General features: G+C 61.0%; 58 protein-coding genes (2 of these 58 only partly in view). 47 read left to right on the forward strand and 11 right to left on the reverse strand.

Annotation, left to right across the window (positions count from 1 at the left end; genetic code table 11):
* From argT to hisP, 5 genes are all read left to right on the forward strand, one after another.
* A protein-coding gene (gene argT / locus ENGE1_RS00280; protein ID WP_043082673.1) for a lysine/arginine/ornithine ABC transporter substrate-binding protein ArgT crosses the window boundary here: on the forward strand, nt 1-308 show its final stretch. 475 nt of this gene lie to the left of the window's left edge; 308 of the gene's 783 nt are visible here — the last part of the coding sequence; its start codon lies beyond the left edge, outside the window; it ends in the stop codon at nt 306-308.
* A 253-nt stretch (nt 309-561) separates the two neighbouring features.
* The gene (gene hisJ, locus ENGE1_RS00285) at nt 562-1,362 is read left to right on the forward strand and encodes a histidine ABC transporter substrate-binding protein HisJ (RefSeq protein WP_048254161.1); all 801 of its coding nucleotides are present in this window, start codon (nt 562-564) and stop codon (nt 1,360-1,362) included.
* A gap of 65 nt (nt 1,363-1,427) precedes the next feature.
* Nucleotides 1,428-2,114 (forward strand): histidine ABC transporter permease HisQ, encoded by a 687-nt coding sequence (locus ENGE1_RS00290; RefSeq protein ID WP_043082675.1) that lies wholly within the window; start codon nt 1,428-1,430, stop codon nt 2,112-2,114.
* Nucleotides 2,111-2,827 (forward strand): ABC transporter permease, encoded by a 717-nt coding sequence (locus tag ENGE1_RS00295; protein ID WP_043082676.1) that lies wholly within the window; start codon nt 2,111-2,113, stop codon nt 2,825-2,827. The genes ENGE1_RS00290 and ENGE1_RS00295 overlap by 4 nt, the downstream gene beginning before the upstream one ends.
* A 7-nt stretch (nt 2,828-2,834) precedes the next feature.
* Nucleotides 2,835-3,608 (forward strand): histidine ABC transporter ATP-binding protein HisP, encoded by a 774-nt coding sequence (gene hisP / locus ENGE1_RS00300; RefSeq protein ID WP_043082677.1) that lies wholly within the window; start codon nt 2,835-2,837, stop codon nt 3,606-3,608.
* Between the two features lie 4 nt (nt 3,609-3,612).
* Here hisP and ENGE1_RS00305 read toward each other — a convergent pair whose 3' ends face one another.
* Nucleotides 3,613-4,560: a sugar-binding transcriptional regulator gene (locus tag ENGE1_RS00305; protein WP_048254162.1), complete on the reverse strand. Its 948-nt coding sequence runs from the start codon at nt 4,558-4,560 to the stop codon at nt 3,613-3,615.
* 200 nt (nt 4,561-4,760) lie between these two features.
* Here ENGE1_RS00305 and dalD point away from each other — a divergent pair, with 200 nt between their 5' ends.
* From dalD to ENGE1_RS00320, 3 genes are read left to right on the forward strand one after another with little or no spacing between them, the layout of a single operon-like run.
* A complete protein-coding gene (gene dalD / locus ENGE1_RS00310) occupies nt 4,761-6,158 on the forward strand; it encodes a D-arabinitol 4-dehydrogenase (protein ID WP_043082679.1) in 1,398 nt (465 codons plus the stop codon).
* A gap of 9 nt (nt 6,159-6,167) precedes the next feature.
* On the forward strand, nt 6,168-7,628 hold the full coding sequence (gene xylB, locus ENGE1_RS00315) for a xylulokinase (protein WP_048254163.1): 1,461 nt from the start codon (nt 6,168-6,170) through the stop codon (nt 7,626-7,628).
* Nucleotides 7,629-7,682: 54 nt separating this feature from the next.
* Entirely contained in the window at nt 7,683-8,954 is a 1,272-nt protein-coding gene (locus ENGE1_RS00320; RefSeq protein WP_048254164.1) for an MFS transporter, read from the forward strand.
* A gap of 12 nt (nt 8,955-8,966) precedes the next feature.
* On the opposite strand, the gene ENGE1_RS00325 is transcribed toward ENGE1_RS00320, so the two are convergent.
* The 5 genes from ENGE1_RS00325 to folX all read right to left on the reverse strand — a co-directional run bounded on the left by ENGE1_RS00325 (nt 8,967) and on the right by folX (nt 11,775).
* Nucleotides 8,967-9,473: a GNAT family N-acetyltransferase gene (locus ENGE1_RS00325; protein WP_043082682.1), complete on the reverse strand. Its 507-nt coding sequence runs from the start codon at nt 9,471-9,473 to the stop codon at nt 8,967-8,969.
* Between the two features lie 12 nt (nt 9,474-9,485).
* A complete protein-coding gene (locus ENGE1_RS00330; protein ID WP_043082683.1) occupies nt 9,486-10,046 on the reverse strand; it encodes a helix-turn-helix transcriptional regulator in 561 nt (186 codons plus the stop codon).
* Nucleotides 10,047-10,070: 24 nt separating this feature from the next.
* A complete protein-coding gene (locus ENGE1_RS00335) occupies nt 10,071-10,307 on the reverse strand; it encodes a hypothetical protein (protein WP_043082684.1) in 237 nt (78 codons plus the stop codon).
* Nucleotides 10,308-10,501: 194 nt separating this feature from the next.
* Nucleotides 10,502-11,395, reverse strand: a complete 894-nt coding sequence (locus ENGE1_RS00340) for a TIGR01777 family oxidoreductase (RefSeq protein WP_048254165.1) — start codon at nt 11,393-11,395, stop codon at nt 10,502-10,504.
* Nucleotides 11,396-11,412: 17 nt separating this feature from the next.
* A complete protein-coding gene (gene folX / locus ENGE1_RS00345; RefSeq protein WP_043082686.1) occupies nt 11,413-11,775 on the reverse strand; it encodes a dihydroneopterin triphosphate 2'-epimerase in 363 nt (120 codons plus the stop codon).
* Between the two features lie 172 nt (nt 11,776-11,947).
* Here folX and yfcF point away from each other — a divergent pair, with 172 nt between their 5' ends.
* The 3 genes from yfcF to yfcD are packed head-to-tail and all read left to right on the forward strand — an operon-like array spanning nt 11,948 to nt 13,792.
* On the forward strand, nt 11,948-12,592 hold the full coding sequence (yfcF, locus tag ENGE1_RS00350) for a glutathione transferase (RefSeq protein ID WP_048254166.1): 645 nt from the start codon (nt 11,948-11,950) through the stop codon (nt 12,590-12,592).
* Between the two features lie 50 nt (nt 12,593-12,642).
* Complete coding sequence (gene yfcE, locus ENGE1_RS00355) at nt 12,643-13,194, forward strand: phosphodiesterase (protein ID WP_048254167.1); 552 nt, start codon at nt 12,643-12,645, stop codon at nt 13,192-13,194.
* 55 nt (nt 13,195-13,249) lie between these two features.
* On the forward strand, nt 13,250-13,792 hold the full coding sequence (gene yfcD, locus ENGE1_RS00360; protein ID WP_043082689.1) for an NUDIX hydrolase YfcD: 543 nt from the start codon (nt 13,250-13,252) through the stop codon (nt 13,790-13,792).
* Nucleotides 13,793-13,796: 4 nt separating this feature from the next.
* On the opposite strand, the gene ENGE1_RS00365 is transcribed toward yfcD, so the two are convergent.
* On the reverse strand, nt 13,797-14,816 hold the full coding sequence (locus ENGE1_RS00365) for a LacI family DNA-binding transcriptional regulator (protein WP_048254168.1): 1,020 nt from the start codon (nt 14,814-14,816) through the stop codon (nt 13,797-13,799).
* A 217-nt stretch (nt 14,817-15,033) separates the two neighbouring features.
* Here ENGE1_RS00365 and ENGE1_RS00370 point away from each other — a divergent pair, with 217 nt between their 5' ends.
* The 6 genes from ENGE1_RS00370 to ENGE1_RS28990 all read left to right on the forward strand — a co-directional run bounded on the left by ENGE1_RS00370 (nt 15,034) and on the right by ENGE1_RS28990 (nt 19,541).
* Nucleotides 15,034-15,477 carry a PTS sugar transporter subunit IIA gene (locus ENGE1_RS00370; protein ID WP_048254171.1) on the forward strand — a complete coding sequence of 148 codons (444 nt, stop codon included), beginning with the start codon at nt 15,034-15,036 and terminating at the stop codon, nt 15,475-15,477.
* A gap of 81 nt (nt 15,478-15,558) precedes the next feature.
* Nucleotides 15,559-15,831, forward strand: coding sequence for a PTS sugar transporter subunit IIB (locus tag ENGE1_RS00375; protein WP_043082692.1), 273 nt, complete (start codon nt 15,559-15,561; stop codon nt 15,829-15,831).
* Nucleotides 15,832-15,858: 27 nt separating this feature from the next.
* On the forward strand, nt 15,859-17,238 hold the full coding sequence (locus ENGE1_RS00380) for a PTS ascorbate transporter subunit IIC (RefSeq protein WP_043082693.1): 1,380 nt from the start codon (nt 15,859-15,861) through the stop codon (nt 17,236-17,238).
* Nucleotides 17,235-18,068, forward strand: a complete 834-nt coding sequence (locus ENGE1_RS00385) for a transketolase (RefSeq protein ID WP_048254172.1) — start codon at nt 17,235-17,237, stop codon at nt 18,066-18,068. Before ENGE1_RS00380 ends, ENGE1_RS00385 begins: the two co-directional genes overlap by 4 nt.
* Nucleotides 18,061-19,014: a transketolase family protein gene (locus tag ENGE1_RS00390; protein ID WP_048254173.1), complete on the forward strand. Its 954-nt coding sequence runs from the start codon at nt 18,061-18,063 to the stop codon at nt 19,012-19,014. The genes ENGE1_RS00385 and ENGE1_RS00390 overlap by 8 nt, the downstream gene beginning before the upstream one ends.
* A 92-nt stretch (nt 19,015-19,106) precedes the next feature.
* Nucleotides 19,107-19,541, forward strand: coding sequence for a DUF6795 domain-containing protein (locus ENGE1_RS28990; RefSeq protein ID WP_048254200.1), 435 nt, complete (start codon nt 19,107-19,109; stop codon nt 19,539-19,541).
* Nucleotides 19,542-19,596: 55 nt separating this feature from the next.
* Here ENGE1_RS28990 and pta read toward each other — a convergent pair whose 3' ends face one another.
* Nucleotides 19,597-21,741, reverse strand: a complete 2,145-nt coding sequence (gene pta / locus ENGE1_RS00400) for a phosphate acetyltransferase (protein WP_045288586.1) — start codon at nt 21,739-21,741, stop codon at nt 19,597-19,599.
* Nucleotides 21,742-21,817: 76 nt separating this feature from the next.
* Nucleotides 21,818-23,020, reverse strand: coding sequence for an acetate kinase (gene ackA / locus ENGE1_RS00405; protein ID WP_045288585.1), 1,203 nt, complete (start codon nt 23,018-23,020; stop codon nt 21,818-21,820).
* Between the two features lie 340 nt (nt 23,021-23,360).
* Between ackA and yfbV the strand changes: the two genes are divergently transcribed.
* The 23 genes from yfbV (at nt 23,361) to eutR (ending at nt 44,179) form a co-directional block, all read left to right on the forward strand.
* Nucleotides 23,361-23,813 (forward strand): terminus macrodomain insulation protein YfbV, encoded by a 453-nt coding sequence (gene yfbV / locus ENGE1_RS00410; RefSeq protein ID WP_043082698.1) that lies wholly within the window; start codon nt 23,361-23,363, stop codon nt 23,811-23,813.
* Between the two features lie 90 nt (nt 23,814-23,903).
* Entirely contained in the window at nt 23,904-24,398 is a 495-nt protein-coding gene (locus tag ENGE1_RS00415; protein ID WP_043082699.1) for a YfbU family protein, read from the forward strand.
* Between the two features lie 11 nt (nt 24,399-24,409).
* Complete coding sequence (locus tag ENGE1_RS00420; RefSeq protein ID WP_048254175.1) at nt 24,410-25,069, forward strand: sugar phosphatase; 660 nt, start codon at nt 24,410-24,412, stop codon at nt 25,067-25,069.
* Between the two features lie 57 nt (nt 25,070-25,126).
* Nucleotides 25,127-26,953: an SLC13 family permease gene (locus ENGE1_RS00425; RefSeq protein WP_048254177.1), complete on the forward strand. Its 1,827-nt coding sequence runs from the start codon at nt 25,127-25,129 to the stop codon at nt 26,951-26,953.
* A gap of 338 nt (nt 26,954-27,291) precedes the next feature.
* On the forward strand, nt 27,292-27,627 hold the full coding sequence (gene eutS / locus ENGE1_RS00430) for an ethanolamine utilization microcompartment protein EutS (RefSeq protein WP_048254178.1): 336 nt from the start codon (nt 27,292-27,294) through the stop codon (nt 27,625-27,627).
* 14 nt (nt 27,628-27,641) lie between these two features.
* Complete coding sequence (eutP, locus tag ENGE1_RS00435; RefSeq protein ID WP_048254180.1) at nt 27,642-28,088, forward strand: EutP/PduV family microcompartment system protein; 447 nt, start codon at nt 27,642-27,644, stop codon at nt 28,086-28,088.
* A 12-nt stretch (nt 28,089-28,100) separates the two neighbouring features.
* The gene (gene eutQ, locus ENGE1_RS00440) at nt 28,101-28,808 is read left to right on the forward strand and encodes an ethanolamine utilization acetate kinase EutQ (RefSeq protein ID WP_048254181.1); all 708 of its coding nucleotides are present in this window, start codon (nt 28,101-28,103) and stop codon (nt 28,806-28,808) included.
* A gap of 11 nt (nt 28,809-28,819) precedes the next feature.
* Nucleotides 28,820-29,653, forward strand: coding sequence for an ethanolamine utilization cob(I)yrinic acid a,c-diamide adenosyltransferase EutT (eutT, locus tag ENGE1_RS00445; protein ID WP_048254183.1), 834 nt, complete (start codon nt 28,820-28,822; stop codon nt 29,651-29,653).
* Nucleotides 29,643-30,665, forward strand: coding sequence for a phosphate acetyltransferase (locus ENGE1_RS00450; RefSeq protein ID WP_048254185.1), 1,023 nt, complete (start codon nt 29,643-29,645; stop codon nt 30,663-30,665). The genes eutT and ENGE1_RS00450 overlap by 11 nt, the downstream gene beginning before the upstream one ends.
* A 38-nt stretch (nt 30,666-30,703) precedes the next feature.
* Entirely contained in the window at nt 30,704-30,997 is a 294-nt protein-coding gene (eutM, locus tag ENGE1_RS00455) for an ethanolamine utilization microcompartment protein EutM (RefSeq protein ID WP_004236103.1), read from the forward strand.
* Between the two features lie 142 nt (nt 30,998-31,139).
* On the forward strand, nt 31,140-31,427 hold the full coding sequence (gene eutN / locus ENGE1_RS00460; protein ID WP_048254186.1) for an ethanolamine utilization microcompartment protein EutN: 288 nt from the start codon (nt 31,140-31,142) through the stop codon (nt 31,425-31,427).
* Between the two features lie 38 nt (nt 31,428-31,465).
* Entirely contained in the window at nt 31,466-32,884 is a 1,419-nt protein-coding gene (locus ENGE1_RS00465) for an aldehyde dehydrogenase family protein (protein ID WP_048254202.1), read from the forward strand.
* A 70-nt stretch (nt 32,885-32,954) separates the two neighbouring features.
* A complete protein-coding gene (eutJ, locus tag ENGE1_RS00470) occupies nt 32,955-33,797 on the forward strand; it encodes an ethanolamine utilization protein EutJ (protein WP_048254188.1) in 843 nt (280 codons plus the stop codon).
* 16 nt (nt 33,798-33,813) lie between these two features.
* Nucleotides 33,814-34,989 carry an iron-containing alcohol dehydrogenase gene (locus ENGE1_RS00475; protein WP_043086461.1) on the forward strand — a complete coding sequence of 392 codons (1,176 nt, stop codon included), beginning with the start codon at nt 33,814-33,816 and terminating at the stop codon, nt 34,987-34,989.
* A gap of 47 nt (nt 34,990-35,036) precedes the next feature.
* Nucleotides 35,037-36,296 carry an ethanolamine utilization protein EutH gene (eutH, locus tag ENGE1_RS00480; protein ID WP_064360427.1) on the forward strand — a complete coding sequence of 420 codons (1,260 nt, stop codon included), beginning with the start codon at nt 35,037-35,039 and terminating at the stop codon, nt 36,294-36,296.
* On the forward strand, nt 36,293-37,711 hold the full coding sequence (eutA, locus tag ENGE1_RS00485) for an ethanolamine ammonia-lyase reactivating factor EutA (RefSeq protein ID WP_043082710.1): 1,419 nt from the start codon (nt 36,293-36,295) through the stop codon (nt 37,709-37,711). Before eutH ends, eutA begins: the two co-directional genes overlap by 4 nt.
* Before the next feature lie 11 nt (nt 37,712-37,722).
* Nucleotides 37,723-39,084, forward strand: coding sequence for an ethanolamine ammonia-lyase subunit EutB (locus ENGE1_RS00490; RefSeq protein WP_043082711.1), 1,362 nt, complete (start codon nt 37,723-37,725; stop codon nt 39,082-39,084).
* Nucleotides 39,085-39,102: 18 nt separating this feature from the next.
* Nucleotides 39,103-39,981 (forward strand): ethanolamine ammonia-lyase subunit EutC, encoded by an 879-nt coding sequence (gene eutC / locus ENGE1_RS00495; RefSeq protein WP_043082712.1) that lies wholly within the window; start codon nt 39,103-39,105, stop codon nt 39,979-39,981.
* A 13-nt stretch (nt 39,982-39,994) separates the two neighbouring features.
* Nucleotides 39,995-40,654, forward strand: a complete 660-nt coding sequence (eutL, locus tag ENGE1_RS00500) for an ethanolamine utilization microcompartment protein EutL (protein ID WP_043082713.1) — start codon at nt 39,995-39,997, stop codon at nt 40,652-40,654.
* A 22-nt stretch (nt 40,655-40,676) separates the two neighbouring features.
* The gene (locus ENGE1_RS00505; RefSeq protein WP_048254190.1) at nt 40,677-41,207 is read left to right on the forward strand and encodes a BMC domain-containing protein; all 531 of its coding nucleotides are present in this window, start codon (nt 40,677-40,679) and stop codon (nt 41,205-41,207) included.
* On the forward strand, nt 41,200-42,552 hold the full coding sequence (locus ENGE1_RS00510; RefSeq protein ID WP_048254192.1) for a 4Fe-4S dicluster domain-containing protein: 1,353 nt from the start codon (nt 41,200-41,202) through the stop codon (nt 42,550-42,552). The genes ENGE1_RS00505 and ENGE1_RS00510 overlap by 8 nt, the downstream gene beginning before the upstream one ends.
* Before the next feature lie 2 nt (nt 42,553-42,554).
* The gene (locus tag ENGE1_RS00515; protein WP_043082716.1) at nt 42,555-43,109 is read left to right on the forward strand and encodes a BMC domain-containing protein; all 555 of its coding nucleotides are present in this window, start codon (nt 42,555-42,557) and stop codon (nt 43,107-43,109) included.
* A 35-nt stretch (nt 43,110-43,144) separates the two neighbouring features.
* Nucleotides 43,145-44,179: an HTH-type transcriptional regulator EutR gene (gene eutR, locus ENGE1_RS00520; protein WP_048254194.1), complete on the forward strand. Its 1,035-nt coding sequence runs from the start codon at nt 43,145-43,147 to the stop codon at nt 44,177-44,179.
* On the opposite strand, the gene yfbR is transcribed toward eutR, so the two are convergent.
* Nucleotides 44,180-44,779 (reverse strand): 5'-deoxynucleotidase, encoded by a 600-nt coding sequence (gene yfbR, locus ENGE1_RS00525; protein ID WP_045288569.1) that lies wholly within the window; start codon nt 44,777-44,779, stop codon nt 44,180-44,182. It abuts the gene before it with no gap.
* A 95-nt stretch (nt 44,780-44,874) separates the two neighbouring features.
* Entirely contained in the window at nt 44,875-46,089 is a 1,215-nt protein-coding gene (gene alaA / locus ENGE1_RS00530) for an alanine transaminase AlaA (protein ID WP_043082719.1), read from the reverse strand.
* Between the two features lie 937 nt (nt 46,090-47,026).
* On the opposite strand from alaA, the gene lrhA reads away from it, so the two are divergent.
* From lrhA to nuoG, 7 genes are all read left to right on the forward strand, one after another.
* A complete protein-coding gene (gene lrhA, locus ENGE1_RS00535) occupies nt 47,027-47,968 on the forward strand; it encodes a transcriptional regulator LrhA (protein WP_043082720.1) in 942 nt (313 codons plus the stop codon).
* A gap of 631 nt (nt 47,969-48,599) precedes the next feature.
* The gene (gene nuoA / locus ENGE1_RS00540; RefSeq protein WP_043082721.1) at nt 48,600-49,046 is read left to right on the forward strand and encodes an NADH-quinone oxidoreductase subunit NuoA; all 447 of its coding nucleotides are present in this window, start codon (nt 48,600-48,602) and stop codon (nt 49,044-49,046) included.
* A gap of 15 nt (nt 49,047-49,061) precedes the next feature.
* Complete coding sequence (gene nuoB / locus ENGE1_RS00545) at nt 49,062-49,736, forward strand: NADH-quinone oxidoreductase subunit NuoB (RefSeq protein ID WP_043082722.1); 675 nt, start codon at nt 49,062-49,064, stop codon at nt 49,734-49,736.
* Between the two features lie 87 nt (nt 49,737-49,823).
* Nucleotides 49,824-51,629 (forward strand): NADH-quinone oxidoreductase subunit C/D, encoded by a 1,806-nt coding sequence (gene nuoC / locus ENGE1_RS00550; protein ID WP_086498768.1) that lies wholly within the window; start codon nt 49,824-49,826, stop codon nt 51,627-51,629.
* A gap of 2 nt (nt 51,630-51,631) precedes the next feature.
* Nucleotides 51,632-52,132, forward strand: coding sequence for an NADH-quinone oxidoreductase subunit NuoE (gene nuoE, locus ENGE1_RS00555; RefSeq protein WP_043082723.1), 501 nt, complete (start codon nt 51,632-51,634; stop codon nt 52,130-52,132).
* A complete protein-coding gene (nuoF, locus tag ENGE1_RS00560; RefSeq protein ID WP_043082724.1) occupies nt 52,129-53,466 on the forward strand; it encodes an NADH-quinone oxidoreductase subunit NuoF in 1,338 nt (445 codons plus the stop codon). Before nuoE ends, nuoF begins: the two co-directional genes overlap by 4 nt.
* A gap of 100 nt (nt 53,467-53,566) precedes the next feature.
* On the forward strand, nt 53,567-55,938 hold the 5' portion of the coding sequence (nuoG, locus tag ENGE1_RS00565) for an NADH-quinone oxidoreductase subunit NuoG (protein ID WP_048254196.1). Its footprint extends 355 nt past the window's final position; 2,372 of the gene's 2,727 nt are visible here — the first part of the coding sequence; its start codon is at nt 53,567-53,569; its stop codon lies beyond the right edge, outside the window.

Here is a 55,938-nt window from a genome sequence, read left to right on the forward strand (position 1 = left end):
TGGTGCCTTACCAGAACCAGGACCTGATCTATGCGGACCTGACCGCCGGCCGCCTTGACGCCGCGTTCCAGGATGAAGTGGCCGCCAGCGAAGGCTTCCTCAAGCAGCCCGTCGGCAAAGAGTATGCCTTTGCCGGTCCTTCGGTGAAGGATAAAAAATACTTCGGTGACGGTACCGGGGTTGGCCTGCGTAAAGACGATACCGAGCTGAAGGCTGCCTTCGATAAGGCTTTTGATTCTCTGCGTAAAGACGGCACTTACGACAAGATGGCGAAGAAGTACTTCGACTTTAACGTCTACGGTGACTAAGACTGAGTGGCCCGGCTTGCCGGGCCTTTCGGGCTGAGCAGTTATCTATACAGGTGCAACAAAACAGAGTGCTGCCTCTTTTTGGTGCTTGATATGCACCACAATGATGCGGCCCTGCATAGTTAAGCATTTTTAATGCAAAAAAGCCGTCGTCTGGCGGCATAACCTTTTGCCTTAACTGTATGAAAAGTGGCACGATAACCACTCTTTAACTTCTGCTTACCCGTAAAATAACAGTCCGTTGAGGTTCATAATGAAAAAACTGGCATTGTCTCTCTCTCTTGCGCTGGCGTTTTCCGGCGTAGCTATAGCGTTCGCCGCAGCGCCGGCTTATGCGGCTGCGCCGCAGAAAATCCGCATCGGCACCGACCCGACCTACGCGCCGTTTGAATCCAAGAACGCGAAAGGTGAGCTGGTGGGCTTTGATATCGATCTGGCGAAGGAGCTGTGTACGCGCATTAAGGCCCAGTGCACCTTCGTTGAAAATCCGCTGGATGCGCTGATCCCCTCTCTGCTGGCGAAAAAAATCGACGTCATCATGTCGTCGCTGTCGATTACCGAAAAGCGTCAGCAGCAGATCGCCTTTACCGACAAGCTGTACGCCGCCGACTCCCGCCTGGTGGTCAAGAAGGGCAGCCCGATCACGCCTGACCTCAGCACGCTGAAGGGCAAGCGCGTGGGCGTGCTGCAGGGCACCACCCAGGAGACCTACGGCAATCAGCACTGGGCGCCGAAGGGGATTGAAATCGTCTCCTATCAGGGGCAGGACAATATCTACTCCGATCTGACCGCCGGGCGCATCGACGCCGCGTTCCAGGACGAAGTGGCGGCCAGCGAAGGCTTCCTCAAGCAGCCGGTAGGCAAAGACTACCAGTTCGGCGGCCCGTCGATTAAGGACGAGAAGCTGTTTGGCGTCGGCACCGGTATGGGCCTGCGCAAAGACGATACCGCCCTGCGCGAAGCGCTGAACAAGGCGTTTGCCGGGATGCGCGCGGATGGGACCTACGACAAGCTGGCGAAGAAGTATTTCGATTTTAACGTATACGGCGAGTAATCGCCGCTGTAGCCGCTGCGCCAGTATTGAGGGCGCGGCGGTGCTGGACAGACAGGACAGGCCGAATGCTGCACGGGTTTTCACAGGTTATTTTTCAGGGCGCGCTGGTCACCCTGGAGCTGGCGCTCAGCTCCGTGGTGCTGGCGGTAATTATTGGCCTGGCGGGCGCAGCGGGAAAGCTATCTGGCAATCGCCTGCTCGCGCTTATCTTTGAAGGTTACACCACGCTGATTCGCGGCGTGCCGGATCTGGTGCTGATGCTGCTGATATTCTACGGGCTGCAGATAGCGCTCAACAGCATCACCGATGCGCTCGGCATGGCGCAGTTTGATATCGACCCGATGGTGGCCGGTATCATCACCCTCGGCTTTATCTACGGGGCCTACTTCACCGAAACCTTTCGCGGCGCCTTTCTGGCGGTGCCGAAGGGGCACATCGAAGCGGCAACCGCCTTCGGCTTTACCGCCTCCCAGACCTTTCGCCGCATTCTCTTTCCGGCGATGATGCGCTTTGCGCTGCCGGGGATAGGCAACAACTGGCAGGTTATCCTCAAGGCGACTGCGCTGGTCTCCCTGCTGGGGCTGGAGGACGTGGTGAAAGCCACCCAACTGGCGGGCAAAAGCACCTGGGAGCCGTTCTACTTCGCTATCGTGTGCGGGGTCATCTATCTGGTGTTTACCACGGTATCCAACGGCGTACTGCTCCTGCTTGAGCGCCGCTATTCCGTCGGCGTGAAGAGGGCTGACCTGTGATTGAGATTATTCAGGAGTACTGGAAGTCCCTGCTGTGGACCGACGGCTACCGCTTTACCGGCGTGGCCATTACCCTCTGGCTGCTGATAGCCTCCGTGGTGATGGGCGGCATCCTCGCGGTGTTTCTGGCCATCGGCCGCGTGTCGAGCAATAAGTTTATTCAGTTCCCCATCTGGCTGTTTACCTATGTGTTTCGCGGCACGCCGCTGTACGTTCAGCTGCTGGTGTTCTACTCCGGGATGTACACCCTGGAGATAGTCAAAGGCACCGAGCTGCTCAACGCCTTTTTCCGCAGCGGCCTCAACTGCACCGTGCTAGCGCTGACGCTGAACACCTGCGCCTATACCACGGAGATTTTCGCCGGCGCCATCCGCTCGGTGCCCGCGGGCGAAATCGAGGCGGCCAGGGCCTACGGCTTTAGCGGCGTCAAGCTTTACCGCTGCATCATTCTGCCCTCGGCCCTGCGCATCGCGCTGCCGGCCTACAGCAACGAGGTGATTCTGATGCTGCACTCCACGGCGCTGGCCTTTACCGCCACCGTGCCGGATCTGCTGAAGATCGCCCGCGACATCAACTCCGCGACCTATCAGCCGTTTACCGCTTTCGGCATCGCCGCCGTGCTGTATCTGATCATCTCCTATGTGCTGATAAGCCTGTTCCGCAAGGCGGAAAAGCGCTGGCTGCGTCATATGAAACCCTCTTCGACACACTGAGAACACCATGGCTGAGAACAAACTAAACGTCATCGATCTGCACAAGCGCTACGGCGAGCACGAGGTACTGAAAGGGGTATCGCTGAAGGCCAATGCGGGCGATGTGATCACCATCATCGGCTCTTCCGGCTCGGGTAAGAGTACCTTTCTGCGCTGCATCAACTTTCTCGAAAAGCCGAGCGAGGGGACTATCGTGGTCAGCGGCCAGAACATCGGCCTGGTCCGCGACAAGGACGGCCAGCTGAAGGTGGCCGACAAAACCCAGCTGCGCCTGCTGCGCACCCGCCTGACCATGGTGTTTCAGCACTTCAACCTGTGGAGCCACATGACGGTGCTGGAGAACGTGATGGAGGCGCCGATTCAGGTGCTCGGACTCAGTAAAAGCGAAGCCCGCGAGCGGGCGGTGAAGTATCTGCTGAAGGTCGGCATCGACGAGCGCCAGCACGTTAAGTACCCGGTACACCTCTCAGGCGGCCAGCAGCAGCGCGTCTCTATTGCCCGCGCGCTGGCGATGGAGCCGGAGGTGCTGCTGTTTGACGAGCCGACGTCGGCGTTGGATCCTGAACTGGTAGGCGAAGTGCTGCGCATTATGCAGAAGCTGGCGGAAGAGGGGAAAACCATGGTGGTGGTGACCCACGAAATGGGCTTTGCCCGCCACGTCTCTTCCCACGTTATCTTCCTGCACCAGGGGCTTATCGAGGAGGAGGGCCACCCCGATGAACTCTTCGGCAATCCGAAGAGCGCCCGCCTGCAGCAGTTCCTCAAAGGTTCGCTGAAGTAGCCTCTCAGGCGGTCAGCAGCCTGACCGCCGTATCCTCGTCGGTGACCAGACCGCTGACCCAGCGTCCGGCCAGCGCCGCCCGGATCGCCGGATACTTTCTCTCTCCGGCCGCAAAGCCGATAATCTGCCGCGCGGTGTGGCTGGTCAGTTCGACGCTGGTCAGCAGCGCGTCCAGCTCGGAATTCAGGCGCTCGCCCCGGTGGTTAAAGAAGTGGCCGAGCATCTCGCCCGCCACCTGCTGGCCTTCCAGATCCCGCACCTGGGCATCGGTAATAAAGCCTTCGGCGTTGAGCGGGCAGCCGATGCCCACTTCGCCGATGCCGAGAAAGGTCACGTCCGCGCCGAGAGCGCGGGCGGCCACCCGCTGATAGACCTGGTGCTGGCACCAGCTGGTTTTATCCTCGGGGCTGTCGGCGTACAGCGGGGCGGGAATGAAAAAGTACTTGCCCTGCATCTTCTCCGCCATTTTCAGCGGCACGTCGTAGCGGGTACCGGAATCGTCTCTGGCAATGGCGCCGATCATCGACACGCACTGGTGCTGCGGCCGCTCAAGCCAGGGCAGGGCGTCGATACACGCCCGCAGGGTTTTCCCCGAGCCGATGCCGAACACCTGCGGGCGCTCCTCGCTCATGTACTGCGCCATCACTTCCGCCCCCTCGACCGCCAGCATCTGCTGCACGGCCTCGTTGCCGAGCCCCGCCGAAGGCACGATGCGGCACAGCGACAGGCCGAATTTTGCCGCCATATCGCGGGCAAGCTGCATACAGCGGGTCACCGGATGGGCGATGGAGACGGTCACCATACCCATCTCCCGCGCGCCGGATATCAGCCGCTGCGCCACCTGGCGGGAGAGTCCGAGAGCGGTGGCGATCTCCTGCTGGGTCAGCCCGGCCACGTAGTACATCCACGCCGCGCGGGCGGCGAGTTCCTGTTTTTTCTCTTCTTTGTTCATCGCTGGGCTCCCTGGTTGCTGCCGCCATTGTACGCCGCGCGACGGCAAAGTGAGAAATGGGCAAAAGTTATTTTGATGGGCATTTGCTGATTTCGTGAGGATCGTCTCAGATCCCTTTGTCTTCATGCTACTAACATACCAACAACAAACGGGCATATGCCCTTTAATCTATCAATTGCTCAAAATCGGGAGTGACGGCTATGGCACAACAGCACGCGGTATGGATGCACATCGGGGCAGGTTCATTTCATCGGGCGCACCAGGCGTGGTATCTGCACCGCCTGCTGCAGCAGGGCGACGACAGCTGGAGCATCGCGCTGGGCAATATTCGCGACGACGCGGGGCCGCTGCTTGCGGCGCTGCAAAAGCAGGGCGGGGAGTACGTGCTGGAAACCGTCTCACCGGAAGGGGAGCGGGCCTACGAGACGATAACCTCCATCCGCAAAATTCTTCCCTGGGATAGCGAGATCGCCGCGCTGGTGGCGCAGGGCGCGGCGGCGGAGACGAAAGTCATCGCTTTTACCGTGACCGAAAGCGGCTACTACCTGACGCCGGAGCACGAGTTGGATCTGCAGCAGCCCGACGTGAAGGCCGATCTCGACGGCGGGATCCGCACCCTTTACGGCGCGCTGACCCGTATCCTCAAGGCGCGCATTGCTGGCGGCGGCGCGCCGGTAACCCTGCTCACCTGCGACAATCTGCGCCATAACGGCGAGCGCTTTCGCCACGGCTTTCTCTCCTTCCTGAAAGCGAAGGGCGAGGCGGCGCTGGCGCAGTGGGTGCGCGACAAGACCACTTCGCCCAATACCATGGTCGACCGCATCACCCCGCGTCCGACCCCGGACGTGGCGGAGCGCGTACTGGCGGCGACCGGCCGCCGCGACGCCGCCCCGGTGATGGGCGAATCCTTTATCCAGTGGGTTATTGAGGACGACTTCATTAACGGCCGTCCGGCGCTGGAGAAGGTCGGCGTCGAGCTGGTTGACTCGGTGCTGCCCTGGGAGGAGGCCAAGATCCGCATCCTCAACGCCACCCACAGTTGCATCGCCTGGGCCGGTACCCTGGCGGGCCTGAGCTATATCGACGAAAGTACGCGCGTCGCCGGGATTTACCAGATGGCCCGGGAGTATGTCTCCCAGGACGTCATTCCGTCGCTGACGCCCAGCCCGCTGGATCTGGCCGACTACCGCGACGTGGTGCTGGCCCGCTTCGCCAATCCCTACATTAAGGACACCAACCAGCGGGTGGCGGCGGACGGCATGTCCAAAATCCCCGGCATGGTGACCCCGACGCTGGTCGAGTGCTACCGGCGCGGCGAAGCGCCGGCGGCCACCGCCGTGCTGCCCGCGCTGTTTTTCCTCTTCCTGCAGCGCTGGGCGAAGGGCGAGCTGCCCTACGAATATCAGGACGGCGCGATGCGGCCCGAGGCGGTGCGCGCGCTGTTTGCCACCGACGATCCGCTGGCGGCGTTTGCCGCCGACGAGGCGCTGTTCGCGGAGCTTTCGCGCTCTGAGGCATTCCTCAACCTGCTGCGGCGCACCGTTGCCGGGCTTCCGGAGCGGCTCGCGCTGACCGACGCCGCCCTGAGCGAAGCGTAAGGAGGCGGTATGTATCTCGGGATTGATATCGGTACCTCGGAGCTGAAGGCGCTGCTGATTGACGGCGGCGGCGATATCGTCGGATCGGCGCACGCGGCGCTGACGGTGCAGCGTCCGCATCCGCACTGGGCCGAGCAGGATCCGCAGGCCTGGTGGCAGGCCTGCGGACGGGTGGTGAGCGAGCTGCGCCAACAGTATCCGCAGGCGTGGGCGGCGGTGCGGTCCATCGGCCTTTCCGGCCAGATGCACGGCGCGGTGCTGCTCGACGCCGCCGGGGAGGTGCTGCGGCCGTGCATTTTGTGGAACGACACCCGCAGCGCCGCCGAGTGCGGGCGGCTGCGCGACCAGCATCCGGAGATGATGGCTATCTCCGGCAATATGATTATGCCGGGCTTTACCGCGCCGAAGCTGGCGTGGGTGGCCCGCCACGAACCGGAAATTTTCAGCCGGGTGGCGAAGGTGCTGCTGCCGAAGGACTATCTGCGCTGGCGCCTCACCGGCGCTTTCGTCAGCGATCCGTCGGACGCCGCGGGCACCCTGTGGCTGGACGTGGCGAAGCGCGACTGGTCTGACGAACTGCTGGCGATAACCGACCTGCGCCGCGAGCAGATGCCGGCGCTGGTGGAGGGCTGCGAGGTCAGCGCAATGCTCAAGCCCGCCCTGGCGACCGAGTGGGGCCTCAGCTCGTCGGTCGCGGTGGCGGGCGGCGGCGGCGATAACGCCACCTCGGCGGTGGGCGTCGGCGCCGTCGAGCCGGGAGATGCCTTTATCTCCCTCGGTACCTCCGGGGTGATTTTCGTGGTCAACGACCGCCTGCGCGCCGATCCCGACTCCGGGGTGCACGCCTTTTGCCACGCGCTGCCGGACCGCTGGCACCAGATGAGCGTCATGCTCAGCGCCGCCAGCTGCCTGCGCTGGGCGTGCAATTTGCTGTCGGTTACCGAAAGCCAGCTGATGCGCGAAATTGCGGAACTCAGCGATGAACAGCTGAAGGCGGCGCCGCTGTTTCTGCCCTATCTCTCCGGGGAGCGCACGCCGCACAACGATGCGCAGGCGACGGGCAGCTTCTTCAACCTGCGCCACGAAACCGGCCGGGCGCTGCTGGGTTATGCGGTAATTGAAGGCGTCGCCTTCGGCCTAGCGGACGGTCTGGAGGCGCTGAGCCGCAGCGGTATTGGCCAGTGCAGCCTCACCGGCGGCGGCGCGCGCAGCGGGGTCTGGGCACAGCTGATTGCCGACGTGCTGGATCTGCCGATGGTGACCCATCCGGCCAGCTCCTCCGGCGCGCTCGGCGCGGCGCGGCTGGCCTGGCTGGCGGACGGCGGCGAGCGGCAGCAGGTTTGCCGCAAGCCGGAGGTGGCCGCGCGCTATCTGCCGCAGCCCCGGCGCCAGCCCTGGCTGAGGCAGCGCCTGGCGCTGTTTCGTCTTCTCTACCAGCAGCAGCGGGTTGCCCGCGAACTGCTGCCGTAACCTTTTCGCCCCGGCCGCCGGGGCGCGTCTCCCGTCTGTGAAAGGATGAGTGTTATGCAATCGAAATACTGGTTTGGTTTACCGACCCGCCTGCTGTGGGGATTCGTCGCCATCGCCATCTTTATGGCGGGCGACGGCTTTGAAATGGCCTTTTTATCAAAGCACATTACCGATATGGGCTTTTCACCGGCGCAGTCGGCGATGGTTTTTACCCTTTACGGGCTGGCGGCGGCGATTGCCGCCTGGGCCTCCGGGGTAGTGGCGGAGCTGATCACGCCCCAGCGGGCGATGACCATCGGCTTTCTTCTGTGGATCGTGATGCACGCGCTGTTTATGTCTCTGGGCCTCGGGCTGCGTAACTATCCGCTGATGCTGCTGTTCTACGGCATTCGCGGCCTGGCCTATCCGCTGTTTATCTACTCGTTTATGCTGATGCTGGTTCAGGTGCTGCCGCGCCCGAATCTGGCGGCGGCCACCGGCTGGTTCTGGGCGATGTACTCCGTCGGCATCGGCGTGGTGGGCAGCTATCTGCCGAGCCTGACCATTCCGGCGTTTGGCGAGACCGGCACCCTGTGGTTTGCCATTGTCTGGGTGGCCTGCGGCGGCGTGCTGGCGTTCTTCAGCCTGCGCAAGGTGCCGGTGGATCGCTCGCGGGTTAATCTTCCGCTGCGCGATAAGATGACCGAGCTTTCCAGGGCGGCAACGATCCTGTTTACCAACCGGGATATTTTCTACGCCTGCCTGATCCGCATTATCAATACGCTGTCGCTGTTCGGCTTTGCCATCGTGATGCCGCTGCTGTTCGTCGACAGGCTCGGGTTCACGATTTCTGAGTGGCTGCAGATCTGGGCGGTGTTCTTCTTTGTCACTATCTTTACTAACATCTTCTGGGGGATCACCGGGGAGTATATCGGCTGGATCCGCCAGGTGCGCTGGTTCGGCTGCCTGGGGATGGCGGTTTCCAGCCTGACCTTCTACTACCTGCCGGTTTACGCCGGGCATAACTTCTGGGTGGCGCTGATCCCGGCGGTAATGCTGGGGATCTTCGTGGCGGCGTTTGTGCCGATGACGGCGGTATTCCCGACGCTGGAGCCGCACCACAAGGGCGCTGCGGTATCGATTTACAACCTTTCAGCCGGAATGAGCAACTTCGTGGCCCCGGCCATCGCCTCCGCGCTGCTGCCGTTCTTTGACATCGTGGGCGTGGTGTGGGCCTACACCGGGCTGTATCTGTTTGCCGGCGTGCTGACGCTGATCATTAAGGTGCCGCAGCCGAAGCGCGAAAGCGCTGCGCGGGCGGCGAAGGAGGCGCAGCAGCGCGCCTGAGGCGCGGCCCTCTCAGGATGCGGAGGGCGCTTCGAGCCGGTATACCCAGTCGTCGTAGCAGACGCCGTTAAGGGTATAGGCCTGGGTCAGCACCTGGATGCGGCGAAAGCCGCAGCGCTCGAGCAGGCGCGCTGAGCCGGCGTTATCCGCCAGCACCCAGGCGTTGATGGCCCACAGCCCCAGGGCGCGAAAGCCATATTCGCAGACGGCGGCCAGCGCTTCACCGGCGTAGCCCTTGCCCTGGGCTTCCGGCGCCAGCGCGTAGCCGACATCGGCTTCATGAGGATTGTGGGCGCTGACGCGCAGGCCAATATCGCCCAGAGGTTCGCCGCCGAGGCTGCGAACGATCATCGCGCCGTCGGCGATGCGCTGGGCAAACAGCGTACGCAGGACGCCCTCCGCGGCGATTTCTCCCATATAGCGCATTACCGCCGGGTCCTGGCGCAGCCTGAGGAAAAAGGGCCAGTCTTCGCGGGTAAAGGGCGTTAGCCGCAGGCGGGGTGTCGTAATATCCGGCATCGCGGCTCCTGATTATTGTGAAGGTGCGGTCTGCCCGGCCTGCTCGATCTGCTGCAGATAGTTGAGCACGGTCTCTTTGGCAACCGTCGCGCGCAGCTGCAGCGCCAGGTTCAGGCAGTCGAGGGTGCGGGCGTTGGCGATAAGCGGCGAATCTGGCGACAGGCGACCTTCCGCCACCAGCCAGGTGACTACGCTGTACCAGCTCCACAGCGGCGAGTTCCCCTTCACCCGCTGCACCGGACCGGGAAACTGGCGGGAGCCGCGGGCGCCTTCTTTAAGCAGCGCCACGGCCTGGCGGGAGAGGCCGGTCAGCGCGGCAATATCGCTCAGCCCGACCAGCGTAGAGTCTACCGACGCGACCCGGGCCCCCAGCGGGGATGATTCGATGTCGGCGATGGCGGAGAGGACCGCCTGCGCCAGCGAGCCGCTCTCGCGGTCAAATTCCAGATAGACCGCTGTGCCGTAGAAGCAGACCAGCGCGTCGCTGCATCCGGCGGCGAACAGCGCGTCTTCCAGGCCGTCGGTATCGGCGGTCACGCCGGAAAGCGTCAGGGTAAAGTGATAAAGCGCCATGAGTGTCTCCTTAAACGCATGACTTCAGTGGATAGTAAACAGCGGCATACAGCTGTCGACTTTACGAATAATTTGCCGGGCATGGTTCTGCGGGCTGGCGGGCGTCGACCAGACGCTCATCATGTGCTGCTGGTGACCGGAAATACCGCAGCGCAGCCTGCCAAAACAGTGGGCGCTTTTGCCGCCGGGGATAAAAAGCCAGCCCCGGTCCTGGGCATAGCGGATAGCCGCCCGAATATGCTTATCCGGATGTTCCTTCATCGTTGTTCTCCTGCACAGTGTGTAACGTCTGTTGACGTATGTCAACAGATGGCGATTAAAAATAGAGCAGGAGAGTTATCACAGAGATTGCGCTGGCGTGCCGGAAGCGGCTTCACATCTGTGCCAGCGCCAATGAAGGGATGTTAAGAAATGCGGGCACGCTTCCGGAAAGAGGGACGCGTGCGCCGCAGGCGCTACTTCAGGACATCCGCTAAGGCGTCGTCCAGATCGTACCAGCGGAAGGCAAAACCGGCCGCTTCCAGCCGCTTCGGCAGCGCGCGCTGGCCGCCGAGTACCAGCACCGAGGATTCGCCCATCAGCAGCCTGACGGCCACCGCCGGGGCGCGAACGATAGCCGGGCGGTGCAGGGCGCGGCCCAGAGCATGGGCAAACTGCGCATTGCGCACCGGATACGGGGACACCATGTTGAAGGGGCCGCGAAGGTCGTTATCCAGCAGCCAGAGGATGGCGTTGGCCATGTCGTCGATATGGATCCACGCCAGATACTGACGGCCGCTGCCGATGGGGCCGCCGAGGCCCAGCCTGAACGGCGGCGTCATTTTTGCAAGAATTCCGCCGTCCGGCGCCAGCACCACGCCGGTGCGCAGCAGGCACACGCGGGTAGCGTCGCTCTGCGCCTCGCAGGCTATCTGCTCCCAGCGGGCGCACAGCTTATGGGTAAATTCATTGTGCGGCGGCTCCTCTTCGGTGACAACTACTTCGCCAAGATCGCCGTAGTAGCCGGCCGCCGAGCCGGAGAGCAGCACGGCGGGCGGCGTATCGCTGGCCTTAATCAGCGCCACCAGCCGCTGGGTGATCTGCCAGCGGCTGTCGCACAGGCGCGCCTTCTGCGCGTCGGTCCAGCGCTTATCGGCAATGGGCTCGCCGGCGAGATTAATCACCGCGTCAATGTCGTTGAGATGGCTGCGCTGCTCAAGGCCCGGCCACAGCTCAACCCGTTTATCGAGGCGCTGCCTGGCGCTATCCGGGCTGCGGGTGACGACGACCACCGCGTGGCCAAGCGTCAGCAGGCGGGAAACAAGATAGCGGCCAATCAGGCCGGTGCCGCCGGTAATCAGGATCTTCATGCCGCCTCCCGGAGCGCTTAGCGCCGCCAGCTCATGGTCATTGAGACAGAGTCGGCGTACCTGAGCGCGTGAAGTTTATCGATCTCCACTTCAGCATAAGTGACCCAGCGGTGGGCGCATGCGATATTGAGCACATCCTGGGTTAATTTTTCCAGCAGCGAGAAGCGGTGCGCTTCGACGTGATGGATAATGCTTTTGGTGATGGTGCGGTAGTTGAGCGCGTCATTAATATCTTCGCTGTCGCGCGCCTGTTCTGCCGGATAGTGAATGGCGACGTTAATGACGATATCCTGGCGGTTGGCGATCTCCTCTTCTTTGATGCCGATAAAGGTACGCAGGCGCAGGTTTTTAATACGGATAATGGCGTCTGGCTGAGACATTGCAGGTTCCTCCTTGTCGTAATCTTCGCCATCATACAACAAAGCTGTGGGGATTTATTCGCACTTTTACCGCCGCTCCGGGGCACCGGCGCTGGTGTGATTTTGAACAAGTGACAGCGTGCGAAAGACGCGATATGTTGCCTCTTTCCCTTCGGTTATTTTTGAGGAAGCTATGAGCCGTCCTGAGATTACGCTGTGGTGCGAGGCGAAGTTTATTTCTCCCTATGTCATGTCTGTCTACGTTGCTCTGCAGGAGAAGGGGTTATCCTGCGTCCTGAAAACGGTGGATTTGAATCAGGGCGAGCATCAGCAGCCCGGCTGGCAAGGCTACGCGCTAACGCGCAGGGTGCCGCTGCTGGAGATAGACCATTTTCAGCTGAGCGAATCTTCCGCCATCACCGAGTACCTTGACGAGCGCTTCGCGCCCCCGCAGTGGGAGCGGCTCTATCCTGTCGATATTGAAAAGTGCGCCCGCGCGCGGCAAATTCAGGCATGGCTGCGCAGCGACCTGATGCCCATACGCGAAGAGCGCCCAACGGAAGTGGTTTTCTCAGGTGAAAAGCGCCCCCCGCTGAGCGATGCGGGCAAACATGCCGCGCAAAAGCTCTGTGACATTGCCGGAGGCCTGCTTGCCCACGGCGGCGCCAACCTGTTCGGCGAGTGGTGCATTGCCGATAGCGATCTGGCGCTGATGCTCAACCGGCTGGTGCTTAACGGCGACGAGATCCCGGAGCGGCTGGCAGATTACGCCACTTTTCAGTGGCAGCGCGCGTCAGTCCAGCGCTTTGCCGCACTCAGCGCAAAACGCGCCGGCTGATTGGCAGTTAATAATCCGCTATCATGGCGCGTTTTTGTGAGGAGTAACGAATGAAGCTGATGTTTGCATCAGATATTCACGGCTCTCTGCCAGCGACAGAGCGGGTGCTTGCGCTGTTTGCGCAGAGCGGCGCGCGCTATCTGATAATTCTTGGCGATGTGCTGAACCACGGTCCGCGCAATGCGCTGCCGGAGGGGTATGCGCCGGCGCAGGTCGCCGAGCAGCTTAACGCCGAGGCCGGGCGGATTATCGCCGTGCGCGGCAACTGCGACAGCGAAGTCGATCAGATGCTGCTGACGTTTCCCATGACCGCCCCCTGGCAGCAGGTGCTGACCGCGCGGCAGCGGCTATTTTTGACCCACGGTCATCTGTTTGGTCCCGATAATTTGCCGCCGCTTTCTGATGGCGATGTGCTGGTTTATGGTCATACTCATATTCCGGTTGCCCGCAGGCAGGGCGCTATTTATCACTTCAATCCTGGCTCCGTCAGTATTCCAAAAGGCGGATACGCCGCCAGCTACGGCATGCTGGACGGCAATATGCTGCAGGTTTTAGAACTTGGCAGCCAACGGGTTATTGCGGAAACAGAAATTAATCCGTAATTTACGCGTCAACCGTAAACGCGCCGTAAGAGCGCTTAATTAGGAAGGTTTTCTGATGGCAGAGCAGAATTTGGCAAGCACAGAATGGGTGGATATTGTCAACGAAGACAATGAGGTTATTGCCCAGGCCAGCCGCGAACAGATGCGCGCGCAGTGCCTGCGCCACCGCGCGACCTATATCGTGGTGCACGATGGTATGGGCAAGATCCTGGTCCAGCGCCGCACCGAGACAAAGGACTTTATGCCGGGAATGCTGGACGCCACCGCGGGCGGCGTGGTCCAGGCGGAGGAGCAGATGCTGGAGTCCGCGCGCCGGGAAGCCGAAGAGGAGCTGGGCATTGCCGGGGTGCCGTTCGCCGAGCACGGCCAGTTTTACTTCGAAGATCAGCACTGCCGCGTCTGGGGCGGTCTGTTCAGCTGCGTGTCCCACGGCCCGTTCGCGCTGCAGGAAGAGGAGGTCAGCGATGTCCGCTGGATGACCCCGGAAGAGATCACCGCCCGCTGCGATGAGTTCACGCCGGACTCGCTGAAGGCGCTGGCGCTGTGGATGAGCCGCAACGCCAGCAGCGAAGCCCACAAAGAGGAAGCGACGGAGTAATCCGTCAGCAGCTCTCCCGCAGGCAAAGGGCGGGGGCAATCTCTGCTTCCGCGCGTCGCGCCTGGCCGTTGAGTCGGGCCAGCAGCGCGCGGCCCGCCTCGACCCCTATCTGCCGGTGTGGAACGGCAACGGTGGTTAACGGCGGCTGACACACGCGGCTAACGTCGCTGTCGCCGAAGCCGACGATCGCCAGATCGTCGGGCACCTTGATCCGCCGGCGCTGGCACTCGTACAGCGCGCCGCAGGCCAGCTCGTCGGAGACGCAGACCAGCGCGTCCAGCTCCGGCCAGGCCAGCAAAAACTCCGGCAATTGTGCCGCGCCCGTTGAAAAGGTCGGCGGCTCGGCGGCGTTGATCACCCGATTTGGCGACATGTGGTGGCGCAGCATTGCCTTATACCAGCCCTGCAAATACTGCTGAAAAACCCACTGCTCCTGGCTGGCGCACAGCAGGCCAATATTCTGATAGCCCCGCTGAATCAGCATTCGGGTCAGTTCAAACATGGCCGCCGCGTTATCAATACCAATATTCATATCCAGCGGGTCGGCGCGCCTGGCGCCGATTTCAATGACCGGGATCCCGCTGTTGTTCAGCCACTGGCGCACCGTGCCGCTGTGCTCGGCGCTGAGCAGCACTGCCGCCGCAATATTGGAAGCCAGCAGCGTTTCAATCAGCTTTTCTTCCTGCTCGGGCCGGTGGCGCGACTCGGCGAGCATTATCTGATAGCCGGCGGGCAGCAGGACCTGCTGCAGTCCGGCAAACATCTCTGAGCAGCCCGCTTCGCTCAGGCTCGGCACCACCATGCCGACAGTCCAGGACGATGCCGAGGCCAGCGCGCTGGCGGCCAGGTTGGGCAGGTACCCCAGCTGCTGTACGGCGGCCTCTATTTTCTCGCGCAGCTTATCGGAGACCTGGTCAGGCGTGCGCAGGGCGCGGGAAACGGTCATGGTGCCCACGCCCGCCAGCTGCGCCACATCGGCCAGCGTGACTTTGCCGGTGCTGCGGCGTTTTCGGGTCAGAGACATGCATCTTCCTGGTTAAATCTTGTTTGCAAAGTGGGGGTTAGTATACGCGCTAACGGCGGGTTTTTGCTGGCTAATTGACCGCGGATCCTTTTTTGATAGCGCTATCACACTTCCACAACGAGCGGCTTTGGTAGCGCTATCTTTGTGATAATAGTCACGGTTAGTTATCGCCGGCTTGCATACTGTTTGTTCACCTTGCCACCGCCAGGAGAGCACGATGCTGGAAACATGGCTTCACGACGACACTATTCGCGTTCAGGAGAGCGCGCAGAGCTGGCAGCAGGCGCTGGCGATCTGCGCCGCGCCGCTGCTGGAAAGCAACACGATTCGGCCAGAGTACCTCACGGCTATCGTCAACGAACACAACAGGCTCGGCCCGTACTATGTGCTGGCGCCGGGACTGGCGATGCCGCACGCGCGGCCGGAAGAGGGGGCGCTGGGCCTCGGGCTGTCGCTGCTCAAGCTCCACCGCGGCGTACGCTTTGGCTCAGAGGAGAACGATCCGGTCGATCTGGTCGTTATGCTGGCGGCACCCGACAGGCACAGCCATATCGAATTGATCTCCGCGCTGGCGGCGCTTTTTTCCAGCGATGAGGATATGCGGCTCCTGCATCAGGCGCGAACCGTGGAGGAGATAAAAAACATCATTAACCGCTTCTGATTTTTTAATTTTAACCCCTGACGTTCACTCTTTTCTTTTTGAAAGGAGCGGACTGGCCCTACATAAATAAAGGTGACGACAATGAAAATAATGGCAATTTGCGGCTCCGGCCTCGGCAGCAGTTTTATGGTTGAGATGAATATTAAAAAAGTCCTCAAGAAGCTGAATATTGAGGCCGAGGTAGAGCACGCTGACCTCTCATCGGCTACGCCGGACGCGGCCGACGTGTTCGTGATGGCGAAAGACCTCGCCGGCAGCGCGGGCGTGCCGGCACATCAGCTGGTGGTGATTAATAACATTATCGACATTAATGAACTGGAAAATAAGCTGGCGGCTTATTTTGCCAGCCGTTAATTACATTATCGTGAGTGAGGGACAATTATGTTTATCCTCGAAGCGCTTAATTTTGTCGTTGATATTCTGAAGGTGCCATCGGTACTCGTCGGGCTTATTGCCCTGATTGGCCTGGTGGCGCAGAGAAAATCCTTTTCTGACGTCGTAAAAGGCACCGTTAAAACCATTCTCGGATTTATTGTTCTCGGCGGCGGCGCGGGCGTGCTGGTGGGGTCGCTGAATCCGCTGGGCGGCATGTTTGAGCACGCCTTTACCATTCAGGGCATCATTCCCAACAATGAGGCGATAGTCTCTATTGCGCTGGAGAAATACGGCGCGGCGACCGCGCTGATCATGGCCTTCGGCATGGTAGCGAACATTGTGGTGGCCCGCTTTACCCGGCTGAAATACATCTTCCTCACCGGCCACCACACCTTCTACATGGCCTGCATGATCGGCGTCATCCTGACCGTTGCCGGCTTTGAAGGCGTAAGCCTGGTGTTTACCGGCTCGCTGATCCTCGGGCTCATCATGGCCTTCTTCCCGGCGCTTGCCCACCGCTACATGCGGCGCATCACCGGCAGCGATGATGTGGCGTTTGGCCACTTCGGCACGCTGGGCTACGTGCTCTCCGGCTGGATCGGCAGCAAGGTCGGGAAGGGCTCGCGCTCCACGGAGGAGATGAATCTGCCGAAAAACTTAAGCTTCCTGCGCGACAGCTCCATCTCTATCTCCATGACCATGATGGTTATCTATCTGATTATGGCCGTCTGCGCCGGGCGGGAGTACGTCGAAGCCCAGTTCAGCGGCGGGCAGAACTATCTGGTCTACGCCATCATCATGGCCATCACCTTCGCGGCCGGGGTCTTTATCATCCTGCAGGGCGTGCGGCTGATCCTCGCGGAAATCGTCCCGGCCTTTACCGGTTTCTCGGAGAAGCTGGTGCCGAACGCGCGCCCGGCGCTGGACTGCCCGGTGGTCTATCCCTATGCGCCCAACGCGGTGCTGATCGGCTTTCTGTTCAGTTTCCTCGGCGGCCTGGTCGGGCTGTTCCTCTGCGGTCAGTTTAAGTGGGTGCTGATCCTGCCGGGCGTGGTGCCGCACTTCTTTACCGGCGCTACCGCTGGTGTGTTCGGTAACGCCACCGGCGGGCGGCGCGGGGCAATGATCGGCGCCTTTGCCAACGGGCTGCTGATCACCTTCCTGCCGGTATTGCTGCTGCCGGTGCTCGGCGCGCTGGGCTTCGCCAATACCACCTTTTCCGACGCCGACTTTGGCGCAGTAGGCATCGTACTGGGCAATCTGGCGCGCTACCTGTCGCCGCTGGCGATCACCGGCCTGGTGGTGGCTATTTTTGCCCTGCTGGTGCTGTTCAACTATGCGGTGAAAGCGAAGGGCGCCGCGCAGAATCCGGAGGTAAAAGAATGAGTACGATTGCTGAAGTTACTCAGCTGGCGCGCGATATCCGCGTCGCGACGCTTAAGTCTCTCACCCATCTCGGCTTCGGCCACTACGGCGGCAGCATGTCGGTAGTGGAGACGCTGGCGGTCCTTTACGGTGACGTAATGCGTATCGATCCCGGCGACCCCGACTGGCCGGGGCGGGACTACTTTGTGCTGTCAAAAGGGCACGCCGGTCCGGCGCTGTACAGCACGCTGGCGATCAAGGGCTATTTTCCGGTCGCAGAGCTGGACACGCTGAATCAGAACGGCACCCGGTTGCCCAGCCATCCCGACAGGCTCAAAACCCGCGGCGTTGACGCCACGACCGGTTCGCTGGGGCAGGGCATCTCCATTGCCGGCGGCATGGCGCTGTCGCACAAGCTTGCCGGGCGTACGAATCGCGTGTTCTGCATCGTCGGCGACGGCGAGCTGAACGAGGGCCAGTGCTGGGAAGCGTTTCAGTTTATCGCCCACCACCGGCTCAACAATCTGACGGTTTTTGTCGACTGGAACAAGCAGCAGCTGGACGGCACGCTCGACGAGATAATCAGCCCCTTCAACCTGGCGGAGAAATTTGCCGCCTTCGGGTTTGATGCCGTGACCGTTAAAGGCGACGATATTCCCGGCCTGCTGGCGGCGGTGAAGCCGGTGCCGGACGCCGGCGCCCGGCCGAAAGTAGTGATCCTCGACAGTATCAAAGGGCAGGGCGTGCCCTGTCTCGAACGGCTGGCCAATTCGCACCACCTGCGCCTGACGCCGGAGATGACGCAGACCCTGAATGACGCTATCGCGCAGCTGGAGGCTACCCATGATTAAGCTCGCACCCGCAGGAGAAAAAGACGCCGTTGAGATGCGCAAGGTGTACGCTGGTTTTGTCGCTGAACAGATCGAGGCCGGCAGCGGCATCATCGCGCTTGAGGCGGATCTGATGAGTTCCATGGCGATGGACGGCGTACAGAAGAGATATCCGCAGGAGGTCATCAACTGCGGGATCATGGAGGCCAACGTTATCGGCACCGCCGCCGGACTGGCGCTGACCGGGCGTAAGCCCTTCGTCCACACCTTCACCGCCTTCGCCAGCCGCCGCTGTTTTGACCAGCTGTTTATGTCCCTCGACTACCAGCGCAATAACGTCAAGGTGATCGCCTCCGATGCGGGCGTCACCGCCTGCCACAATGGCGGCACCCATATGTCGTTTGAGGATATGGGCATCGTGCGCGGTCTGGCGCACTCGGTGGTGCTGGAAGTCACGGACGCCACCATGTTTAAGGCTATCCTCAATCAGCTTATCGACCTGGAGGGCTTTTACTGGCTGCGCACCATCCGCAAGCAGGCGCCGGCGATTTACCGGGAAGGCTCCACCTTCACTATCGGCAAAGGCAACGTCCTGCGCGAAGGGGACGATATTACGCTGATTGCCAACGGTATTATGGTCGCAGAGGCGCTGGAGACGGCGCGCAGGCTGGAGCAGGAGGGCGTCAGCGCCGCCGTGATCGACATGTTTACCCTCAAGCCCATCGACCGCATGCTGGTGAGAAACTACGCCGAGAAAACCGGACGTATCGTGACCTGCGAGAATCACAGCATCCACAACGGCCTCGGGTCGGCGGTCGCCGAAGTGCTGGTGGAAACCTGCCCGGTGCCGATGCGCCGGGTGGGCGTTAAAGAGCGCTATGGCCAGGTCGGGACGCAGGATTTTCTGCAGCGGGAGTACGGTCTGACTGCGGAGGATATTGTGAAGGCGGCAAGGGAGCTGCTGTAGGTATTACCTGACAGTGATGTCCAGGGGACGTGTTATGCGCGTCCCTTTTCGCTATGCTGGGCGACCAGGCTCCGTCCAGAAAAAGGGAATTTATGTCGGGTTACAGAATCCACCCTCAACTTATCCTGATGGCGACGCTGATGCTGAGTGGCTGCATCTTTCACGATTACGATACGCCGGCGGTTGAGGGGACGCTAACTGAACGCGGTCAGCCGCTGTCAGGCGTGCGCGTTTTTCTGGAGAGCGGCAGTCGGCGGCAGGAGACGAGAACGGACTCGCAGGGGCATTTTGCTTTCCCGGGACAGGGTTCCTGGAAGGTATTTATTCCCGTCGGTCCGCAGGACAGAATGAGCCGCTGGTCAGTGTTGATAGCGCGGCCATCCGGCGAGATAACGGCTTATAAGGAGGGCGGTATTGGTGGCCCGTTTTCCGGCTATTCCCGCAGCGATAGCGTCAGATTAACGTGCGATCTTGCGCGCGCGGATGAGATAAATCAGATGGCGGCGCCCGGCGCGGTGTGCCGCTGAATAAAAAAATGCCGGTCACTTGTGACCGGCATTGGCTTTTACGACAGGGCAGTTATTACTGCTGCTGCTGCGCAGACTGAATCGCCGTCAGGGCGATGGTGTAGACGATATCGTCTACCAGCGCGCCGCGGGAGAGGTCGTTGACAGGCTTACGCATACCCTGCAGCATCGGCCCGATGGAGATCAGGTCGGCAGAGCGCTGTACCGCTTTATAGGTGGTGTTACCGGTGTTCAGATCCGGGAAGATGAACACGGTAGCGCGACCGGCAACCGGCGAGTTCGGCGCTTTGGACTTGGCAACGTCTGCCATGACTGCGGCGTCATACTGCAGCGGGCCGTCGATAACCAGATCCGGACGTTTTTCCTGCGCCAGGCGGGTGGCTTCACGCACTTTCTCAACGTCGCTACCCTGGCCGGAGGTGCCGGTGGAGTAGGAGAGCATCGCCACGCGCGGGTCGATACCGAACGCTTTCGCGGAATCGGCAGACTGAATCGCGATTTCGGCCAGCTGTTCTGCGGTCGGATCCGGGTTGATCGCGCAGTCGCCGTAAACGTAAACCTGTTCCGGAAGCAGCATGAAGAACACGGAGGAGACCAGCGAGCTGCCCGGGGCCGTTTTAATCAGCTGCAGCGGCGGACGGATGGTGTTGGCGGTGGTGTGAACCGCGCCGGAAACCAGGCCGTCAACTTCGTCCTGCTCAAGCATCATGGTGCCGAGTACAACGTTGTCTTCCAGCTGTTCGCGGGCAACGGCTTCGGTCATGCCCTTGTTCTTACGCAGCTCAACCAGGCGAGCCACGTAGCTTTCGCGCACCACGTCCGGATCGACGATTTCGATACCGGCGCCCAGCTCAACGCCCTGATCGGCCGCAACGCGGTTGATTTCGTCAGGGTTGCCCAGCAGCACGCAGGTCGCAATACCGCGCTCGGCGCAGATAGAGGCGGCCTTCACGGTACGCGGTTCGTCGCCTTCCGGCAGCACCACGCGTTTGCCCGCTTTGCGCGCCAGCTCGGTCAGCTCATAGCGGAACGCCGGCGGAGAGAGGCGGCGGCTGCGCTCGGAGGTCGCGGTCAGGGAGTCGATCCACTGCGCGTCGATGTGGCTTGCCACATACTCCTGCACTTTTTCGATACGCTGGTGGTCGTCGACCGGCACTTCCAGGTTGAAGCTCTGCAGGCTCAGAGACGTCTGCCAGGTGTTGGTGTTGACCATAAATACCGGCAGGCCGGTGGCGAACGCGCGTTCGCACAGCTTGCTGATGCGGGCGTCCATTTCGTAGCCGCCGGTCAGCAGGATAGCGCCGATCTCAACGCCGTTCATCGCCGCCAGGCAGGCAGCAACCAGTACGTCAGGACGGTCTGCGGAGGTCACCAGCAGTGAGCCCGCGCGGAAGTGTTCCAGCATGTGCGGAATGCTGCGCGCACAGAAGGTTACGGACTTCACGCGGCGGGTGTTGATGTCGCCTTCGTTGATCACGGTCGCGTTCAGGTGACGGGCCATGTCGATAGCGCGGGTGGCGATCAGATCGAAGCTCCACGGCACGGTACCCAGTACCGGCAGCGGGCTGGCGGCCTTCAGTTCAGCCGCGTCGAGCTTCACGACTTTCGCTTTCGAAGAGTCGTCAAAAATCTCGGACAGGTCCGGGCGGGTGCGGCCCTGCTCGTCAACCGGTGCGTTCAGCTTGTTGATGATAACGCCGGTGATGTTGCTGTTTTTCGCGCCGCCGAAGCCGCTGCGAACCAGCTCCAGGCGCTCGGTGAGCTCGGCCTGGGTGTCAGTGCCCTGAGACATCACGAAGACGATTTCGGCGTTCAGCGTCTTGGCAATTTCATAGTTCAGCGCCTGGGCAAACTGATGCTTGCGGGTCGGCACCAGACCTTCAACCAGCACCACTTCCGCGTCCTGCGCGTTAGCGTGATAGTTGGCGATGATCTCTTCCATCAGCACGTCTTTCTGGTTGCTGGAGAGCAGAGACTCGACGTGGCTCATCTTCAGCGGTTCGGCCGCCGGAAGGTTAGAGTTGGCACGCACGATGGTGGTGGTCTGGTCTGGCGCATCGCCACCGGAGCGCGGCTGGGCGATAGGTTTGAAGACGCTCAGACGAACGCCTTTACGTTCCATAGCGCGGATCACGCCGAGGCTGACGCTGGTCAGGCCGACGCTGGTTCCGGTAGGGATCAGCATAATAGTACGGGACACGATATATCCTCTTTCGTTACCGCCAGTAGGGGGCGGGATACAAAACAGCACCGCCAGCTAGGCTGGCGGTGTGAAATCAGGCAGTCAGGCGGGCTGCGTCTTGTGCGATAACCAGCTCTTCGTTGGTCGGGATAACCACCGCCGGGCGGGTGCCTTCTTTGTTGATGAAACCGGTGTTGCCGAAGCGGGCGGCCAGGTTGCGTTCGTGATCGACTTCAAAGCCGAGAACACCCAGTTTGCCCAGAGTCAGCTCACGCACCATCGCCGCGTTTTCACCGATACCGCCGGTGAAGATCACGCCATCCAGGCGACCTTCCATCAGCGCAGTGTAGGAGCCGATGTACTTCGCCAGGCGGTGGCAGTAGACGTCCATCGCGCGCTTGGCATCTTCTTTGGTCTGGTAGTTGTCTTCGACATAGCGGCAGTCGCTGGTGACTTCGGTCAGACCCAGCAGGCCGGACTCTTTGGTCAGCAGCTTGTTGATCGCTTCCACGCTCATACCCAGGGTATCGTGCAGGTGGAAAACGATGGCCGGGTCGATGTCACCGGAGCGGGTGCCCATGACCAGGCCTTCCAGCGGAGTCAGGCCCATGGAGGTATCTACGCACTTGCCGTTGCGGATAGCGGAAACGGAACCGCCGTTGCCGAGGTGGCAGGTGATGATGTTCAGCTCGTCAACCGGCTTGTTCAGCACTTTAGCGGCTTCCTGAGTCACGAAGAAGTGGCTGGTGCCGTGGGCGCCGTAGCGGCGGATGCCGTGCTCTTTATACAGGCTGTACGGCAGGGCATACAGGTAGGACTCTTCCGGCATGGTCTGATGGAACGCGGTGTCGAAAACGGCCACGTTCTTATCTTTCAGGTTCGGGAAGGATTTCAGCGCTTCGGCGATGCCGATCAGGTGAGCCGGGTTGTGCAGCGGTGCGAAAGAGGCGGCGTCTTTGATGCCCTGGATAACGGAGTCGTCGATAACCACGGAGCGGGTGTATTTTTCACCGCCGTGAACGATACGGTGACCAATCGCAGTCAGCTGAGCAGACAGTTCTGGTTTTTGTGCCAGAATCGTGTTAACGATAAAGTTCAGCGCTTCACTGTGAGCGGCGCCGGCACCTAAGGCCGCTTCCTGTTTGCTGCCGTCCATTTTCCATTTGATACGAGCTTCCGGCAGATGGAAACACTCGGCTAAACCAGAAAGGAACTCTTCACCGTTGTTAGCGTCAATGATGGCGAATTTCAGGGAAGAGCTACCGCAGTTCAGAACCAGTACTAACTTACTCGACATGGAAGTACCTACTTTTATCTTAAATGGCTAAAAAAACGTCAGTGGGTCACAGAGCGTAGCGCATCGGGACGCTGACATTTATGATTAACATCATGCCTGAGACTTTTAGCGGGCATGATGATAGAAAAAAGGGATGGCTCACCATCCAGTTTTGCACAATTTTCCAGCAGTGCTGGATTATGCGATAATCAGACAAATCTTGTGGGTGGATCTGTGCCCATTCCAGGCGGCACAGAATACCTGATTGTCTGTTTCTTGCCAAAATCTTTTGAACGTTGTCATACAGAGTTGCTGTTTTGCACATTTTTTTGAATTTTTATCTGAGAAGTTGAGGTAAGCCATGTCGACACCCGAACACCCGGTCCGTTTTTTTAGCCTGTTTCGCCGGGGGCAGCACTATGCGAAGACGTGGCCGCTGGACAAACGCCTTGCGCCGGTGTTTGTCGAAAACCGCACCATCCGCGCCACCCGCTACGCGATCCGCTTTATGCCGCCCGTCGCCATCTTCACGCTCTGCTGGCAAATCGCCCTCGGCGGCCAGCTTGGCCCGGCGGTGGCCACCGCACTGTTTGCGCTGAGCCTGCCGATGCAGGGGCTATGGTGGCTTGGCAAGCGCTCGGTAACGCCGCTGCCGCCGACCATTTTGAGCTGGTTTTATGACGTGCGCGGTAAGCTGGAGGAGGCCGGGCAGGCCCTGGCGCCGGTGAAGGGGAAGCCGGATTACCAGGCGCTGGCTGACACGCTTAAGCGCGCCTTCAAACAACTGGATAAAACTTTCCTTGATGATTTGTAATCCGCCCCCGAAAACGCATATAAAAGAAGGCACATAGTTTATGTGCCTCTTTTTTTATGCCCGGCGCAACCCTGAACAGGAGTGGAAAAAATGGAAATGACCAACGCCCAGCGTCTGATTTTGTCGAATCAGTACAAGATGATGACCATGTTGGATCCCGATAACGCCGAGCGCTATCGTCGCCTGCAGACGATTATTGAGCGCGGCTACGGCCTGCAGATGCGCGAACTGGACCGCGACTTCGGCGAGCTGACGGAAGAGACCTGCCGCACCGTTATCGACATTATGGAGATGTATCACGCGCTGCACGTCTCCTGGACCAACCTCAAGGACGGGACCTCCATTGACGAGCGCCGGGTCACCTTCCTCGGCTTCGATGCCGCCACCGAGGCCCGCTATCTCGGCTACGTGCGCTTTATGGTTAACACCGAAGGGCGCTATACCCATTTCGATGCCGGAACCCACGGCTTCAACGCCCAGACGCCGATGTGGGAGAAGTACCAGCGCATGCTCGGCGCCTGGCACGCCTGCCCGCGTCAGTACCATCTGAGCGGCAATGAAATCAACCAAATCATCAATGCCTGACGGAGGCCGCTTTGCGCTGTAAGGGTTTTTTATTCGATCTTGACGGGACGCTGGTGAACTCTCTGCCGGTGGTGGAGCGTTCATGGTGCCGCTGGGCGGACCGCCACGGCCTGAGCCACGCCGACGTGCTTAATTTTATTCACGGCAAGCAGGCCATTACCTCCCTGCGCCACTTTCTGCCGGATGCGGATGACGCGCTGCTGCAGGCCGAGTTTTCCTGGCTTGAGAAGATTGAGGCCGAAGACATTGACGGCATCACCGCGCTGCCGGGGGCGCTGGCGCTGCTCAATCGCCTTGATGAGCAGCAGATCCCCTGGGCTATCGTCACCTCCGGCTCGGTGCCGGTGGCCCACGCCCGCCACGCGGCGGCGGGGCTGCCGCAGCCGGCAGTCTTCGTCACGGCGGAGCAGGTGGCGCGCGGTAAGCCCGAGCCGGATGCCTATCTGTTAGGGGCAAAAGGTCTTGGGCTGGCGCCGGCGGAGTGTGCGGTAGTGGAAGATGCGGCCGCCGGCGTGCTCTCCGGGCTGGCGGCAGGCTGTCGGGTGATTGCGGTGAACGTGCCGGCGGAGGCTCCCCGGCTGGATGAGGCGGATTATGTGCTGACTTCGCTAACGCAGATCGAGGTCCATAAAGACGCGGGCGGCCTGGTACAGGTGGACCTGAAAGCCTGATGCTTCGCCCCGCGCTGCGGGGCTTTTTTAACCTCTCAACGCAGACAAGGACAGGTTGTGAACGGTGAACTGATTTGGGTGCTCTGCCTGCTTGCGGCGGCAGTGGTGCTTTTTGCCACCGGCAAAATTCGCATGGATGCGGTGGCGCTGCTGATTATCGTGGCGTTTGTGCTTAGCGGTACGCTGACTCTCAGCGAGGCCCTTTCCGGCTTCAGCGACCCCAACGTTATTCTGATTGCCGCGCTGTTTATTATCGGCGACGGCCTGGTGCGCACCGGCGTGGCGACGCAGATGGGCTCCTGGCTGGTAAAGGTGGCCGGCAACAGCGAAGTGAAGATGCTGGTGTTCCTGATGCTCACCGTCGCCGGTCTGGGGGCGTTTATGAGCTCCACCGGCGTGGTGGCCATCTTTATTCCGGTGGTGCTCAGCGTCTGTATGCGGATGAACACCTCGCCGTCGCGGCTGATGATGCCGCTCAGCTTCGCCGGGCTTATCAGCGGCATGATGACCATCGTCGCCACGCCGCCTAACCTGGTAATTAACAGCGAACTTATCCGCGAAGGGCTGCACGGCTTCAGCTTTTTCAGCGTCACGCCTATTGGCCTCGTGGTACTGCTGCTCGGCATTCTCTATATGCTGCTGATGCGCTTTATGCTCAAGGGCAGCGACGGTGAGCAGAAGCACGACAAGCGGCGCACCTTTCGCGATCTGATCAAAGAGTATCGGCTCAACGGCCGGGCGCGGCGGCTGGCGATCCGCCCCGGCTCGCCGCTGTTGGGGCAGCGGCTGGACGATCTCAAACTGCGCGAGCGCTACGGCGCCAACGTGATAGGCGTCGAGCGCTGGCGCCGCTTTCGCCGGGTGATCGTCAACGTTAACGGCGTCTCCGAGTTTCACGCCCGCGACGTGCTGCTGATCGATATGTCGGCGGCGGACATTGACCTGCGCGAGTTCTGTACGGAGCAGATGCTGGAGCCGATGGTGCTGCGCGGAGAGTACTTCTCCGATCGGGCGCTGGATGTGGGCATGGCGGAGATTTCGCTGATCCCCGGCTCCGAGCTGGAGGGAAAAACCGTGCGCGAAATGGGCTTTCGCACCCGCTTTGGCCTTAACGTGGTCGGCCTCAAGCGCCAGGGGCTGGCGGTGGAGGGGGCGGTGGTCGATGAGTCGGTCGCCCTCGGCGATATCCTGCTGGTGGTTGGCAACTGGAAGCAGATCGCCGCCCTGTCGCAGCAGGGGCGCGACTTCGTGGTCCACAACATGCCGATAGAGGTTAACGACGCCTCGCCGGCCCACAGCCAGGCGCCGCACGCCATCTTCTGCCTGGTGCTGATGGTCGCCCTGATGCTGACCGACGAAATTCCCAATCCGATTGCGGCGATTATCGCCTGCCTGCTAATGGGCCGGTTCCGCTGCATTGACGCCGAGAGCGCCTATAAGGCCATTCACTGGCCGAGCATTATCCTGATCGTCGGCATGATGCCGTTTGCGCTGGCGCTGCAGAAAACCGGCGGCGTTGACCTGGTGGTGCGCGGCCTGATGGATATCGGCGGCGGTCAGGGCCCTTATCTGATGCTTATCTGCCTGTTCGTGATGTGCGCCACCATCGGCCTGTTTATCTCCAACACCGCCACGGCGGTGCTGATGGCACCGATTGCGCTGGCGGCGGCGAAATCAATGGGCGTTTCGCCTTATCCGTTTGCGATGATGGTGGCGATGGCGGCCTCGGCGGCGTTTATGACGCCGGTCTCTTCGCCGGTGAATACTCTGGTGCTCGGGCCGGGGAAATATTCCTTCAGCGACTTCGTGAAAATTGGCGTGCCGTTCACCGTACTGGTGATGGTGGTCTGCGTAGTGCTGATCCCGGTGCTGTTCCCGTTCTGATTATTCCGGCTGGTCGGCAGGCCCGCCGGGTTTCCAGGAATATACTTTGACTAAAAAAGCGGTTTGCTTATCGCCAATTTTTTATTTTCGGCCGCCTTCCGGGCGGTGGAGGACTATTTGGTGATTGAAACCTATTAATCCCTCTTGTTATTTTTGATGTCACCCGTCCCTCAATCTTAAGCATTCCTGATTATTATCTCTCCGTTATTTTCCCTCTGTAAATTCACATTTATTTAACCAGGTGATCTGGTTCAACATTCGGCGGTTGTTGCCGATTTTTGTTATTTCCCGCCGCCAAGAGCGCCTAGCATAGAGACAATTCTTAAAAGGAGAGGGCGATGGAGAAGGAGCGCATCATCCAGGAATTCGTTCCCGGCAAGCAGGTCACTCTGGCGCACATGATTGCGCATCCGGGCCAGGATCTGGCGAAAAAAATTGGCGTTCCCGGCGCCGAGGCCATCGGCATTATGACCCTGACGCCCGGCGAAACCGCGATGATCGCAGGCGATCTCGCCACCAAGGCCGCCGGGGTTGAGATTGGTTTTCTCGATCGGTTTACCGGCGCGCTGGTGGTCTACGGCTCGGTGGGGGCGGTGGAAGAGGCGCTGGCCCAGACCGTGCGCGGATTAAGTCAGATGCTGCACTACGCCATTTGCGAAATTACCCGCAGCTAGGGGGAGTTCTCAGAATGAAGCGGATCGTCTTTGTCGGCGACGTCGGGGCCGGAAAAACCACGCTATTTAATGCGCTGTATGGAAACTTCGCGCCGGCGCGAAAAACGCAGGCGGTGGAGTTTAATGAGACGGGCTGCGTCGATACGCCGGGAGAATATTTCAGCCATCCCCGCCTGTACCATGCGCTGATTAGCACCCTGGCCGACTGCGCGGCGCTGATTTATGTCCATGCGGCAAATAATCGCGAGTGCAGAATTCCGGCCGGGCTGCTGACGATATATCCCCTCCTGCGCCGGATTGCGGTCATCAGTAAAGCCGACGCCGCCGATGCGGATATTCCCGCCGCCCGCGAGCTGCTCTCTTCACATCATTTTGCTGAGCCGATATTTGTCATTAACAGCCTGAATGCGGATGACGTCCGGCCCCTGAAACAGTATTTGGCCTCACTTGACAGCCAGTAAAAGGAATATCCGATGAAAAAATTGATCACCGCCAACGATATTCGCGACGCGCACGCCGCCGGGCAAACCCGCCTTGAGGTCGTGCTGAAGGCAAGCATTGTCACGCCGGAAGCCTACGTGGTGGCCGAACAACTGGGCTTTGTGATTTGCGAGGCCAGCGAGGCACCGCCAGGCTCTCCGGCGGAAGCGCCGGTCTCCTCCGCCGAACGGCAAAAAATTCGCGAGTGCATTCTCGCCCGGCTGCCGGAGGGCAGCGTTACCGAAAGCCTGATTGCGCAGCTGGTGGATAAGGTGGTTCAGGAGCAGGAGGCCAGGGCGCAGAAGCCCGCCGACGCTGCGCCGGACGCCCAGAGCTTTCGCAGCGTCACCGGCAAAGGCGGCATCAAAGTCGTTGACGGCAGCTCGGTAAAATTTGGCAATTTTGACGGCGCCGCGCCTTACCGGGTGGGCATTGCGGATCTTATCACCGCTCAGGACAACAGCAGCATGGCCGCCGGGTTTATGCAGTGGGAAAAGGCGTTTTTTCCGTGGACGCTCAACTACGACGAAGTGGATCTGGTACTCGACGGCGAGCTGCACGTGCGCCACGAGGGCGAGACGATGATCGCCAAAGCCGGGGACGTGATGTTCATTCCCAAAGGCTCCGCCATCGAGTTTGGCACCCCGACCACGGTTCGCTTCCTCTACGTCGCCTGGCCCGCCAACTGGCAGACGTGCTGAGGAGAGACGCCATGACTTTTATCACCGAAGACTGGCTGCGGGACAACTTTACGCTGAGCGAGGGCAGCGAAATTCACCTGCCCGCCGACAGCCGGATGACGCCCTCCGCCCGCGAGCTGATTGAAGGCCGCCATCTGCAGGTGAAATTTCAGGACAGGCAGGGGCGCCTGTTTGTGGAGACCGGCAGCGCGGATAAGGCGACGCCGGATCTGCGCGCCGTACACGGCCTGACCAGCCGGGATAAAGCGGAAACCGCCGGCTGCGAGCTGTGCCACCAGCCGGTGGCCGTCAAGCCCGACACGCTGACGCACCTCAACGCCCACGTCATGGTGGCGAAAAACGATCCGCGGCTGGCGTTTCGCGCCGCGCTGGACGCCACCATTGCTGAGGCGGTCTGGCTGCAGATCGAATTTGCTCAGACGCCGCTCAGGGGCTGGCTGGCGGATATCCGCTCGGTGCTGGGCAATATTATGCGCGCGGACGCCCTCGGCGAGCCGATGGCGGAGCAGCGCATCGGCGAGTTGACCGCCGACGAACTGCACCGGCTCTCCCACCAGCCGCTGAAGTACCTCGGCCACGACCACATTGTGCCGGACGTCAGCCACGGGCGGAGCGCGGCGATGCTCAATCTGCTGCGCAGCAAAATTCGCGAGGCGGAGATTGCCGCCGCCCGCATCTATATCGACGCCGGCTTTCAGGTGACCCGCCCGGACATCATGCAGGCCCTGAACCGCCTCTCCAGCGCGGTCTATGTCCTGATGGTAATGGCGGTGCGCGAAGGCGGCGTGATGACCGGCCAGGCGCTGAAGCAGGCGCTCAGCGGGGGAGGGGCCCATGCTCATTGAACGATGCCGCCAGCTGGCGCAGAAGAAGCCGCCGCGCGTGGTGCTGCCGGACGCGCTGGATCCGCGGGCAATCGACGCCGCCCGCTACTTAAAGCAGAACGGCCTCGCGGAGCCGGTGCTGCTCGCCAACCCCTTCGCCCTGCGCGATCTTGCGCTGCGCACCGGGGTGATTATCGACGGGCTGGCGACGCTCGATCCTGAAAGCGCCCGCCAGTGGCGGGCCGAGTTCGCCGCCTGCATGACGGCGCGTCTTGGCGAAAAAACGCCGCCGGAGCCGGATCGGCTGATGCGTAAGCCGCTGTGGTTTGCCGCCGGCATGGTAGCGGCCGGAAAAGCGGATTTATGCATTGGGGGCAATATCTCTTCTACCGCCGATGTGCTGCGGGCCGGACTGAAGGTGATTGGCCTTAAGCCGGGGGTAAAAACGCTCTCTTCCCTGTTCATCATGCTGCCGCCCGACGGCAGCGACAACATTCTCGGCTTTGCCGACTGCAGCGTGGTGCCGCAGCCGACTCCGGTGCAGCTGGCGGATATCGCGCTCAGCAGCGCGGAGACCTTTACCGCCATTACCGGCCAGACCGCCCGGGTAGCGATGCTTTCGTTCTCCACGGCGGGCAGCGCGAAGCACCCCAACGTGGCGGCGGTACAGCAGGCGGTAGAGATGATCCACGCCCGCGCGCCCTCGCTGATGGCGGACGGCGAGCTGCAGTTTGACGCCGCCTTCGTGCCGTCCGTGGCGGCGCAGAAGGCCCCCAACAGCGAGCTGAAGGGGCAGGCAAACATCATGATATTTCCCTCCCTGGAGGCGGGGAATATCGGCTACAAAATCGCCCAGCGCCTCGGCGGCTACCGCGCGCTCGGGCCGATCATTCAGGGTCTGAACGCCCCGATGCACGATCTCTCCCGCGGCTGCTCGGCCCGGGACATTATCGAGCTGGTGCTGGTGGCGCAGACGCAGACAGGTCAGGCCGGCGACGCGGTATCCCGCCCGGCGGCAGAAAACGTTATGTAAACCGGTCCCTGATGGGATCTCAATGAGAGGAAAATATCATGGAAGCATTAGGACTGATCGAGACAAAGGGTCTGGTTGCCTTAATTGAAGCATCTGATGCGATGGTCAAAGCGGCCCGCGTGAAGCTGGTCGGCGTCAAGCAGATCGGCGGCGGCCTGGTCACCGCGATGGTGCGCGGCGATGTGGCGGCCTGTAAGGCGGCTACCGATGCCGGTGCCGCAGCGGCCCAGCGCATCGGCGAGCTGGTATCGGTGCACGTTATCCCGCGCCCGCACGGCGATCTGGAAGAGGTCTTTCCCATCAAAATGTCCGGCGATAAGTCCATCGATTAATCGCCGCTAGCGTGGCGCGCGTCTGACGCCACGCCGTTTTTAAGCTCTCCCGCATTTTTGGCCGCCGCCCTGGCGGCAGGGGAGCGTTTTACCTGAAATCTGCCGCGAACGCCGTTCCGGCCACGCAAAAAGAGGGGGGAGCATGAAGCTTGCTGTGGTTATCGGACAAATCGTGTGCACCGTGCGTCACCCCGGACTGGAGTCCGACAAGCTGCTGCTGGTGGAGATGATTGACCGGGAGGGGCGACCTAACGGCGAGGTGGCGGTGGCGACCGACAGTATCGGCGCCGGCAACGGCGAGTGGGTGCTGATCGTCAGCGGCAGCTCGGCGCGCCGCGCCCAGCATCGGGAGACCTCGCCGGTCGATCTCAGCGTCATCGGCATCGTGGATGAGGCGGTTATGGGAAGTCAGGTGATTTTTCATAAATAGTCTGCCGCCGCGGGCCGCAGAAAGAGGTAGGGATGAACATGGATCAGAAAGAGATTGAGAATGTCGTCAGGGCGGTGATCGCCAGCATGACGACGGACGCGCCCGCCGCGCCGAAGCAGGCGGCGGGGCAGGATAACGGCTTCGGCGTGTTTGCCTCGCTGGACGATGCCGTGGCGGCGGCCAGCGCCGCCCACGGCGCGCTGAAAACCGTTGAGATGCGCAAGTGCTGCATTGAGGCGATTCGCCAGGCGGGCGTGCAGCACGCCCGCGAGCTGGCCGAGCTGGCCGTCGAAGAGACCGGCATGGGCCGCGTGGAAGATAAAGTCGCGAAAAATATCGCCCAAGCAAAAGGGACGCCCGGCGTCGAGTGCCTGCGCCCGGAAGTGCTGACCGGCGATCGCGGCCTGACGCTGATTGAGAATGCGCCCTGGGGCGTCATCGCCTCGGTTACTCCCTCCACCAACCCCGCCGCGACGGTGATCAATAACGCCATCAGCATGATCGCCGGGGGCAACAGCGTGGTCTTCGCCCCGCACCCGGCGGCGAAAAAGGTCTCCCATCTGGCCATTACGCTGCTCAACAAGGCGATAGTCGCCGCCGGCGGCCCCAACAATCTGCTGGTGACCGTCGCAGAACCGAACATCGAGACCGCGCAGCGCCTGTTTCAATACGCCGGCATTGGCCTGCTGGTAGTCACCGGCGGCGATGCGGTGGTGGCGTCGGCCCGCAAGCATACTAACAAGCGCCTCATCGCAGCCGGGGCCGGCAACCCGCCGGTGGTGGTCGATGAAACCGCCGACATTGCGAAGGCGGCGGCGTCCATCGTCCACGGCGCGTCGTTTGATAACAACATTATCTGCGCCGACGAGAAGGTGCTGATTGCCGTGGAGGCCATTGCCGACGACCTCATCGCCGAAATGCAGCGCCGCGACGCCGTGCTGCTGACCCGCGAGCAGACGGCGAAGCTGCTGCCGCTGCTGCTGAAGAATATTGATGACAACGGCCACGGCACCGTCAGCCGCGACTGGGTGGGCCGCGACGCCGCCAGAATCGCCGCCGCCATCGGCCTGAACGTCCCGGCGCAGACCCGGCTGCTCATCGCGGAAACCGACTGCCGGCATCCGTTTGCCGTCACTGAGCTGATGATGCCGGTGCTGCCCGTGGTTCGCGTGAAGGATGTAGACCAGGCCATCGCGCTGGCGGTGACCCTGGAGGGCGGCTGCCACCACACCGCCGCCATGCACTCCAACAGCGTGCACAACATGAACCGCATGGCCAACGCCATTGATACCAGCATTTTTGTGAAAAACGGCCCCTGCATCGCCGGGTTAGGGCTGGGGGGGGAGGGCTGGACCACCATGACCATCACCACCCCGACCGGCGAGGGCGTGACCTGCGCGCGCACCTTCGTGCGCCTGCGCCGCTGCACGCTGGTGGACGCCTTCCGCATTGTGTAGGCCGCAGCAGAGAAGCCAGCGGCGCCCGCCGGGCGCCGCTTCAGAAGTGAATCGTTAACCGGAGGATTCCATGGAGCAACGCAATCAGGCATGGCTGGCTTCGCGCCTTGAGCGCGCGGCGGAACGCTGCAATCAGCCGCGGCCTGCGGACAATCGGGACGCGCCTCTGTGGCTGGGTATCGATCTCGGCACCTGCGACGTGGTGTCGATGGTGGTCAACGCCGCCGGCGAGCCGGTGGCCGTCTGCCTTGACTGGGCGGACGTGGTGCGCGACGGCGTGGTGTGGGACTTCTTCGGGGCGGTGACTATCGTCAGGCGGCACCTCGACGCGCTGGAGCTGCAGTTCGGGTTCCGCTTTGACGTGGCCGCCACCTCCTTCCCGCCCGGCACCGATCCGCGCATCTCGGTTAACGTGCTGGAGGCCGCCGGGCTGACCGTCTCCCGGGTGCTGGACGAGCCGTCGGCGGTGGCGGACATGATGGCTCTCGACAAGGCTGCGGTGGTGGATATCGGCGGCGGCACCACCGGCATCGCCATTGTGCAGCAGGGCGACATTGTCCGCTCCGGCGATGAGGCCACCGGCGGACACCATATCTCCCTGACCCTGGCGGGGAACCAGCGCATTCCGCTGGAAGAGGCCGAGCAGATGAAGCGCGAGCGCGGAGAGAGCATCTGGCCGGCGATCCGCCCGGTGTACGAAAAAATGGCGGACATCGTTGAAGAGCATATCGCCGGCGAGCCGGTGAACGAACTCTGGCTGGCGGGCGGCTCCTGCATGCAGCCCGGCGTAAAGCCGCTATTTCAGGCGCGCTTTCCGCATCTTGAGGTGATTTTGCCTCAGCACGCGATTTTTATGACCCCGCTGGCGATCGCCGTCTGCGGCATTGAGCCGGAGGTGCGCCGTGCCGGATAACGCCTTTTCCGCAGAGATGATGCAGGCGGCGATATTTCAGGCGCTCGACGCCATGAACGCCAGCCGGGTGCGCGAGTTTTCCGTTCCGCCCACCACCCTTATCGGCCCGGGGGCCATCGGCCGCAGCGGCGACGTGCTGGCTGAGCGCGGGATCAAACGCGTCTTTGTCATGGTTGACGGCGCCCTGATGCAGTCGGGCCTGACCGACGTGCTGGAGCGCAATCTGGCCCGCTGCAACATCGGTTTTGACGTCTGGCCCTGCCCGCCGGGCGAGCCGACGGACGAGGCGGTTTTCACTACCGTGGCGCATCTGCACAAAGTGCAGTGCGACGGCATTATCGCCCTCGGCGGCGGCTCGGTGCTGGACGCCGCCAAGGCGGTGGCCGTGCTCGCCGCCAATCCGGATCTGCCGCTGACGGCGCTGTGCCCCGGCGCGGCGCTGGCGCCCCGGCTGCCGTTCATTGCTATTCCGACTACTGCGGGCACCGGCTCCGAGGCGACCAGCGTATCGGTGATCATCGAAGCGCAGGACCACATCAAGCACGTACTGACGCACGCTCAGCTGCTGCCGGATCTGGCGATTATCGACGCCTGCCTGACGCTCGGCGTGCCGCCGCAGGTGACGGCCATGACCGGCATCGACGCGCTCACCCACGCTATAGAGGCCTACGTGGCCAGCAACGTCACGCCGCTAACCCAGGCCCTGGCGCTGCGCGCCATCACCATGATAGGCCGCGCGCTGCCGGTTGCCGTGGGGCAGGGACACGACATTAAGGCGCGGGAAGAGATGATGCTCGCCTCGTACATGGCGGGGATGGCGTTTTCCAACGCCGGGCTGGGGCTGTGTCACGCCATGGCCCACCAGATTGGCGCCGCCTACCGCATTGCGCACGGCTGGGCCAACGCCCTTCTGCTGCCATCGGTAATGCGCTTTAACCGCCTGGTCTGCAAGCAGGCGTACAGAGAAATTGGTCATGCTCTGACCCAGCGTCAGGTGACCGACACGGAGGCCATTGCGGCCGTCGAACAGCTGATTAGCGACGTGGAGCTTGCGCAACCCCTGCCGTCACTGGGCGGGAAGCGCGAGGATTATGCCGGTTTTGCCACTGCAGCGCTGGAGGATATCTGCATCAAAACCAACCCGCGAGCGGTCACCGCGGCTCAGATTGCGGCGATTTACGAAACTGCCTGAGCTAACCATTGGACAGGCCTGTACCACAGGCGCGTAAGGAGTAGGGAATGGGCATTAATGAAATCATCATGTACATCATGATGTGTTTTATGTTGATTGCAGCCGTAGACCGCATCTTTAACCAGTTTGGCGGTTCGGAGGCGATCCTCGGCAAAATCGGGCTCGGCAAAGTCGGCAAAGGCATTGCCGGCTCCGGAGAGCAGTTTGAAGAGGGCTTTATGGCGATGGGGGCGCTGGGTCTGGCGATGGTCGGAATGACCGCCCTGGCGCCGGTGATTGCCGCCCTGCTCGGACCGGTGATCATCCCGCTGTATGAAATGCTGGGGGCCAACCCGTCGGTGTTTGCGGGCAGCATCCTGGCGATTGATATGGGCGGCTTCTTCCTCGCCAAAGAGCTGGCGGGCGGCGATACGGCGGCCTGGCTCTACTCCGGGGTGATGCTGGCCTCGATGATGGGGGCTACCATCGTCTTCTCCATTCCGGTGGCGCTCGGCATCATCGACAAAAAAGACCGCCGCTTCCTCGCGCTGGGGGTACTGGCGGGGATTGTTACCATTCCCGTCGGCTGCATCGCCGGCGGCATCGTCGCCAAGTTCTCCGGCGTGGAGTACAACGGTCAGGCGGTCGATTTCAGCATGACCATGCTGCTGATTAATATGATCCCGGTGCTGATCGTCGCGGCGCTGGTGTGCCTCGGCCTGAAGCTTATTCCGGAAAAAATGATCAACGGCTTCCAGATCTTCGCCAAAATACTGGTAGGGATCATCACGATTGGCCTCGCGGCGGCGGTGGCGAAATTTGTGGTGGGCTGGGAGCTGATCCCGGGCATGGATCCCATCTTTATGACCGCAGGCGACGTGCCGGGCGAGGTGATGCGCGTCATCGAAGTGATCGGCTCCATCTCCTGCGTGCTGCTCGGCGCCTACCCGATGGTGCTGCTGCTGACCCGCTGGTTTGAAAAATCATTCGTGAAAGTGGGCAGCCTGCTGAACATCAACAACATCGCCGCCGGCGGCATGATCGCCACCCTGGCGAACAATATCCCGATGTTCGGCATGATGAAGAACATGGATGCCCGCGGGAAGGTGATCAACTGCGCCTTCTCCGTTTCGGCGGCCTTTGCGCTCGGGGATCACCTCGGGTTCGTGGCGGCCAACATGGCGCCGATGATTTTCCCGATGATCGTCGGCAAGCTGGTGGGCGGGGCGACGGCGATTGCCGTGGCTATCGTGATGATGCCGAAAAATATCGCTGAGGAAGAGGCTGCGGCCGCTCCTGCGGCGGAAACGGAGGAAAGTCACGCATGAAAACTCTCGAACTCTTGAGCGTCGGCATCGACGTTGGCACCACCACGACCCAGGTGATCTTTTCCCGACTCGCGCTGGTGAACCGCGCGGCGGTGTCGCAGGTGCCGCGCTATGAGTTCGTGGAGCGCAAAATTATCTGGCAGAGCCCGGTGCTGTTCACGCCGGTGGATAAAGACGGCCACCTGCGCGAGGAGGAGCTGCTGGCGCTGGTGCTGGCGCAGTATCGTGACGCCGGTATTGAACCTGCGTCGATTGACTCCGGGGCGATCATCATCACCGGCGAAACGGCGAAAACCCGCAACGCCCGCCCGGCGGTGATGGCCCTGTCGCAGCAGCTGGGCGACTTTGTGGTGGCCACCGCCGGGCCGCACCTGGAGTCGGTGATCGCGGGCTTTGGCTCCGGGGCGCAGAGCCTGTCGGCGCAGACCCTGGGGCGGGTGCTGAACGTGGACATCGGCGGCGGCACCGCCAACTACGCCCTGTTCGACGCCGGGCAGGTGGCGGGTTCTGCCTGTCTTAACGTCGGGGGGCGGCTGTTTGAAACCGACGGCCAGGGTCGGGTCAGCTACGTGCACGCGCCCGGACGGCTGATTGCCCGCGACTGCTTCGGCGAGCAGGTGGATCCGATGTCGCTGACGCCGGCGCAGCTCAACACCGTGGCCGAGCGCATGAGCGGCCTGCTGTACGAGGTGATTGACGGCCATCTCTCCCCGCTGGGCCGCGCGCTGCTGATGACCGACCCGCTGCCCGCGCCCGGAACCTGCTACGCGGTGACGCTCTCGGGCGGTGTGGGGGAGTGCTACAGCCACCCGCAGCCGGGCGGCGACTTCTCATTTGGCGATATCGGGCCGCTGCTGGCTCAGGCTATTCGCCGCAATCCGCAATTCAGCGCTCTGCCGATGCGGACGCCGGCCCAGACGGTGCGCGCCACCGTCATCGGCGCCGGGGCGCACACCCTGTCGCTGTCGGGCAGCACCATCTGGCTGGACCGTATTTCGCTGCCGGTGCGCAATATTCCGGTAGTTCACCCCGCGCTTGGGGGGAGCCGTGAGGACGATCTGGTCAGCACCTGGCGGCGGGCGCTGACCCAGATGGATCTCCACCCTGAGCGCGATCTCTACGCCCTGGCGCTGCCGGAGTCGCTGCCGACCAGCTATGCCTCCGTCCAGCGCTGCATTGATGCGCTGGCGCAGTTTAGCCAGGCGCATCCGAACCCGCTGCCGCTGCTGGTGATCGCCAGTCAGGATTTCGGCAAAGCGCTGGGCATGCTGCTGCGGCCGCTGATGGCGGGCCGCGAGCTGGCAGTTATCGACGAAGTTATCACCCACACGGGCGACTATATCGATATTGGCACGCCGCTGTTCGGCGGCGCCGTCGTCCCGGTGACGGTTAAATCACTCGCCTTTCCTTCCTGAGGGAACGTTATATGAAATTAAAAACCACGCTCTTTGGTCAGACCTATCAATTCCGCGACGTTAAGGACGTTCTCGCTAAGGCGAACGAGCTGCGCTCCGGAGACATCCTGGCGGGCGTTGCCGCCGCGACGTCCCAGGAGCGCGTCGCGGCCAAGCAGGTGCTGGCTAACCTGACCATCGCGGATATTCGCAACAATCCGGTTGTGCCTTACGAAGAGGACTGCGTTACGCGCCTTATCCAGGACGATATTAATGAGGCGGAATACAGCCGCATCAAGAACTGGAGCATCGGCGAACTGCGCGAACACGTGCTGAGCGATACCACTTCGCTGGACGACATCAACCTGCTGCGCAAAGGGCTGACCTCCGAGGTTATTGCCGGGGTGGCAAAGATTTGCTCCAACGCCGATCTGATTTACGGCGCGAAAAAGAGCCCGGTCGTCAAATACGCGAATACCACCATCGGCCTGCCGGGGCACTTCTGCGCACGCCTGCAGCCTAACGATACCCGCGATGACGTGCAGAGTATCAGCGCGCAGATTTATGAGGGGCTCTCCTATGGCGTCGGCGACGCGGTTATCGGCGTCAACCCGGTGACGGATGATGTGGATAACCTTAGCCGCGTTCTGGATACCGTGTACGGCATTATCGATAAATTCGCTATTCCGACCCAGGGCTGCGTGCTGTCACACGTGACGACGCAGATGGAGGCCATCAGGCGCGGCGCGCCGGGAGGCCTGATCTTCCAGAGCATCTGCGGCAGTGAGAAAGGCCTGCGTGAATTTGGCGTTGAGCTGGAGATGCTGGATGAAGCCCGCCACGTCGGGGCGCAGTATAACCGCATCGCGGGCCCGAACTGCCTCTATTTTGAAACCGGGCAGGGGTCAGCCCTCTCTGCGGGGGCGCATTACGGTGCCGATCAGGTGACGATGGAGGCGCGTAACTACGGTCTGGCAAGGCACTACGATCCTTTCCTCGTGAATACCGTGGTGGGCTTCATCGGGCCGGAATATCTCTATAACGACAAGCAGATTATTCGCGCCGGGCTGGAGGACCACTTTATGGGCAAGCTCAGCGGTATCTCGATGGGCTGCGACTGCTGCTATACCAATCACGCCGATGCCGACCAGAACCTTAACGAAAACCTGATGATTCTGCTCGCCACGGCGGGTTGCAACTACATCATGGGTATGCCGCTTGGCGATGACATCATGCTGAACTACCAGACCACCGCATTCCACGATACGGCGACCGTGCGTCAGCTGCTTAACCTGCGTCCGGCGCCGGAGTTTGAAGCCTGGCTGGAAAAAATGGGCCTGATGGAAAACGGGCGTCTGACTCAGCGTGCCGGCGATCCGTCGCTGTTCTTCTGATTGTTGAGGGAAACCACCATGGATCAAAAACAAATTAACGATATCGTCCGCAGCGTGATGGCGCAGATGGGCATCAGCGGGACTCCTGAGGATGCGTCGGCTCCTGCGGTTCAGCCCTCCGCCAGCGTGGAGTCCGTTGCGCTGGATCTCGGCTCGCCGGAGGCGAAGCAGTGGATCGGCATCGAGAACCCGCACCGGGCCGAGGTGCTGCAGGAGCTGCGCAACAGCACTGCCTCCCGGGTCTGCTCCGGCCGCGCCGGGGTGCGGCCGCGCACCCAGAGCCTGCTGCGCTTTCTGGCGGACCACTCCCGCTCCAAGGATACGGTGCTGAAGGAGGTCCCGGCTGAGTGGGTGGCAAGCAAGGGGCTGCTGGCGCTGCAGTCTGAGATTACCGACAAGAATCAGTATCTGACCCGCCCGGATATGGGGCGCATTCTGAGCCCGGCGTCCGTCGAGCAGCTGAAAAGCCAGTGCGTTCAGGCGCCTGACGTGCAGGTGGTGGTCTCCGACGGCCTCTCCACGGATGCGGTCACCGCCAACTATGACGAGATCCTGCCGCCGCTGATGAAGGGCCTGGAGCAGGCCGGCCTCAAGGTCGGCACGCCGATGTTCGTCCGCTACGGGCGCGTCAAGATTGAGGATCAGATAGGCGAAACGCTGGGGGCGAAAGTGGTGGTGCTGCTGGTGGGCGAGCGTCCCGGGCTGGGGCAGTCCGAGAGCCTCTCCTGCTATGCGGTGTATGCCCCGACGGTAGCAAAGACCGTGGAAGCCGACCGCACCTGCATCTCGAACATCCACCGCGCCGGTACGCCGCCGGTGGAAGCGGCGGCGGTGATCGTCGACCTGGCCAAACGTATGCTGGAGCAGAAGGCGTCCGGCATCAACATGAACCGCTAACGGGGAACTGAACATGCCTGCATTAGATCTTATCCGACCGAGCGTCACCGCCATGCGCCTGATCGCCAACGCCCACCGGGATTTCTGCCGCGAGCTGAACCTGCCTGAGCATATCCGCAGCCTGGGTCTCATCACCGCCGACTCTGACGACGTGGCCTACATCGCCGCCGATGAGGCCACCAAACAGGCGCTGGTAGAGGTGGTGTACGGGCGTTCGCTGTACGCCGGGGCGGCCCATTCCCCGTCGCCGACGTCCGGCGAAGTGATGATCATCCTCGGCGGGCCGAACCCGGCGGAAGTGCGCGCCGGGCTGGACGCGATGGTCGCCAATATTGAGTCCGGTGCGGCGTTCCGCTGGGCCAACGATAAAGAGGACACCGCCTTTTTGTCGCACCTCGTCTCCCGCACCGGCTCTTATCTCTCTGCCGGAGACAAGATCCGCCCCGGCGATCCGATCGCCTATCTGGTGGCCCCGCCGCTGGAGGCCACTTTCGGCATCGACGCCGCGCTGAAGGCGGCGGACGTGGAGCTTGCCACCTACGTGCCGCCGCCGTCGGAAACCAACTACTCTGCGGCCTTCCTGACCGGCAGCCAGGCCGCCTGCCAGGCGGCGTGCAACGCCTTCACCGAGGCGGTGCTGGATATTGCCCGCAACCCGGTTCAGCGCGCGTAGTCATTAAGACAGGAGAAAGGCCATGATCGATTCGTTGGGCTTGCTGGAGGTGTACGGTCTGGCGTCAGGCATTGAGGCCGCGGATGCAATGCTGAAGTCGGCCAATGTCCGCATCCTTAATTATGAAATGCTGATCCCCGGGATGATCACCCTCGTGGTGGAGGGGGATCTGGCCTCCTGCCGCGCCGCGCTGGATGCGGGCGCGGCGGCGGTATCGCGCGGCGGGAAGGTGATCGGCCATAAAGTCATAGGCCGTCCCGACGGCGATACCGAGTGGCTGGTCAGCGGCTTCAGCGGCGTGCCGGTGAAGATAACGCCGGCTCCGGAGTCGGCGCCGCAGGCAGAGCGCGCGCCGCAGCCTGACGCCGACGCGACGCTGGCTTACGTGGCGGCGCAGGCGCGGCAGGGCGTCACCGCCAGCGAAGCGGCGGCCCATTTCGGCTGCCCGGTGGAGGCGAGCCGAACGGCGCTGGAAAGCCTGTTCGCGCAGGGGAAACTGCGCAAGCGCAGCAGCCGCTACCGGCTGAAGGGCGGGGAGGGCGGCAATGAGTAGCCTGATACCCGCGCTCAGCGACTGCCCGCCGGAGATTATCGGCCAGCGGGTGCGTCAGGCCGGCGTCGTCGGCGCGGGCGGGGCGGGCTTCCCGACCTACGTCAAGCTGGCGGCGAAGGCCGAGATTTATCTGGTCAACGCGGCGGAGTGCGAACCGCTGCTGCAGGTGGATCAGCAGCTGGCCCTGCGCGAGGCTGACGCGCTGATCCGCGGCCTGCAGTACGGCATGCGGGCCACCGGGGCGCGGGAGGGGATTATTGCCATCAAAGGCAAGCACGCGGCGGCCATTGCGGCGCTGCGCGCCCGCCTGCCCGGGGGGCTGCGCCTGCACATTCTTCCGGACGTTTATCCGGCGGGAGATGAGGTGATCACCATCTGGCTGGCGACCGGACGGCGGGTGCCGCCCGCCGCGCTGCCGCTGTCGGTTGGCGTGGTGGTCAGCAATGTCCAGAGCCTGATCAACGTTGCCCGCGCGGTGGAGCATGAGCAGCCCGTGACCCATCGGGTGCTGACGGTCAACGGCGCCGTGCTGCGCCCGCAGACTCTCTGCGTGCCCGTCGGCACCGCGCTGCGCGAGGTGCTGGCTCTGGCCGGGGGAGCCACCGTCGGCAACCCCGCCTTCATCAACGGCGGCCCGATGATGGGCAAACTGTTACATTCGCTCGATGAGCCGGTCACCAAAACCACCGGCGGCCTGCTGGCGCTCCCCGACGATCATCTGCTGATCCGGCGGCGCAGGCGTTCGGACCGCACGGAGATAAACCAGGCGCGCACCGTCTGCGAACAGTGCGGGATGTGTACCGAGTTTTGCCCGCGCCACATGATAGGCCACGAGCTGCCGCCGCACCTGATCGTCAGGGCGGTGGCCTACGAGCAGATCTCCGCCCCGTCGGCGGTGGCGGCGGCCCTGACCTGCTCTGAGTGCGGGGTCTGCGAAGCCTGGTCCTGTCCGGTTGAGATCTCGCCGATGCGTATTAACCAGATGCTGAAGATGAAGCTGCGGGCGGCGGGTATTCGCTACGAGGGTGAACTGCGGCAGGCGGATCCGATGGCGCAGCAGCGAATGGTGCCGATCAAGCGCCTGGTGCGCCGCCTTGACCTCGGTGAATTTATGCACCAGGCACCGATGCAGGAGACCCTGTATATCCCGCAGCAGGTGACGATCCCGCTGCGCCAGCACATCGGCGTTCCGGCATCGCCGACGGTCAGCGTCGGCGAGCGCGTGAGTGCCGGGGCGCTGATTGCCACAGTCCCGGACGACGCGCTCGGGGCCCCGGTGCACGCCAGCATCAGCGGCGTCGTCCGGCTGGTGGACAGCGCTGCCATTACGATTGAGAAGGAGTAGCTATGCACAGCGCCATTGCGATGGTCGAATTATCCAGTATCGCCAAAGGCATGGAAGTGACCGACTTTATGCTCAAGAGCGCGGAGGTGACGCTGCTGATGGGCAAAACCATCTGCCCGGGAAAATACGTGGTGATGGTCGGCGGCGACGTGGCGGCGGCGCAGCAGGCGCTGCGCTGCGGCGTGGAGAAGGGCGGTTCGCTGGTGGTGGATGAGTTCCTGCTCAGCAATATTCACCCGGACGTGCTGCCCGCCATCGGCGGGGTCACGGATATCAACGCGCGCGCCGCCGTCGGCGTCGTTGAAACATTCAGCGTGGCTACCTGCATCGAGGCGGCTGATTTTGCTGTTAAATCCGCCGCTATCACGTTAATCCGCCTGCACATGGCGTATGGTATCGGCGGTAAATGCTACTTCGTAATGAGCGGCGATGTCGCCGACGTCGAGACGGCAAAAAATGCCGCATCGCAGGTTGCCGCAGACAAGGGAGCGCTGGTTTACAGCATGGTGGTCGCCAATCCCCACGCCGACTTCTGGCGGCAGCTGACTGCGGGATAGCGCCGAGGCGGCCCTGCGCCACCGGGATGGAACAAATGAAAAAAATCATACCTGACTTACATCATCTTAACGATGAGGTGCCGCGCGACGGCGACCTCAATCCGGTCGTGATTGATCACAATTTTACCCAGCGCTACACCCATGACGCCTACGAACAGGCCTGCGCGATCACCGCCTGGCAGCAGCTCTACGATCAGCTGTCGCCCGGGCGCTTTCAGGGAGAGTTAACTGAAACCCTGTTTGACGATGGTATGCAGGTTTTTCATGAGTACACCAATCTCTCCCTTCGCCAGTCCTGCATGGTGTGGCCCAACGCCTTCTGGTTTGGCATTCCGGGCATGCGTCAGAGCAGCGGTTTTATCGGCAATTGCCTGCTCGACAGGCAGAAAATCGCCGTGCGCCCGGGGGGGAAGGAGTTCGAGCTCAGCACCCCGGACGACTACCACATCCAGGGCCTGGTTATCTCCCACAAGATGCTGACTCAGCATGCGGTGGTGCTGCAAAACCCGGAGCGCATGATGACCCTGCTGGAGGATAATCCGGCCATCAGTATCAACCCGGATAAGAAAGCGGCTATCTGGCAGTATATCGGCTACGCGCTGCGCCACTCAAAGCAGGAGCAGGCCCGCAGCCGGGCGGTGGATCGGGTCATGAGTCACAACCTGCTGACCGCGTTTCTTGGCGTGCTGGAGGATGCCAGCACCGTGGCGGAAGAGCCGCGCGCCAGCCGGGGAAGCTACGCAAAGCTTATCTCCAGGGCCCGCGAATATCTGTTTGAAAACGTCACCGAGCCGGTGACGGTGCTCGATCTGTGCAGCGTGCTCTACGTCAGCCGCCGGACCCTGCAGAACGCGTTTCAGCAGGTGCTGGGCATCGGGCCCAACGCCTACCTGAAAACCATCCGCCTCAACGCGGTGCGCCGGGAGCTGATAAGCCCCTATTCGCGGCAGACTACGGTGAAAGATGCGGCCATGCAGTGGGGATTCTGGCATCTGGGGCAGTTCGCGAAGGATTATCAGCGGCTGTTTAATGAGAAGCCCTCGGCAACCCTGAGCGCCCGCCTGAGCTGATTACAGCGGTGAGTCCTGGCTGATTTCATCCAGCGACAGCTGGAAGCTTGGGACAAACATCTGCATAAAATAGTCCATCTCCGGGCTGCGGCGGGCCGCCAGCGTTTTTTCAAGGCGGCCTTTTGCCAGCAGAAACTCATTGTTGCCGGCGGAGAGCTCTTCCAGGCATTTCAGGTAGGCGCACAGGGCGTCGGCCTGCTTCACCAGCAGCTTCTCCTCTTCGCTGTAGTGCTGTTCATCAATCAGTGGCTCGAAAATGTCCCGCAGCTCGTCCGGCACCATCTCCACCAGCTTCCGCTGGGCAATTTTTTCGATGGCCTTATACTCTTGGGCAATCTGCGAGTTGAAGTACTTCACCGGCGTGGGCAGATCGCCGGTCAGCACTTCCGAGGCGTCGTGATACATCGCCAGCAGGGCAATGCGCTCGGAGTTGACCGCGCCGCCAAATTTGCGGTTCTTAATGGCGGCCAGGGCGTGGGCCACCATCGCCACCTGCAGGCTGTGCTCGGAGACGTTTTCGGTGCGCACGTTGCGCATCAGCGGCCAGCGGTTAATCAGCTTGAGGCGGGCGAGGTGGGCAAAGAAGTGGCTTTGAGTCATGAGATACCTGCGGTTGGGAAAATCTCGCTTCATTGTGCGGCGAAGCCGGGGCAGTTGCAAATCAGGCTGCGCGAGGCAGCCTGACGGTGTTGATGCTACTGGTGGTAGCCGCTGAGGAAGCGGCCAAACCGGGTTATGGACATCTCAAGGTCGTCCAGGCGGGGCAGAGTAACGATGCGCACGTGGTCCGGCCACGGCCAGTTGAAGGCGGTTCCCTGCACCAGCAGGACTTTCTCCTGCAACAGGAAGTCGAGCACCATCTTCTGGTCATCGTGGATATTGAAGCGCTTCGCGTCAATTTTCGGGAACATATAGAGCGCGCCGTTGGGCTTCACGCAGCTGACGCCGGGAATGTCGTTGATCAGTTCCCAGGCGCGATTGCGCTGTTCGTACAGGCGCCCGCCCGGGGCGATAAACTCGCTGATGCTCTGGTAGCCGCCCAGCGCGGTCTGAATAGCGTGCTGGGCCGGGACGTTGGCGCACAGGCGCATGGAGGCCAGCATCTCCAGGCCTTCTATATAGCCTTTGGCATGCTTTTTCGGGCCGTTCAGCACCATCCAGCCCTGGCGGAAGCCCGCCACGCGGTAGGTTTTTGACAGGCCGTTGAAGGTCACGGTCAGCAGATCCGGCGCCAGGGCGGCGATAGAGTGGTGCTGGGATTCGTCGTAGAGGATCTTGTCGTAGATTTCATCGGCGAAAATAATCAGGTTGTGCTGGCGGGCGATCTCGACGATTTCCAGCAGCAGCTCTTTTGAATAGACCGCGCCGGTGGGGTTGTTCGGATTGATAATCACGATCCCGCGGGTGCGCGGCGTGATTTTGGCGCGGATGTCGTCGAGATCCGGGAACCAGTCGGAGGACTCGTCGCACAGGTAGTGCACCGCTTTACCGCTTGAGAGCGAGACCGCGGCTGTCCACAGCGGATAGTCCGGCGCCGGGACCAGCATCTCATCGCCGCTGTTGAGCAGGGCCTGCATCGCCTGCACAATCAGTTCCGATACGCCATTACCGATGTAGATATCCTCCACAGTGACATCGCGCATATCGCGGGCCTGATAGTGCTGCATGATGGCTTTGCGCGCGGAGTAAAGGCCTTTGGAGTCGCAGTATCCCTGGGCCGTCGGCAGGTTGCGGATCACATCCACGAGGATCTCATCCGGGGCCTCAAAACCAAACGGCGCGGGGTTACCAATATTGAGCTTAAGAACCTTGTTCCCCTCTTCTTCGAGACGTTTAGCTTCCTTAAGTACCGGACCGCGGATGTCGTAACAGACGTTATCTAATTTGCTGGATTTTTCGATGGTGGACATGAGCCTTGACCTTTTATCTGGTATTACTGCTCCCTGCCGTGGAAGTCAGCACCGGACAATGTACTCTTCAGCGCGCGCATTTTGAAGGCTTCGCAGGAGAAGATTTTGCTAAAGCCGCGCAAATCCATTGAATTATTTAACTGTTATTGTGCGGTTAAAATTAGATCATTGCCTGCTTATTGGTTTTGAGGTAACTATTTATTCTGCAATTCGCGATTAATAATAAGATTTTTAACTGGTTTGGCCGGGGCTATGGCAGCCGGGCGGAGGGCCGAATGCCTCTTCTTGCCGAAGGGCGGGCTGGCCCAGGTCCGGAGCAAATAGCGTCGACATTGTGGGTTATACGACGATCGAATGAAGGTTTAATGTTAAGCGTTGTTAATGTGATTATACTGAATTAATCAACATTGCTCATTAATTGCAAATGTATACTTTCATTTTTTTAATTTATTCCCAAAATAGCTAAAACATTTAAAATTTTATGTAAGATAACACCTGGTAACACTTATAAATATTGCTTGTTTACGGTAGGATAGCGCTGTAAGCAAACGGAACGGCTGGCCCACAGAGGGAGCAAGCGTTGCTGGCGCTATCTAACGGTATGTTATTTAATGGATTTCTAATTTGTTTTTCACTGGCAAGCTCTGCCGTTATTGTTGATGATTCTTAAACAACTGCGTGACTAACTCACCGTTTTTTATGAATAATCTCGTAAGAAAGTCCCAGTAATAATAAATTCGTTACTTATGTGTAAGTAAAAATATAACCAGGGGCCTGTTTGATAAAGACAGGCGGGCATTTTTAACGCAATGACGCTCATTCAGGCGAACCGCCGTTTCAGCTATCCGGCGTGTATAATTTAAAAGTAATTGCCTGATTTTTTTAGAGCACAGCATCAACCGGGCAGGTCAGCAAACGCAGCCTGTAAGTGATAAATATGAATAATGCTAATCGTCCGATACTGAACCTCGATCTTGATCTGCTCAGGACTTTTGTTGCCGTCGCCGATCTGAATACTTTTGCCGCCGCCGCTGCTGCCGTGTGCCGCACTCAGTCAGCGGTCAGCCAGCAGATGCAGCGTCTGGAGCAGCTTGTTGAAAAGGAGCTTTTCGCCCGTCATGGGCGCAATAAACTGCTGACCGAGCACGGCATTCAACTGCTCGGCTACGCGCGTAAAATTCTGCGCTTTAATGATGAAGCCTGCTCGTCCCTGATGTTTAGTACTTTGCAGGGAATGCTCACGATTGGCTCTTCGGATGAGTCTGCCGACACTATTTTGCCTTTTCTGCTTAACCGCATCAGCGCCGTCTATCCCAAGCTGGCGCTGGATGTGCGGGTAAAGCGCCACGCGGAAATGAGCGAGATGCTCAAGGCGAATGAAGTCGATCTGGCCCTGACGACGCATCGGCTGGATAACTTTGAGTCCATAACCCTGCGCACGTCCCCGACGCTCTGGTACTGCGCGGCTGATTATATCCTGCCCCCCGGGGAAGCGCTGCCGCTGGTGCTGCTCGACGAGCCCAGCCCGTTCCGCGATATGATTGTCGGCACGCTGAATGCGGCAAATATCCCCTGGCGCGTTACGTATATTGCCTCTACGCTCTCTGCTGTGCGCGCGGCGGTAAAAGCCGGGTTAGGGATCACCGCGCGCCCGGTCGAGATGATGAGTCCCGAACTGCGGGTGCTGGGCAGTAAAGAGGGGCTGCCGCCGCTGCCGGATACTGAATATCTGCTAAGCCGCAATGAGCAGAGCACCAACGATCTGGTGCAGTCGATTTTTCAGTCCGTAGAGAGCTACCAGAATCCGTGGTCGCAGTACGGCAACTATCCGACTGACGTCGGCAGTGAAAATTCGCTTAGCGAGAAGGATTTTGACTGATTCAGCCGGTGTTTTTGGGTAACAAATTGTAAGTGTAAAAAATAAGCCATTGAGTAACATTCTCCGCTCTGTGGCTTTTTTTCTGCACAAACAATCGCCATAAGTGCGATTTGTATTTTTTTTATCTATTAAATTCAATTTATTGACATCATTCTGGTCACGCAACGCTAACCTCTGATACAAAATTTAAAACTTCCTGTTAATGTTAAAAAAACGACGGGTTTGTTGCCGTTTTTTTGAGTGAATTAACAAAAGCGTGTCACAGATCAAGAAAATACTCCCATCAGGGGGGAGGAATCGTTGCAGATTCCTGTCAAAATAGAGGGGTAATTCCTCATTAAGCCTCAGACGGACACGATTCAACTTTCTCTGAACGTGGCGAACTTATCGCCGCGATGCTCAAAAAGGGCATTTAATGTTAATGAGCCGTGACCAATGTAAACTAACTTGAGGAAACTTTTGTTAAAGTTGACAAAAGGTTATAGAAAGGAGTAAAAAACCACATCATTTAGACGTCTACGGTCTTCCTGTGACACAGTTTTTTTGTGGTTTTTCGTTCTTCCCCGTGAAACGTGTAGCGTTCATCTGCCAGCAAGAGCAGGGGCTTTAGCGCTACTAATTTGGTTAAGCAATGCGTATGTCAACATCCACTGAAGTCATCGCTCATCACTGGGCATTCGCTATATTTCTCATCATTGCCATCGGCCTTTGCTGTTTGATGCTGGTTGGCGGTTGGTATCTCGGCGGTCGCGCGCGCGCGCGAAGCAAAAACACGCCGTTTGAGTCCGGGATCGATTCCGTCGGCTCAGCCCGCTTACGCCTCTCTGCAAAGTTCTATCTGGTCGCTATGTTCTTCGTCATCTTTGACGTGGAAGCTCTGTATCTCTACGCATGGTCAACATCAATCCGCGAAAGCGGCTGGGTTGGCTTTGCGGAAGCCGCAATTTTCATTTTAGTGTTACTGGCAGGCCTGGTTTACCTCGTCCGCATCGGTGCTCTGGACTGGACCCCTGCGCGTTCGCGCCGCACGCTGGTCAACCCGGAAACCGACAGTATTACTAATCGTCATACGCAGTAAAAGCGAGGCAATAAGATGGATTACACGCTCACCCGCATCGATCCGGACGGTGAGAACGACCGTTATCCCCTGCAGAAGCAGGAGATCGTAACTGACCCACTTGAGCAGGAAGTTAACAAGAGCGTCTACATGGGCAAGCTTGAGCATGCCCTGCATGACCTGGTTAACTGGGGTCGTAAAAACTCAGTATGGCCTTACAACTTCGGCCTCTCCTGCTGCTACGTTGAGATGGTGACGTCATTCACTGCGGTGCATGACGTCGCGCGCTTTGGTGCGGAAGTACTGCGCGCCTCGCCGCGTCAGGCTGACCTGATGGTAGTGGCCGGCACCTGCTTCACCAAAATGGCCCCGGTTATCCAGCGTCTGTATGACCAGATGCTGGAGCCGAAGTGGGTTATCTCCATGGGTGCCTGCGCCAACTCCGGCGGCATGTACGACATCTACTCCGTCGTTCAGGGCGTCGATAAATTCATCCCGGTTGATGTGTATATCCCCGGCTGCCCGCCGCGTCCTGAAGCCTATATGCAGGCGCTGATGCTGCTGCAGGAGTCCATCGGCAAGGAGCGGCGCCCGCTCTCCTGGGTCGTTGGCGACCAGGGCGTCTATCGCGCCAATATGCAATCGGAGCGCGAGCGTAAGCGCGGCGAACGTATTGCCGTGACTAATCTGCGGACTCCCGACGAGATTTAACTTTGCGCCTGTGGGCGATGTAACGCTTTCGCATATCAAAATTAATAGCGCGGAGCGGCGCCCGACAGTCACCACGGACCTTTTGCAATGGTGAACAATATGACCGATTTAACCGCGCACGAAGCCGCCGCCTGGCAGACCCGCGATCATCTTGATGATCCGGTGATTGGCGAACTGCGCAACCGTTTTGGGCCGGATGCCTTTACCGTTCAGCCGACCCGCACCGGGGTACCCGTCGTCTGGGTTAAGCGCGAGCAACTGCTGGAGGTAGGCGACTTCCTGAAGAAGTTACCCAAGCCCTACGTCATGCTCTTTGACCTGCACGGCATGGACGAGCGTCTGCGTACGCACCGCGACGGTTTACCCGCTGCGGATTTTTCCGTTTTCTACCATCTGATTTCTATCGACCGCAACCGCGACATCATGCTCAAGGTCGCGCTGTCTGAAAACGATCTGAACGTCCCGACCTTCACCAAACTCTTCCCCAACGCCAACTGGTACGAGCGTGAAACCTGGGAAATGTTTGGCATTACCTTTAACGGCCACCCGAACCTTAGGCGCATCATGATGCCGCCGACCTGGGAAGGCCATCCGCTGCGTAAAGACTATCCGGCCCGCGCCACCGAATTCGATCCGTTTGAGCTGACCAAGGCCAAGCAGGATCTGGAGATGGAAGCCCTGACCTTCAAGCCGGAAGAGTGGGGCATGAAGCGCAGCAGCGAAAATGAGGACTTCATGTTCCTCAACCTCGGCCCGAACCACCCGTCCGCGCACGGTGCGTTCCGCATTATCCTGCAGCTCGACGGCGAAGAGATCGTCGACTGCGTGCCGGATATCGGCTACCACCACCGCGGTGCGGAAAAAATGGGCGAGCGCCAGTCCTGGCACAGTTACATCCCCTACACCGACCGTATCGAATACCTCGGCGGCTGCGTCAACGAAATGCCGTACGTCCTGGCGGTCGAGAAGCTGGCGGGTATCACCGTACCGGATCGCGTGAACACCATCCGCGTGATGCTTTCCGAACTGTTCCGCATCAACAGCCACCTGCTGTACATCTCGACCTTTATCCAGGACGTCGGCGCGATGACGCCGGTGTTCTTTGCCTTTACCGACCGCCAGAAGATTTACGATCTGGTCGAAGCCATTACCGGCTTCCGTATGCATCCGGCCTGGTTCCGCATCGGCGGCGTCGCCCACGACCTGCCGCGCGGCTGGGATCGTCTGCTGCGCGAATTCCTCGACTGGATGCCGAAGCGTCTCGCCGAATATGAGAAAGCGGCGCTGCGCAACACCATCCTGAAAGGCCGCTCCCAGGGCGTTGCCGCCTACACCGCCAAAGAGGCGCTGGAGTGGGGCACCACCGGCGCAGGCCTGCGCGCCACCGGCATCGACTTCGACGTGCGTAAATGGCGGCCATACTCCGGCTACGAAAACTTCGACTTCGAAATCCCGACCGGCGGCGGCGTGTCCGACTGCTACACCCGCGTGATGCTGAAAGTGGAAGAGCTGCGCCAGAGTCTGCGCATTCTTGAGCAGTGCCTCGCCAACATGCCGGAAGGCCCGTTCAAGGCGGATCACCCGCTGACCACGCCGCCGCCGAAAGAGCGCACGCTGCAGCATATCGAAACCCTGATCACCCACTTCCTGCAGGTTTCCTGGGGCCCGGTGATGCCGGCCAACGAATCCTTCCAGATGATCGAGGCGACGAAGGGTATCAACAGCTACTACCTGACCAGCGACGGCAGCACGATGAGCTACCGCACCCGCGTGCGTACTCCGAGCTTTGCGCATCTGCAGCAGATCCCGGCGGCCATTCGCGGCAGCCTGGTGTCGGACCTTATCGTCTATCTGGGTAGTATTGATTTTGTTATGTCAGATGTGGACCGCTAATTATGCACGAGAATCAACAACCACAAACCGAGGCTTTTGAGCTGAGTGCGGCCGAGCGTGACGCGATAGAGCACGAAAAGCACCACTACGAAGACCCGCGTGCGGCGTCCATTGAAGCGCTCAAAATCGTTCAGAAGCAGCGCGGCTGGGTACCGGACGGCGCTATCTACGCCATCGCAGAGGTGCTGGGTATTCCGGCGAGCGATGTCGAAGGCGTCGCCACCTTCTACAGCCAGATCTTCCGCCAGCCGGTGGGCCGCCACGTGATTCGCTACTGCGACAGCGTGGTGTGCCACATTACCGGCTATCAGGGCATTCAGTCGGCGATTGAGAGCCACCTGAAGATCAAGCCAGGCCAGACCACCTTCGACGGCCGCTTTACGCTGCTGCCGACCTGCTGCCTCGGCAACTGCGACAAGGGACCGACCATGATGATTGATGAAGATACGCACAGTCATCTGACGCCGGACGGCATTCCTGACCTGCTGGAGCAGTACAAATGAAAACTATCATTCGCACTGCCGAAACCCATCCGCTGACCTGGCGCATGCGCGATGACAAGCAGCCGGTCTGGCTCGACGAGTATCAGGCCAAAAACGGCTACGCCGGCGCCCGCAAGGCGCTCACCGGCATGGCGCCGGACGAGATCGTCACCCAGGTTAAAGATGCCGGCCTGAAAGGGCGCGGCGGCGCGGGCTTTTCCACGGGTCTGAAGTGGAGCCTGATGCCGAAAGACGAATCCATGAACATCCGCTACCTGCTGTGTAACGCCGATGAAATGGAGCCGGGCACCTACAAAGACCGCCTGCTGATGGAGCAGATGCCGCACCAGCTGGTCGAGGGTATGCTGATTGCCGCCTTCGCCCTGAAGGCCTATCGCGGCTACATCTTCCTGCGCGGCGAATACATTGAAGCGGCGCACAACCTGCGCCGCGCCATTGCCGAAGCCACCGAAGCAGGCCTGCTGGGTAAAAACATTCTCGGCTCAGGCTTTGACTTCGAGCTGTTCGTCCACACCGGGGCAGGGCGCTACATCTGCGGCGAAGAGACCGCGCTGATTAACTCCCTCGAAGGCCGCCGCGCTAACCCGCGCTCCAAGCCGCCGTTCCCGGCGACTTCCGGCGTGTGGGGTAAGCCGACCTGCGTCAACAACGTTGAAACGCTGTCCAACGTCCCGGCGATCATCGCCAACGGCGTGGAGTGGTATCAGAACATCTCGAAGAGCAAAGATGCCGGCACCAAGCTGATGGGCTTCTCCGGCCGGGTGAAAAATCCGGGCGTCTGGGAGCTGCCGTTTGGCGTTACCGCCCGCGAAATTCTCGAAGATTACGCCGGCGGTATGCGCGATGGCCTGAAGTTCAAGGCCTGGCAGCCGGGCGGCGCGGGCACCGACTTCCTGACCGAATCGCACCTCGACCTGCCGATGGAGTTCGAAAGCATCGGTAAAGCGGGCAGCCGCCTCGGCACCGCGCTGGCGATGGCCGTTGACCACGAGATCAACATGGTGTCGCTGGTGCGCAACCTCGAAGAGTTCTTCGCCCGCGAATCCTGCGGCTGGTGTACGCCGTGCCGCGACGGCCTGCCGTGGAGCGTGAAGATCCTGCGCGCCATTGAGCGCGGCGAAGGCCAGCCGGGCGATATCGAGACGCTGGAGCAGCTGTGTCGCTTCCTCGGGCCGGGCAAAACCTTCTGCGCCCACGCGCCGGGGGCGGTTGAGCCGCTGCAGAGCGCGATTAAATATTTCCGTGACGAATTCGAAGCCGGCGTTAAGCAGCAGTTCAGCAATACCCATGCGATTAACGGTATTCAGCCGAACCTGCTGAAGGCGCGCTGGTGATATGCGCCTCCTCGACGGACCGTGAGCAGTGCCGCGAGGGGGAACACGAGAAGAATTTTGATTAACGCTCGGTTTATCCGAGCCAACTGGAAGCACGCTAATGGCTACGATTCATGTAGACGGCAAAGAATACGAGGTCAACGGGGCGGACAACCTGCTACAGGCATGTCTCTCTATGGGCCTTGATATTCCGTACTTTTGCTGGCACCCGGCGCTGGGAAGCGTCGGCGCCTGCCGCCAGTGTGCGGTGAAGCAATATCAAAACGCGGAAGACACGCGTGGCCGCCTGGTGATGTCCTGTATGACCCCGGCATCCGACGGCACCTTTATCTCTATTGATGACGAAGAAGCGAAGCAGTTCCGCGAAAGCGTGGTGGAGTGGCTGATGACCAACCACCCGCACGACTGTCCGGTCTGCGAAGAGGGCGGCAACTGCCACCTGCAGGATATGACCGTGATGACCGGTCACAGTTTCCGCCGCTATCGCTTTACTAAGCGCACCCACCAGAACCAGGATCTGGGACCGTTCATTTCTCACGAAATGAACCGCTGCATCGCCTGCTACCGCTGCGTGCGCTACTACAAAGACTACGCTGACGGCACCGATCTTGGCGTCTACGGCGCGCACGACAACGTCTACTTCGGCCGCCCGGAAGAGGGCACCCTGGAGAGCGAGTTCTCCGGCAACCTCGTTGAGATCTGCCCGACCGGCGTTTTCACCGACAAGACCCACTCCGAGCGCTACAACCGTAAGTGGGACATGCAGTTTGCGCCGAGCATCTGCCAGCAGTGCTCTCTGGGCTGCAACACCAGCCCCGGCGAGCGCTACGGCGAACTGCGCCGCATCGAGAACCGCTATAACGGCACCGTCAACCACTACTTCCTCTGCGACCGCGGCCGCTTCGGCTACGGCTACGTCAACCGCAAGGACCGCCCGCGTCAGCCGGTGCAGCGCCGCGGCGACGACCTGATTACCCTCAACGCCGAGCAGGCGATGCAGGGTGCCGCCGACATTCTGCGCCAGTCGAAGAAGGTTATCGGTATCGGCTCCCCGCGCGCCAGCGTGGAGAGCAACTTCGCCCTGCGCGATCTGGTGGGCGCGGAGAACTTCTACACCGGCATCGCCCGCGGCGAGCAGGAACGCCTGCAGCTGGCGCTGAAGGTGCTGCGCGAAGGCGGTATCCACACGCCGGCGCTGCGCGATATTGAATCCTATGACGCGGTGCTGATCCTCGGCGAAGACATCACCCAGACCGGCGCCCGCGTTGCGCTGGCGGTGCGTCAGGCGGTGAAGGGCAAGGCCCGCGAAATGGCGGCGGCGCAGAAAGTGGCCGACTGGCAGATTGCGGCCATCCTCAACATCGGCCAGCGCGCGAAGCACCCGCTGTTTGTCACCAACGTCGACGGCACCCGCCTCGACGACATCGCCGCGTGGACCTACTGTGCGCCGGTGGAAGATCAGGCCCGCCTGGGCTTCGCCATCGCCCACGCGCTGGATGAAAGCGCGCCGGCGGTTGACGGTCTGAGCAGCGACCTGAAAGGCAAAGTGGACGTCATCGTCCAGGCCCTGGCCGGGGCGAAAAAGCCGCTGATTATCTCCGGCACCAACGCCGGCAGCGCGGAAGTGATTCAGGCTGCCGCCAACGTGGCGAAAGCGCTGAAAGGGCGCGGCGCCGACGTCGGTATCACCATGATTGCCCGCGCCGTGAACAGCATGGGTCTCGGCATGATCGGCGGCGGTTCGCTTGACGACGCGCTGGACCAGCTGGAGAGCGGCTCCGCCGATGCGGTGGTGGTGCTGGAAAACGATCTCCACCGCCACGCCTCTGCCGCCCGCGTAGACGCGGCGCTGTCAAAAGCGCCGCTGGTGATGGTTATCGACCATCAGCGCACCGCCATCATGGACAAGGCGCACCTGGTGCTGCCGGCGGCGAGCTTCGCCGAAAGCGACGGCACCGTGATCAACAACGAAGGCCGCGCCCAGCGCTTCTTCCAGGTTTACGATCCGGCCTACTACGACAGCAGCACGCTTATGCTGGAGAGCTGGCGCTGGCTGCACTCCCTGCACTCGACGCTTGAGAGCCGCGAGGTGGACTGGACCCAGCTGGATCACGTCATCGACGCCGCGATTGGCAAACTGCCGCAGCTGGCGGGGATTAAGGACGCCGCGCCGGACGCCTCGTTCCGCATTCGCGGGCAGAAGCTGGCCCGCGAGCCGCACCGCTACAGCGGGCGCACGGCGATGCGCGCCAACATCAGCGTGCACGAGCCGCGCCAGCCGCAGGACAAAGACACCATGTTCGCCTTCTCAATGGAAGGCAACAACCAGCCTTCGGCACCGCGCTCGCAAATTCCGTTTGCCTGGGCGCCGGGCTGGAACTCCCCGCAGGCGTGGAACAAGTTCCAGGCGGAAGTGGGCGGCAAGCTGCGCCACGGCGATCCGGGCGTGCGCCTGATCGAAGCCGGCGAGGG

The organism is Pluralibacter gergoviae ATCC 33028 = NBRC 105706 (assembly GCF_001598855.1).
Lineage (GTDB): Bacteria > Pseudomonadota > Gammaproteobacteria > Enterobacterales > Enterobacteriaceae > Pluralibacter > Pluralibacter gergoviae.

Excerpts from the sequence above, each read along its gene's own strand:
- hisJ (WP_048254161.1), top strand. The coding sequence starts at position 562 with ATGAAAAAACTGGCATTGTCTCTCTCTCTTGCGCTGGCGTTTTCCGGC.
- ENGE1_RS00290 (WP_043082675.1), top strand. The coding sequence starts at position 1,428 with ATGCTGCACGGGTTTTCACAGGTTATTTTTCAGGGCGCGCTGGTCACC.
- hisP (WP_043082677.1), top strand. The coding sequence starts at position 2,835 with ATGGCTGAGAACAAACTAAACGTCATCGATCTGCACAAGCGCTACGGC.
- ENGE1_RS00305 (WP_048254162.1), bottom strand. The coding sequence starts at position 4,560 with ATGAACAAAGAAGAGAAAAAACAGGAACTCGCCGCCCGCGCGGCGTGG.
- dalD (WP_043082679.1), top strand. The coding sequence starts at position 4,761 with ATGGCACAACAGCACGCGGTATGGATGCACATCGGGGCAGGTTCATTT.
- xylB (WP_048254163.1), top strand. The coding sequence starts at position 6,168 with ATGTATCTCGGGATTGATATCGGTACCTCGGAGCTGAAGGCGCTGCTG.
- ENGE1_RS00320 (WP_048254164.1), top strand. The coding sequence starts at position 7,683 with ATGCAATCGAAATACTGGTTTGGTTTACCGACCCGCCTGCTGTGGGGA.
- ENGE1_RS00325 (WP_043082682.1), bottom strand. The coding sequence starts at position 9,473 with ATGCCGGATATTACGACACCCCGCCTGCGGCTAACGCCCTTTACCCGC.
- ENGE1_RS00330 (WP_043082683.1), bottom strand. The coding sequence starts at position 10,046 with ATGGCGCTTTATCACTTTACCCTGACGCTTTCCGGCGTGACCGCCGAT.
- ENGE1_RS00335 (WP_043082684.1), bottom strand. The coding sequence starts at position 10,307 with ATGAAGGAACATCCGGATAAGCATATTCGGGCGGCTATCCGCTATGCC.
- ENGE1_RS00340 (WP_048254165.1), bottom strand. The coding sequence starts at position 11,395 with ATGAAGATCCTGATTACCGGCGGCACCGGCCTGATTGGCCGCTATCTT.
- folX (WP_043082686.1), bottom strand. The coding sequence starts at position 11,775 with ATGTCTCAGCCAGACGCCATTATCCGTATTAAAAACCTGCGCCTGCGT.
- yfcF (WP_048254166.1), top strand. The coding sequence starts at position 11,948 with ATGAGCCGTCCTGAGATTACGCTGTGGTGCGAGGCGAAGTTTATTTCT.
- yfcE (WP_048254167.1), top strand. The coding sequence starts at position 12,643 with ATGAAGCTGATGTTTGCATCAGATATTCACGGCTCTCTGCCAGCGACA.
- yfcD (WP_043082689.1), top strand. The coding sequence starts at position 13,250 with ATGGCAGAGCAGAATTTGGCAAGCACAGAATGGGTGGATATTGTCAAC.
- ENGE1_RS00365 (WP_048254168.1), bottom strand. The coding sequence starts at position 14,816 with ATGTCTCTGACCCGAAAACGCCGCAGCACCGGCAAAGTCACGCTGGCC.
- ENGE1_RS00370 (WP_048254171.1), top strand. The coding sequence starts at position 15,034 with ATGCTGGAAACATGGCTTCACGACGACACTATTCGCGTTCAGGAGAGC.
- ENGE1_RS00375 (WP_043082692.1), top strand. The coding sequence starts at position 15,559 with ATGAAAATAATGGCAATTTGCGGCTCCGGCCTCGGCAGCAGTTTTATG.
- ENGE1_RS00380 (WP_043082693.1), top strand. The coding sequence starts at position 15,859 with ATGTTTATCCTCGAAGCGCTTAATTTTGTCGTTGATATTCTGAAGGTG.
- ENGE1_RS00385 (WP_048254172.1), top strand. The coding sequence starts at position 17,235 with ATGAGTACGATTGCTGAAGTTACTCAGCTGGCGCGCGATATCCGCGTC.
- ENGE1_RS00390 (WP_048254173.1), top strand. The coding sequence starts at position 18,061 with ATGATTAAGCTCGCACCCGCAGGAGAAAAAGACGCCGTTGAGATGCGC.
- ENGE1_RS28990 (WP_048254200.1), top strand. The coding sequence starts at position 19,107 with ATGTCGGGTTACAGAATCCACCCTCAACTTATCCTGATGGCGACGCTG.
- ackA (WP_045288585.1), bottom strand. The coding sequence starts at position 23,020 with ATGTCGAGTAAGTTAGTACTGGTTCTGAACTGCGGTAGCTCTTCCCTG.
- yfbV (WP_043082698.1), top strand. The coding sequence starts at position 23,361 with ATGTCGACACCCGAACACCCGGTCCGTTTTTTTAGCCTGTTTCGCCGG.
- ENGE1_RS00415 (WP_043082699.1), top strand. The coding sequence starts at position 23,904 with ATGGAAATGACCAACGCCCAGCGTCTGATTTTGTCGAATCAGTACAAG.
- eutS (WP_048254178.1), top strand. The coding sequence starts at position 27,292 with ATGGAGAAGGAGCGCATCATCCAGGAATTCGTTCCCGGCAAGCAGGTC.
- eutP (WP_048254180.1), top strand. The coding sequence starts at position 27,642 with ATGAAGCGGATCGTCTTTGTCGGCGACGTCGGGGCCGGAAAAACCACG.
- eutQ (WP_048254181.1), top strand. The coding sequence starts at position 28,101 with ATGAAAAAATTGATCACCGCCAACGATATTCGCGACGCGCACGCCGCC.
- eutT (WP_048254183.1), top strand. The coding sequence starts at position 28,820 with ATGACTTTTATCACCGAAGACTGGCTGCGGGACAACTTTACGCTGAGC.
- ENGE1_RS00450 (WP_048254185.1), top strand. The coding sequence starts at position 29,643 with ATGCTCATTGAACGATGCCGCCAGCTGGCGCAGAAGAAGCCGCCGCGC.
- eutM (WP_004236103.1), top strand. The coding sequence starts at position 30,704 with ATGGAAGCATTAGGACTGATCGAGACAAAGGGTCTGGTTGCCTTAATT.
- eutN (WP_048254186.1), top strand. The coding sequence starts at position 31,140 with ATGAAGCTTGCTGTGGTTATCGGACAAATCGTGTGCACCGTGCGTCAC.
- ENGE1_RS00465 (WP_048254202.1), top strand. The coding sequence starts at position 31,466 with ATGGATCAGAAAGAGATTGAGAATGTCGTCAGGGCGGTGATCGCCAGC.
- eutJ (WP_048254188.1), top strand. The coding sequence starts at position 32,955 with ATGGAGCAACGCAATCAGGCATGGCTGGCTTCGCGCCTTGAGCGCGCG.
- ENGE1_RS00475 (WP_043086461.1), top strand. The coding sequence starts at position 33,814 with ATGATGCAGGCGGCGATATTTCAGGCGCTCGACGCCATGAACGCCAGC.
- eutH (WP_064360427.1), top strand. The coding sequence starts at position 35,037 with ATGGGCATTAATGAAATCATCATGTACATCATGATGTGTTTTATGTTG.
- eutA (WP_043082710.1), top strand. The coding sequence starts at position 36,293 with ATGAAAACTCTCGAACTCTTGAGCGTCGGCATCGACGTTGGCACCACC.
- ENGE1_RS00490 (WP_043082711.1), top strand. The coding sequence starts at position 37,723 with ATGAAATTAAAAACCACGCTCTTTGGTCAGACCTATCAATTCCGCGAC.
- eutC (WP_043082712.1), top strand. The coding sequence starts at position 39,103 with ATGGATCAAAAACAAATTAACGATATCGTCCGCAGCGTGATGGCGCAG.
- eutL (WP_043082713.1), top strand. The coding sequence starts at position 39,995 with ATGCCTGCATTAGATCTTATCCGACCGAGCGTCACCGCCATGCGCCTG.
- ENGE1_RS00505 (WP_048254190.1), top strand. The coding sequence starts at position 40,677 with ATGATCGATTCGTTGGGCTTGCTGGAGGTGTACGGTCTGGCGTCAGGC.
- ENGE1_RS00510 (WP_048254192.1), top strand. The coding sequence starts at position 41,200 with ATGAGTAGCCTGATACCCGCGCTCAGCGACTGCCCGCCGGAGATTATC.
- ENGE1_RS00515 (WP_043082716.1), top strand. The coding sequence starts at position 42,555 with ATGCACAGCGCCATTGCGATGGTCGAATTATCCAGTATCGCCAAAGGC.
- eutR (WP_048254194.1), top strand. The coding sequence starts at position 43,145 with ATGAAAAAAATCATACCTGACTTACATCATCTTAACGATGAGGTGCCG.
- yfbR (WP_045288569.1), bottom strand. The coding sequence starts at position 44,779 with ATGACTCAAAGCCACTTCTTTGCCCACCTCGCCCGCCTCAAGCTGATT.
- alaA (WP_043082719.1), bottom strand. The coding sequence starts at position 46,089 with ATGTCCACCATCGAAAAATCCAGCAAATTAGATAACGTCTGTTACGAC.
- lrhA (WP_043082720.1), top strand. The coding sequence starts at position 47,027 with ATGAATAATGCTAATCGTCCGATACTGAACCTCGATCTTGATCTGCTC.
- nuoA (WP_043082721.1), top strand. The coding sequence starts at position 48,600 with ATGCGTATGTCAACATCCACTGAAGTCATCGCTCATCACTGGGCATTC.
- nuoB (WP_043082722.1), top strand. The coding sequence starts at position 49,062 with ATGGATTACACGCTCACCCGCATCGATCCGGACGGTGAGAACGACCGT.
- nuoC (WP_086498768.1), top strand. The coding sequence starts at position 49,824 with ATGGTGAACAATATGACCGATTTAACCGCGCACGAAGCCGCCGCCTGG.
- nuoE (WP_043082723.1), top strand. The coding sequence starts at position 51,632 with ATGCACGAGAATCAACAACCACAAACCGAGGCTTTTGAGCTGAGTGCG.
- nuoF (WP_043082724.1), top strand. The coding sequence starts at position 52,129 with ATGAAAACTATCATTCGCACTGCCGAAACCCATCCGCTGACCTGGCGC.